The sequence below is a fragment of the Corynebacterium sp. H127 genome, assembly GCF_037482665.1.
Classification (GTDB): domain Bacteria; phylum Actinomycetota; class Actinomycetes; order Mycobacteriales; family Mycobacteriaceae; genus Corynebacterium.
On record NZ_JBBHKY010000006.1, the window covers coordinates 112642 to 167751 of the forward strand.

66 protein-coding genes (2 of these 66 cut by a window edge) are annotated in these 55110 nt (G+C 57.0%); 43 read left to right on the forward strand and 23 right to left on the reverse strand.

Annotated features, from left to right (window positions below; genetic code table 11):
* Together WG936_RS07930 and WG936_RS07935 are read right to left on the reverse strand one after the other, a co-directional pair.
* Nucleotides 1-845 carry the 5' portion of a DUF6882 domain-containing protein gene (locus WG936_RS07930; RefSeq protein ID WP_339572565.1) on the reverse strand. 313 nt of this gene lie to the left of the window's left edge, so the window shows 845 of its 1158 coding nt (coding positions 1-845); its start codon is at nucleotides 843-845; its stop codon lies off the left edge, out of view.
* The gene (locus tag WG936_RS07935) at nucleotides 845-1453 is read right to left on the reverse strand and encodes a TetR/AcrR family transcriptional regulator (RefSeq protein WP_339563848.1); all 609 of its coding nucleotides are present in this window, start codon (nucleotides 1451-1453) and stop codon (nucleotides 845-847) included. The genes WG936_RS07930 and WG936_RS07935 overlap by 1 nt, the downstream gene beginning before the upstream one ends.
* A 131-nt stretch (nucleotides 1454-1584) precedes the next feature.
* On the opposite strand from WG936_RS07935, the gene WG936_RS07940 reads away from it, so the two are divergent.
* Nucleotides 1585-2238 (forward strand): hypothetical protein, encoded by a 654-nt coding sequence (locus WG936_RS07940; RefSeq protein ID WP_339572566.1) that lies wholly within the window; start codon nucleotides 1585-1587, stop codon nucleotides 2236-2238.
* Here WG936_RS07940 and WG936_RS07945 read toward each other — a convergent pair.
* Nucleotides 2176-4491 carry an MMPL family transporter gene (locus WG936_RS07945; protein ID WP_339572567.1) on the reverse strand — a complete coding sequence of 772 codons (2316 nt, stop codon included), beginning with the start codon at nucleotides 4489-4491 and terminating at the stop codon, nucleotides 2176-2178. The two genes, WG936_RS07940 and WG936_RS07945, sit on opposite strands and share 63 nt — an antisense overlap.
* 318 nt (nucleotides 4492-4809) lie before the next feature.
* Between WG936_RS07945 and WG936_RS07950 the strand changes: the two genes are divergently transcribed.
* From WG936_RS07950 to WG936_RS07960, 3 genes are read left to right on the forward strand one after another with little or no spacing between them, the layout of a single operon-like run.
* Entirely contained in the window at nucleotides 4810-5175 is a 366-nt protein-coding gene (locus WG936_RS07950) for a GntR family transcriptional regulator (protein ID WP_339563845.1), read from the forward strand.
* Nucleotides 5172-6269: a DUF1648 domain-containing protein gene (locus WG936_RS07955; RefSeq protein WP_339572568.1), complete on the forward strand. Its 1098-nt coding sequence runs from the start codon at nucleotides 5172-5174 to the stop codon at nucleotides 6267-6269. The genes WG936_RS07950 and WG936_RS07955 overlap by 4 nt, the downstream gene beginning before the upstream one ends.
* A gap of 53 nt (nucleotides 6270-6322) precedes the next feature.
* Nucleotides 6323-6589 (forward strand): hypothetical protein, encoded by a 267-nt coding sequence (locus tag WG936_RS07960; RefSeq protein ID WP_339572569.1) that lies wholly within the window; start codon nucleotides 6323-6325, stop codon nucleotides 6587-6589.
* Nucleotides 6590-6650: 61 nt separating this feature from the next.
* Here WG936_RS07960 and WG936_RS07965 read toward each other — a convergent pair whose 3' ends face one another.
* A complete protein-coding gene (locus WG936_RS07965) occupies nucleotides 6651-8285 on the reverse strand; it encodes a peptide chain release factor 3 (RefSeq protein WP_339572570.1) in 1635 nt (544 codons plus the stop codon).
* A gap of 48 nt (nucleotides 8286-8333) precedes the next feature.
* Here WG936_RS07965 and WG936_RS07970 point away from each other — a divergent pair, with 48 nt between their 5' ends.
* Both WG936_RS07970 and WG936_RS07975 read left to right on the forward strand, forming a co-directional pair.
* Nucleotides 8334-9350, forward strand: coding sequence for a nitronate monooxygenase (locus tag WG936_RS07970; protein ID WP_339563841.1), 1017 nt, complete (start codon nucleotides 8334-8336; stop codon nucleotides 9348-9350).
* A gap of 61 nt (nucleotides 9351-9411) precedes the next feature.
* A complete protein-coding gene (locus WG936_RS07975; RefSeq protein WP_339572571.1) occupies nucleotides 9412-10863 on the forward strand; it encodes a glyceraldehyde-3-phosphate dehydrogenase in 1452 nt (483 codons plus the stop codon).
* Nucleotides 10864-10932: 69 nt separating this feature from the next.
* On the opposite strand, the gene pth is transcribed toward WG936_RS07975, so the two are convergent.
* From pth to WG936_RS08045, 15 genes are all read right to left on the reverse strand, one after another.
* A complete protein-coding gene (pth, locus tag WG936_RS07980; RefSeq protein WP_339572572.1) occupies nucleotides 10933-11517 on the reverse strand; it encodes an aminoacyl-tRNA hydrolase in 585 nt (194 codons plus the stop codon).
* Nucleotides 11518-11591: 74 nt separating this feature from the next.
* On the reverse strand, nucleotides 11592-12236 hold the full coding sequence (locus WG936_RS07985) for a 50S ribosomal protein L25/general stress protein Ctc (protein ID WP_339563838.1): 645 nt from the start codon (nucleotides 12234-12236) through the stop codon (nucleotides 11592-11594).
* A gap of 165 nt (nucleotides 12237-12401) precedes the next feature.
* A complete protein-coding gene (locus tag WG936_RS07990) occupies nucleotides 12402-13373 on the reverse strand; it encodes an LLM class flavin-dependent oxidoreductase (RefSeq protein WP_339572573.1) in 972 nt (323 codons plus the stop codon).
* A gap of 218 nt (nucleotides 13374-13591) precedes the next feature.
* The gene (locus tag WG936_RS07995) at nucleotides 13592-14569 is read right to left on the reverse strand and encodes a ribose-phosphate diphosphokinase (protein WP_339563836.1); all 978 of its coding nucleotides are present in this window, start codon (nucleotides 14567-14569) and stop codon (nucleotides 13592-13594) included.
* Between the two features lie 11 nt (nucleotides 14570-14580).
* Entirely contained in the window at nucleotides 14581-16044 is a 1464-nt protein-coding gene (glmU, locus tag WG936_RS08000) for a bifunctional UDP-N-acetylglucosamine diphosphorylase/glucosamine-1-phosphate N-acetyltransferase GlmU (RefSeq protein ID WP_339572574.1), read from the reverse strand.
* Nucleotides 16045-16179: 135 nt separating this feature from the next.
* Nucleotides 16180-17403: an MFS transporter gene (locus tag WG936_RS08005; RefSeq protein ID WP_339572575.1), complete on the reverse strand. Its 1224-nt coding sequence runs from the start codon at nucleotides 17401-17403 to the stop codon at nucleotides 16180-16182.
* A gap of 78 nt (nucleotides 17404-17481) precedes the next feature.
* Nucleotides 17482-18318 (reverse strand): hypothetical protein, encoded by an 837-nt coding sequence (locus WG936_RS08010; protein ID WP_339572576.1) that lies wholly within the window; start codon nucleotides 18316-18318, stop codon nucleotides 17482-17484.
* Between the two features lie 320 nt (nucleotides 18319-18638).
* Nucleotides 18639-19088 (reverse strand): PIN-like domain-containing protein, encoded by a 450-nt coding sequence (locus tag WG936_RS12270; RefSeq protein ID WP_445227945.1) that lies wholly within the window; start codon nucleotides 19086-19088, stop codon nucleotides 18639-18641.
* On the reverse strand, nucleotides 19088-19720 hold the full coding sequence (locus tag WG936_RS08015; protein WP_339572577.1) for a DUF433 domain-containing protein: 633 nt from the start codon (nucleotides 19718-19720) through the stop codon (nucleotides 19088-19090). The genes WG936_RS12270 and WG936_RS08015 overlap by 1 nt, the downstream gene beginning before the upstream one ends.
* Before the next feature lie 154 nt (nucleotides 19721-19874).
* The gene (locus tag WG936_RS08020; RefSeq protein ID WP_339572578.1) at nucleotides 19875-21038 is read right to left on the reverse strand and encodes a tyrosine-type recombinase/integrase; all 1164 of its coding nucleotides are present in this window, start codon (nucleotides 21036-21038) and stop codon (nucleotides 19875-19877) included.
* A gap of 95 nt (nucleotides 21039-21133) precedes the next feature.
* Nucleotides 21134-22084 carry a DUF3800 domain-containing protein gene (locus WG936_RS08025; RefSeq protein WP_339572579.1) on the reverse strand — a complete coding sequence of 317 codons (951 nt, stop codon included), beginning with the start codon at nucleotides 22082-22084 and terminating at the stop codon, nucleotides 21134-21136.
* A 150-nt stretch (nucleotides 22085-22234) separates the two neighbouring features.
* Entirely contained in the window at nucleotides 22235-23272 is a 1038-nt protein-coding gene (locus WG936_RS08030; RefSeq protein WP_339572580.1) for an XRE family transcriptional regulator, read from the reverse strand.
* The gene (locus WG936_RS08035) at nucleotides 23273-23872 is read right to left on the reverse strand and encodes a hypothetical protein (protein WP_339572581.1); all 600 of its coding nucleotides are present in this window, start codon (nucleotides 23870-23872) and stop codon (nucleotides 23273-23275) included.
* A gap of 109 nt (nucleotides 23873-23981) precedes the next feature.
* Nucleotides 23982-24395, reverse strand: a complete 414-nt coding sequence (locus tag WG936_RS08040) for an ImmA/IrrE family metallo-endopeptidase (RefSeq protein WP_339572582.1) — start codon at nucleotides 24393-24395, stop codon at nucleotides 23982-23984.
* Nucleotides 24396-24406: 11 nt separating this feature from the next.
* On the reverse strand, nucleotides 24407-25129 hold the full coding sequence (locus WG936_RS08045) for a hypothetical protein (RefSeq protein ID WP_339572583.1): 723 nt from the start codon (nucleotides 25127-25129) through the stop codon (nucleotides 24407-24409).
* A gap of 145 nt (nucleotides 25130-25274) precedes the next feature.
* On the opposite strand from WG936_RS08045, the gene WG936_RS08050 reads away from it, so the two are divergent.
* Nucleotides 25275-25523 (forward strand): hypothetical protein, encoded by a 249-nt coding sequence (locus tag WG936_RS08050; RefSeq protein WP_339572584.1) that lies wholly within the window; start codon nucleotides 25275-25277, stop codon nucleotides 25521-25523.
* Nucleotides 25524-25586: 63 nt separating this feature from the next.
* On the opposite strand, the gene WG936_RS08055 is transcribed toward WG936_RS08050, so the two are convergent.
* The 4 genes from WG936_RS08055 to WG936_RS08070 all read right to left on the reverse strand — a co-directional run bounded on the left by WG936_RS08055 (nucleotide 25587) and on the right by WG936_RS08070 (nucleotide 27873).
* Nucleotides 25587-25844, reverse strand: a complete 258-nt coding sequence (locus tag WG936_RS08055; RefSeq protein WP_339572585.1) for a hypothetical protein — start codon at nucleotides 25842-25844, stop codon at nucleotides 25587-25589.
* A gap of 257 nt (nucleotides 25845-26101) precedes the next feature.
* Complete coding sequence (locus WG936_RS08060; RefSeq protein WP_339572586.1) at nucleotides 26102-26392, reverse strand: hypothetical protein; 291 nt, start codon at nucleotides 26390-26392, stop codon at nucleotides 26102-26104.
* A gap of 151 nt (nucleotides 26393-26543) precedes the next feature.
* Nucleotides 26544-27227, reverse strand: a complete 684-nt coding sequence (locus WG936_RS08065; protein ID WP_339572587.1) for a hypothetical protein — start codon at nucleotides 27225-27227, stop codon at nucleotides 26544-26546.
* A gap of 304 nt (nucleotides 27228-27531) precedes the next feature.
* On the reverse strand, nucleotides 27532-27873 hold the full coding sequence (locus WG936_RS08070; RefSeq protein ID WP_339572588.1) for a hypothetical protein: 342 nt from the start codon (nucleotides 27871-27873) through the stop codon (nucleotides 27532-27534).
* A 247-nt stretch (nucleotides 27874-28120) separates the two neighbouring features.
* On the opposite strand from WG936_RS08070, the gene WG936_RS08075 reads away from it, so the two are divergent.
* The 36 genes from WG936_RS08075 to WG936_RS08245 form a co-directional block, all read left to right on the forward strand.
* Nucleotides 28121-28351 (forward strand): hypothetical protein, encoded by a 231-nt coding sequence (locus WG936_RS08075; protein ID WP_339572589.1) that lies wholly within the window; start codon nucleotides 28121-28123, stop codon nucleotides 28349-28351.
* Between the two features lie 82 nt (nucleotides 28352-28433).
* Complete coding sequence (locus WG936_RS08080; RefSeq protein ID WP_339572590.1) at nucleotides 28434-29210, forward strand: BRO family protein; 777 nt, start codon at nucleotides 28434-28436, stop codon at nucleotides 29208-29210.
* A 53-nt stretch (nucleotides 29211-29263) separates the two neighbouring features.
* Nucleotides 29264-29521 (forward strand): hypothetical protein, encoded by a 258-nt coding sequence (locus tag WG936_RS08085; RefSeq protein ID WP_339572591.1) that lies wholly within the window; start codon nucleotides 29264-29266, stop codon nucleotides 29519-29521.
* Nucleotides 29518-29781: a hypothetical protein gene (locus WG936_RS08090; RefSeq protein WP_339572592.1), complete on the forward strand. Its 264-nt coding sequence runs from the start codon at nucleotides 29518-29520 to the stop codon at nucleotides 29779-29781. The genes WG936_RS08085 and WG936_RS08090 overlap by 4 nt, the downstream gene beginning before the upstream one ends.
* Nucleotides 29778-30035, forward strand: a complete 258-nt coding sequence (locus tag WG936_RS08095) for a hypothetical protein (protein ID WP_339572593.1) — start codon at nucleotides 29778-29780, stop codon at nucleotides 30033-30035. The genes WG936_RS08090 and WG936_RS08095 overlap by 4 nt, the downstream gene beginning before the upstream one ends.
* On the forward strand, nucleotides 30035-30268 hold the full coding sequence (locus tag WG936_RS08100; protein WP_339572594.1) for a hypothetical protein: 234 nt from the start codon (nucleotides 30035-30037) through the stop codon (nucleotides 30266-30268). Before WG936_RS08095 ends, WG936_RS08100 begins: the two co-directional genes overlap by 1 nt.
* Complete coding sequence (locus WG936_RS08105) at nucleotides 30265-30507, forward strand: hypothetical protein (protein WP_339572595.1); 243 nt, start codon at nucleotides 30265-30267, stop codon at nucleotides 30505-30507. Before WG936_RS08100 ends, WG936_RS08105 begins: the two co-directional genes overlap by 4 nt.
* On the forward strand, nucleotides 30501-30815 hold the full coding sequence (locus WG936_RS08110; protein ID WP_339572596.1) for a hypothetical protein: 315 nt from the start codon (nucleotides 30501-30503) through the stop codon (nucleotides 30813-30815). The genes WG936_RS08105 and WG936_RS08110 overlap by 7 nt, the downstream gene beginning before the upstream one ends.
* Nucleotides 30808-31140 (forward strand): hypothetical protein, encoded by a 333-nt coding sequence (locus WG936_RS08115; protein ID WP_339572597.1) that lies wholly within the window; start codon nucleotides 30808-30810, stop codon nucleotides 31138-31140. The genes WG936_RS08110 and WG936_RS08115 overlap by 8 nt, the downstream gene beginning before the upstream one ends.
* Nucleotides 31141-31189: 49 nt before the next feature.
* Nucleotides 31190-31435: a hypothetical protein gene (locus WG936_RS08120; protein WP_339572598.1), complete on the forward strand. Its 246-nt coding sequence runs from the start codon at nucleotides 31190-31192 to the stop codon at nucleotides 31433-31435.
* On the forward strand, nucleotides 31432-31605 hold the full coding sequence (locus WG936_RS08125; protein WP_339572599.1) for a hypothetical protein: 174 nt from the start codon (nucleotides 31432-31434) through the stop codon (nucleotides 31603-31605). Before WG936_RS08120 ends, WG936_RS08125 begins: the two co-directional genes overlap by 4 nt.
* Nucleotides 31574-32365 carry a hypothetical protein gene (locus WG936_RS08130; protein ID WP_339572600.1) on the forward strand — a complete coding sequence of 264 codons (792 nt, stop codon included), beginning with the start codon at nucleotides 31574-31576 and terminating at the stop codon, nucleotides 32363-32365. The genes WG936_RS08125 and WG936_RS08130 overlap by 32 nt, the downstream gene beginning before the upstream one ends.
* A gap of 56 nt (nucleotides 32366-32421) precedes the next feature.
* Complete coding sequence (locus tag WG936_RS12275; RefSeq protein ID WP_445227948.1) at nucleotides 32422-32787, forward strand: hypothetical protein; 366 nt, start codon at nucleotides 32422-32424, stop codon at nucleotides 32785-32787.
* Nucleotides 32784-33095 carry a hypothetical protein gene (locus tag WG936_RS08135; protein WP_339572601.1) on the forward strand — a complete coding sequence of 104 codons (312 nt, stop codon included), beginning with the start codon at nucleotides 32784-32786 and terminating at the stop codon, nucleotides 33093-33095. The genes WG936_RS12275 and WG936_RS08135 overlap by 4 nt, the downstream gene beginning before the upstream one ends.
* 95 nt (nucleotides 33096-33190) lie before the next feature.
* Complete coding sequence (locus tag WG936_RS08140) at nucleotides 33191-34285, forward strand: HNH endonuclease (RefSeq protein WP_339572602.1); 1095 nt, start codon at nucleotides 33191-33193, stop codon at nucleotides 34283-34285.
* A 271-nt stretch (nucleotides 34286-34556) separates the two neighbouring features.
* The gene (locus tag WG936_RS08145) at nucleotides 34557-35177 is read left to right on the forward strand and encodes a hypothetical protein (RefSeq protein ID WP_339572603.1); all 621 of its coding nucleotides are present in this window, start codon (nucleotides 34557-34559) and stop codon (nucleotides 35175-35177) included.
* 74 nt (nucleotides 35178-35251) lie between these two features.
* Nucleotides 35252-36034 carry a hypothetical protein gene (locus WG936_RS08150; protein ID WP_339572604.1) on the forward strand — a complete coding sequence of 261 codons (783 nt, stop codon included), beginning with the start codon at nucleotides 35252-35254 and terminating at the stop codon, nucleotides 36032-36034.
* Between the two features lie 131 nt (nucleotides 36035-36165).
* A complete protein-coding gene (locus tag WG936_RS08155) occupies nucleotides 36166-36567 on the forward strand; it encodes a hypothetical protein (RefSeq protein ID WP_339572605.1) in 402 nt (133 codons plus the stop codon).
* Entirely contained in the window at nucleotides 36485-38074 is a 1590-nt protein-coding gene (locus WG936_RS08160) for a hypothetical protein (RefSeq protein WP_339572606.1), read from the forward strand. The genes WG936_RS08155 and WG936_RS08160 overlap by 83 nt, the downstream gene beginning before the upstream one ends.
* Nucleotides 38075-38088: 14 nt before the next feature.
* Nucleotides 38089-39414 (forward strand): phage portal protein family protein, encoded by a 1326-nt coding sequence (locus tag WG936_RS08165; RefSeq protein ID WP_339572607.1) that lies wholly within the window; start codon nucleotides 38089-38091, stop codon nucleotides 39412-39414.
* Nucleotides 39407-40717: a hypothetical protein gene (locus WG936_RS08170; protein ID WP_339572608.1), complete on the forward strand. Its 1311-nt coding sequence runs from the start codon at nucleotides 39407-39409 to the stop codon at nucleotides 40715-40717. The genes WG936_RS08165 and WG936_RS08170 overlap by 8 nt, the downstream gene beginning before the upstream one ends.
* Before the next feature lie 3 nt (nucleotides 40718-40720).
* On the forward strand, nucleotides 40721-41119 hold the full coding sequence (locus WG936_RS08175; protein WP_339572609.1) for a structural cement protein Gp24: 399 nt from the start codon (nucleotides 40721-40723) through the stop codon (nucleotides 41117-41119).
* Nucleotides 41120-41130: 11 nt separating this feature from the next.
* Nucleotides 41131-42054, forward strand: a complete 924-nt coding sequence (locus WG936_RS08180; RefSeq protein ID WP_339572610.1) for a phage major capsid protein — start codon at nucleotides 41131-41133, stop codon at nucleotides 42052-42054.
* On the forward strand, nucleotides 42054-42455 hold the full coding sequence (locus tag WG936_RS08185; protein ID WP_339572611.1) for a hypothetical protein: 402 nt from the start codon (nucleotides 42054-42056) through the stop codon (nucleotides 42453-42455). Before WG936_RS08180 ends, WG936_RS08185 begins: the two co-directional genes overlap by 1 nt.
* A 15-nt stretch (nucleotides 42456-42470) precedes the next feature.
* Entirely contained in the window at nucleotides 42471-42908 is a 438-nt protein-coding gene (locus WG936_RS08190; protein WP_339572612.1) for a Gp19/Gp15/Gp42 family protein, read from the forward strand.
* 15 nt (nucleotides 42909-42923) lie between these two features.
* Complete coding sequence (locus WG936_RS08195) at nucleotides 42924-43250, forward strand: hypothetical protein (protein WP_339572613.1); 327 nt, start codon at nucleotides 42924-42926, stop codon at nucleotides 43248-43250.
* 1 nt (nucleotide 43251) lies between these two features.
* A complete protein-coding gene (locus WG936_RS08200; RefSeq protein WP_339572614.1) occupies nucleotides 43252-43530 on the forward strand; it encodes a hypothetical protein in 279 nt (92 codons plus the stop codon).
* Nucleotides 43531-43916: 386 nt separating this feature from the next.
* The gene (locus tag WG936_RS08205; protein WP_339572615.1) at nucleotides 43917-44807 is read left to right on the forward strand and encodes a hypothetical protein; all 891 of its coding nucleotides are present in this window, start codon (nucleotides 43917-43919) and stop codon (nucleotides 44805-44807) included.
* Between the two features lie 164 nt (nucleotides 44808-44971).
* Nucleotides 44972-45283 carry a hypothetical protein gene (locus WG936_RS08210; RefSeq protein ID WP_339572616.1) on the forward strand — a complete coding sequence of 104 codons (312 nt, stop codon included), beginning with the start codon at nucleotides 44972-44974 and terminating at the stop codon, nucleotides 45281-45283.
* A gap of 35 nt (nucleotides 45284-45318) precedes the next feature.
* Nucleotides 45319-45666: a hypothetical protein gene (locus tag WG936_RS08215; protein WP_339572617.1), complete on the forward strand. Its 348-nt coding sequence runs from the start codon at nucleotides 45319-45321 to the stop codon at nucleotides 45664-45666.
* 12 nt (nucleotides 45667-45678) lie between these two features.
* On the forward strand, nucleotides 45679-50682 hold the full coding sequence (locus WG936_RS08220; RefSeq protein ID WP_339572618.1) for a hypothetical protein: 5004 nt from the start codon (nucleotides 45679-45681) through the stop codon (nucleotides 50680-50682).
* Entirely contained in the window at nucleotides 50683-51492 is an 810-nt protein-coding gene (locus WG936_RS08225) for a hypothetical protein (protein WP_339572619.1), read from the forward strand.
* 4 nt (nucleotides 51493-51496) lie between these two features.
* Entirely contained in the window at nucleotides 51497-53125 is a 1629-nt protein-coding gene (locus WG936_RS08230; RefSeq protein ID WP_339572620.1) for a Gp37-like protein, read from the forward strand.
* A gap of 10 nt (nucleotides 53126-53135) precedes the next feature.
* A complete protein-coding gene (locus WG936_RS08235) occupies nucleotides 53136-53732 on the forward strand; it encodes a hypothetical protein (protein ID WP_339572621.1) in 597 nt (198 codons plus the stop codon).
* Nucleotides 53722-54039 carry a hypothetical protein gene (locus WG936_RS08240; protein WP_339572622.1) on the forward strand — a complete coding sequence of 106 codons (318 nt, stop codon included), beginning with the start codon at nucleotides 53722-53724 and terminating at the stop codon, nucleotides 54037-54039. The genes WG936_RS08235 and WG936_RS08240 overlap by 11 nt, the downstream gene beginning before the upstream one ends.
* 66 nt (nucleotides 54040-54105) lie before the next feature.
* Nucleotides 54106-55110, forward strand: partial view of a hypothetical protein gene (locus WG936_RS08245; RefSeq protein WP_339572623.1) — the 5' portion only. 1257 nt of this gene lie beyond the right edge of the window; only the first 1005 of its 2262 coding nucleotides appear in the window; it begins with the start codon at nucleotides 54106-54108; the stop codon falls past the right edge of the window.

A 55110-nucleotide genomic window follows, 5' to 3' on the forward strand; every position in this document is an offset into this window, starting at 1 on the left:
GCCGGGATCCGGTTAGCGAAGCCAAAGGCGCGCACGTTGTTGGCAGCGCCAAGTGCAGAAAGCGGCAGGCGGGTGTCAGCCCACGCCCACGTCCATGTTTCACCAGTGACGGTAGCTACCACGCTTGCGGTCGCGGTGAGTGGACCGCGTGGCGTGGTGAATTCGGCAGTGTTGTTGGGGAAATGAAGGTTTCCTGGTTGATGCGGGACGAGGGCATCGAAAAGCAGTTGGTTCTCTATTGAGAGGTACGCGGCATCGGCGCGGATGTCGTCGAGAAGCATGCCGCCGGGCAGGTCGTAGGGAATTTCCATGTCGAGCAGGAGGCTGGAAACATCTGCATGAGAGGTGACAGCGTAGGCGGTAATAGCACGCGCAGCAGTGGTAGCGGGCAGCCCCGCAGCGAACAAGAAGGCATCTGCTGGTGGGACGGCCGGGAGTTGTGGTTCCAGCGCCAAAATCACCTCTCGGCCGTCGGGCAGGGGAGCGCGCTGGACCGGGGCGCCGTCATGGAGGGTGCGGGCTGCTCGAACGAAGCTTGGGTGTTCCGCGGGCTGCTGTCCCCACAACTCCGGAATGCCGAAGGCTTCCGCTGCTGCCTGCATGCGTGGCGACGTCCATAGCCATCCATCAGCAGCTAGCTCCGCTACTTTGAGGGCTGGGAAAGTCATGTCGGATCGGCCGGAAGCAGCGTAGCGCACCTCGAAGCCTAGCTCGCTGACCTGTGCGACCTCGGTGGCGGTAACTGGGCCCAGGAGTGCGCTGAACTGGGCGTCGATCAGCGCCTGCTTCACAGCGCCATCAACCGCGATGTCTGCGAGGGAGGTAGGCGACTCCAAGTGGTTCATTACTTGGAGTGTAGTGCTTCCGCGAAACCAACGCGCAAAATGTTCACGCAGTCTTTAATGAGTCGCTCGGCGTTGGCGGTGCTTCGTTCCAGGAGTCCACCATGTAGGAACTGGATGAGCAAGGCAGCTAGCGACTGGGTAGAAATGATGGTGATCAGGTCGACTTGATAAGGGGCCATTTCCGGGTAGCGCTTACGGTAAAGCGACTGGACACAACCGGTGATCTCCGCGATTTCCGGGTCATTCGGGTTGAACTTGAGTAGTTCATACTGCTGACCGAGGGCGAATAGCTTGGCGACGCTTTCCAAGTTTTCGTCGTCTTCACGGATAGAGTTGAGCATGATGTATTCAACCGTGTCGAGGAGATTAAGTTCTTTGGGAGCACGCTCGATGGCTTCGCCATACTGATGGATCGCGCACTGCATGTAGAAACGCAGAGCGTCGTCTCGAGTGTCAAAATAATTGTGGAAGGTTCTGGTGGAAACGTGGGCGTTCTTCGCAATTTCCGCGACTGTTGCGCCATCGATTCCGGACGCAATGGTCAGATTAGCTGCAGCCCGCGCCAAGGCGAATTTGGTTTCCGCCTTTTTGTCTTCTCTCCTGCTCACTTTATTTCCTCAATATTGTGTTCTTTGGGGGCGTTTGGTGAAAACCATATCAGTAGCGGAGTCGCTACATGCGGGGTGGGTAGAATCAGTTTCAATAGTTTAGTTTCTCCTACAATTCGGAGCGTGCCTTAGTGCTTCATGCGTTGAGTTTTGCCTTGATGGATTCCGTCAATGTGCTGCTGATCGGGGTCATTGTCGCCATCGGTGTGGTGCTCGGCCCCAGAGCGAAATACCCGCAAGTGGCGGCGCTACTCGTTGGTGGCGACTGGTTGGGAGTCTTTGTGGCGTCCATCCCGACCCTGCTTCTTTTCAACTTGGTGGAGTCTAAGGTCAAGAACATCCTCGATTCTCCCGTTTTTGGTATTTTGCTGATCGCCACTGGCGTGCTGGGTGCGGTTCTGACAATGCGGGGCGGAGATTCCTCCGGGTTGATTCAAAAGATTCTGGATCCGCTGCGAGCACCCTCCGTGAAAACGGTCCTGACTGGCTTTGTGCTCGGCGTAGTGCAGTCTTTCACCTCGGTGCCGTTTTTCGGCGGGTTAGCGTATCTGAGCGCGAGCGGTTTTTCCTCGCTGATCAAGTACACCACGCTAGTGCTGTATGCAACGCTTGCGCTGAGCCTGCCGGCGTTGACCGCGGTCCTGGTGGGATTTGTGCGTAAGTACCCAGAGAGCCCGGCGGGCCGCGGATTTGAATGGGCCCGAGAACATCAGACGCAGGTGTCAGCTTTTGCTGGGTACTTTGTGGCTGTGGTGCTCATCCTGATGGGCGTTTTCCACCTTTAGCTGCGGGGGACGAGCTTCTTGAGCTGCCAAGGGAAGCCGCCAAGCGCGTTCGCCAAGTAGGAACATCAGTGCTGGGATGATAGTCATCCGGACGATGAAGGCATCAAAGAATACAGCGACGGCTAGGGCGAAGCCCATCGTTTTGATGAAGACAGCATCGTGGAACATGAACGAAGCGAACACCGCGATCATGATGAGGGCGGCCGAAGTAACCACACGGGCGCTGTGCTTGAAACCGTTGGATACGGCATCAGCTGCAGATTTTCCAGCTTCCCAGCCCTCACGCATACGGGACACCAAGAACACCTGGTAATCCATCGCGAGGCCGAAAACCAGACCTATCAGGATGATCGGCAGAAACGAGATGAGTGGCTGGGGGTCGTCGACAAGCCCAAACCAACCCTCTTGGAACAACGCCACTGTGATGCCAAAGGTGGCGGCGATGGAGAGCAAAAAGCCAGCCGTGGCGATGAGCGGCACCCACAGCGAACGAAATACTGCGATGAGGGTGAGGAATGCCAACACCAGCACCAATGAAATGTAGGGCAGAAGCGCATCCGAAAGACGCTGGGAAAGGTCAACGAACACAGGCGTCATACCGGTGATTCCATAGCGCACGCTTGTCGACGCCTCCTGCGCCCGCAATCTGTCCAGCGTCTGCGCCGCGCGGTGATCAGTCGCGGAATACTGGGTGGTGATCAGCAGCTCCACCGCCGCAAGATTCGAGGTGGCGCGGGTCGGCTGGACGTGTGCCACGCCCTCGACCTTCTTGATGGATTGGGCTGTGGAGAGCAGGGCTTGTTTGCGCTCCTTTTCCGGCAGCATTGACGCATCGACAAGGGCGAGCATCGGATAGTCGCGGCCTGGGCCGAAACCAGATTCCACCATGTCCGCAGCGCGTCGGGTCGGCGTGTGTAGCGGGGCGGAAGAATCCGTGGGCATGGCTAGCTGCATGCCCACCGCCGGGATCGCACACACCAGCAGAAGGAGCACGCTGGGCGCTAAGAAACGCAGCGGATAAGCCCTGATCAGACGGATCCATGACAGCCCTAGTGTGGGTTGTTCATCCTCGGGGTCTGGAGCCTTGAAGAAAGGAACCCGGCCAGCGAATGCACGTTTACCCAGTGCTCCGAACAGCGCCGGGAGCAGGGTTAGCGCCACGAGGACAGCGAGCGCGACGGTAGCAGCAGCAGCGTGCGCCAGGGCGGTCAGGAAAGGGATTCCAATGACGGTGAGCGAGGCAAGCGCGATAAATACGGTGAGCCCGGCGAATACAACGGAGCGACCAGCAGTCGAAGTGGCGATCCCCATCGCATGTGCGCGTTGCTCCTTTGAGAGCAGCTTCATGCCGGATCGAAGCTGATCCGGGGTGAGGTTATTGCCAATCTGTCCAACCAGTTCGCTCCGGAACCGTGCTGCGATGAACAGTGCGTAATCGACTCCCACCGCGATGCCGATCATGGTTGCTAGTGAAGGCGTCAAAAAGTTGATGGCGCTGGTGAAATGCGAGGCGATCATGACACCGGATAGGCCAAGAATGACGCCGATGAAAGCGGTGATCAGTGGCATTCCCGCTGCCAGCAGGGAACCAAATGTTGCCATGAGGACCAAGGCCGCCACCGCGAATCCCAGCAGCTCGGAACTCATGGAAAGAGTGTCGTCGCCAGTGAATGCATCGCCGTAATAAGCCACCTGAAACTCGGGAGCATCGTAGGAGTCTAGGATCTTGCGCGCCTGTTTCAGATCGGCGCCAGGAGGATAGTTGAGCTCGAAAATGCCGGTGTCTTTGCGGCCATTTACTGGGCTAGCTGCACGGAAATCGCCCTCGATCATGCTGGCGGGATAGCCGAGTTTCGACTTCTCCTCGTACATGCGTGAGCGCAACTTGTCAGCGGACTGCTGCGGGCTTGCAATCTCGAAGGAATCGTTGAGGGCGGGGTCAGCCTGCAACTCGGCGATCATACGGCGCAAGGTGTCCTGGCTGGCGGCGTCGTTAAGCGTGCTGCCCTCAGGTACCTGCACGACCACCTTGCCAACCAAGACAGGCTCGCCTATCGACGGCGGGAAGTGCACATCAGTCTCTTCGCGTGTAGCCACGCTGGGCATGTCGGGGATATCGAACGCGCGGGAGAGAGGTTGCGCACTCAGACTGGCGATGCTGACCGCGCCAACAGTAACGATGAGCCATACAGTGCACACCAACCACCGGCGCAGGTACGCGAAATGACCCGCCGCATAAAGAAAACCGTGCATGCCCTTGTTTAAGACTCCTTCATTTACTCCAGTAATCGCTTAATAACGATACGTTGCTGAATCGTTACGAACATGCGGACAGGGGTAGCCAACGGGGCATGCCCGTGGGTCGAAGACGGTGAACCTCGTCCCTCAGCGCCACTGCCGTTATGTTGTAGCGTGCAAGATCTTAGCTTCCCGCCTTGGGACAGTATCGCGGACTGCGTCGCCACGCATTTTGACTTCCCTTGCGGGCTTTGCATCCGGCAATGGCGGTGGTGCTAGCGTCCACACCCAGCAAATCTGTACTATAGGGGGTGGTACAGATTGGAGCGAGTGATGATGTACATCAATCCCGAGGAAGCAACGCCGGTTTATCAACAATTGCATGATCAAATCATCGTAGCCATCGCCTGTGGCGAGCTGCGGCCAGGGGACAAACTTGATTCAGTGCGTGGGGTAGCCATGAACTTCGGTATCAACCCAGCGACAGTGAAAAAAGCCTATGACTTGCTCAAGGAAGAAGGAGTAATCTTCACAACAGGTCGATCCGGCTCCGTCGTTGCTCACCCTAGCGGCAATACCACTTTGCTCGAGCGTGACGTGCGGGGACTTGTTGCTAAGGCCAAGACGGCCGGAGTGGCGCCAGAAGAACTGCATCAGCTTATCGATGCTGCGATCGATGAACTGGAGCTGCCTGCGTGACCGCCTTCATTGCCCTGCTGAACCTGTTGTCCGTGGCATCCTTCCTTATCGTTCCTTATGCCACGCCCAAGGAAATCGCATTCGGCGTTCGGGTGCCGGAATCATATCTCGGCGAACCTATTTTGGAAAAGGTCCGCCGCGAATTCGTGGCGTCGGTCGGCGTGCTGGCGGTTGTTGCTGGCGGACTTAGCTTTGCGATCCCGAATGAGGATGCCGCTGCCCTTATTTCGCTGTGTGGTCTCCCGTTCGGGCTAGGGCTATGGTTACGTGCTCGTGCACAGCTGAAGGCGGCGAAGCAGGAAGGGGAGTGGTTCGCCGGTGTTGATACTGCGTTGGCGGGAAGCGTGACTGGGGTTGGCGGCAGCCGGATTCCGCGCTACCCGGTGAGTTGGTTCGGATTCGTCATCGAAACGGTAGTGATCCTCGCGGGAATTGCGGTCATTTCGGCGCATTGGCCAGAGATCCCGGATAGCTTCGCCACGCATTTCGATGGGAATTTTCAACCTGATGCCTGGAGCGAAAAATCCTTAGGAACCGTCTTCGCGATGCCGCTGTTGGCGCTCGCGTTAGAGGTGCTATTTGTTTGCATCGCACTCCCGATGACAGTTTTTCCGGTGTATGCCCGCAGCGGAAACAGTGAACGCAGTAAGCACCGCAACGGTGCTGCCATTGCAGCTTCGGTTACTAGCATGGGATGGTTTTCCGCAGTCCTGAATATTGGGCTCGTTTGGGGCGGGATTGCGATGGTCGTTCCGAGCTACAGTAGCTGGATAAAGCCAAGCATCATTGTGACTCTGCTGGCTACAGTGTTCGGAAGCATCGGAATGCTGGTCTACATTGTTGTTGCGGCTGATCGTGCAGGAGAGAAGTTTCCTAACGACCGCAGAGGGGTACCGCAGGGGACTGATAATGACCACTACTTCAAGATGGGCATGTTTTATGTCAACAAGGATGACCCGGCAAAGCTGATCGATAAACGAGCAGGCTTAGGCGTGGGCTTTAACTATGCGCACTGGCCGGGGCAGCTCAATATGGCAATTCTAGTGCTAATTCTGCTTGCATCCGTTGTGTCCATGATGATCGCCATAAGCTAGCTGACCTTATGCTGAGGCCCGTGCCCGTAAAACTACGACCTTGAGGAGGGGCCGTGTCGCCTCGTTTTCCGATGGCATTCATTGAGAAGATTTCCGGCATGGCCTTTAGCGCAGCGATGCTAGGAGTGCTGAACGGGGCATACAACATGCACCGACACGCAGCTAATGCCCAGCAATTATCCTCGCAGTACATTGGCTCCGCGACGGAGCGCCTGTTGCTGTATGGAGTAATAGCATTCCTAGCAACAGGGGTTATCGTAGTCTCACTTCTTGCGCAGCGGAATGAGCAGCCAAAAGAGCGCACCTCCGGCGTGGTTTGAGGACGTGAGTTCGAAACCTCGCAGGCTTCCACTGCTTGTCGACGCCAACCGGATCGGCGACCTAGTCCGCTACCAACGTCTCCATCGTGAGCTCTGGGTGCTCCTTTTCCACGAAGGCGAGCTTCCACTTGTCACCAAAGAGCGCAATCAGCTCGCCATCGGTGCGGGTGAAAATCTCCACGCCGCGTTGACGGCCAAGTTCTTCAGCTGAGGCCGCATCGGTGCGTCGGGCAACGGAGTACGGGATGGGCTCGGTGACGGTCTCCACGTTGTACTCGTTTTCCATCCGCGCCTGCATGACCTCGAACTGCATAGGACCGACGGCTGCCATGACTGGGGCGGCGTCGCCACGCAAGTCATTGCGCAGGATCTGAACGACACCTTCGGCGGCGAGTTGGTCGAGTGCTTTGCGGAACTGCTTGTACTTGCCCAGGGATTTCGCGCGGAGGGTACGGAAGTGCTCTGGGGCGAACTGAGGCATTGGTGGGAATTGCACCTTGTTGCCCTCGTAAATCGTGTCACCAGGTGCCAGGGAGCCAGCGTTCACTAGACCGACAATGTCACCTGGGAATGCGGATTCGACGGTGGAGCGGGTACGGCCGAAGACAGTCAGGGCGTACTTCGTGGAGAAAGTGCGCCCGGATTGTGCGTGGGTGACCTGCATACCGCGGTCGAACTCTCCGGAGACAACACGCATGAAAGCCAGGTTGTCGCGGTGGTTCTTATCCATGCCTGCCTGCACTTTGAACACGACGCCGGAGAAATCGTTTTCAATATCGCGACGTTCGTCGAAAGTGCCGGTTGCGGCCGCGACTACGGCAGGATCTGACTCCCGTCCGCGTGGCGATGGAGCCAGCGCGCATAGCGTGTCCAGAATCTGGTGCACGCCGAAGTTGAGCATCGCAGAGGCGAAGATGGTGGGCGAGGTGGTGCAGTTTTCGAAGAGCTCCTGGTCGTGGACAGCACCGTCCATTGTCATCAGCTCGATTTCTTCCACGCATGCATCCCACGCGTCGCCCTCCCGAGAGACTGCCTCGTCAGGGGAGTAGTGCTCTTCGGGGGCGATGGTAGAGCCGCCCGCAGTGCGCAGGAAGTGGATGTATTCGTCTGCTTCGCCATCAGGTGAGATACGTGCGAGGCCACGGAAGTCGCCAGCTTCACCGACTGGCCAGAACATTGGCGTGGGTTGCAACTGAATTTCGGAGACGATTTCGTCGACAAGCTCCAGTGGAGTGCGGCCGGGGCGGTCCCACTTGTTGATCACGGTGACGATCGGTAAACCACGCGCCTTACAGACCTTGAACAACTTGAGGGTTTGCGGCTCGAGCCCCTTGGAGGCGTCGACAAGCATGACGGCGGCATCGACGGCGGTGAGTACGCGGTAGGTGTCTTCGGAGAAGTCGGCGTGACCCGGCGTATCCACCAAGTTGATCATGTATGGCTCACCGGTGTGCCCCTCGGGCGCGTACTCGAACTGCAGTGCCGAGGAACCGATAGAGATTCCGCGCTCCTTCTCCATATCCATCCAGTCCGAGACGGTAGCTTTACGTCCGGCCTTGCCATGAACAGCGCCGGCCTCAGAGATTACATGTGCGTGGAGCGCCAGCGCCTCAGTCAGCGTGGATTTACCAGCGTCGGGGTGGGCGATGACGGCGAAGGTGCGACGGCGAGAGGCCTGGGTGGCAATGGAGCTCATGGGGTATAAGGATAGCGGTTTAGCTGGATCATCACTAAAAAGGAACCCATGACCATCCTCGAAGCCCTTGAAGTGCCCATTATTGCAGCGCCAATGGCAGGCGGACCGTCCTCGCCCAAGCTTGTCGACGCCATCGCCGCCGCCGGCGGGTTCGGATTTCTCGCCGCCGGCTACCTGAGCCCCGAAAAGCTAAGAGAACAACTGGCAGCGGTCACGGCTCCGCGATTCGGCGTAAACCTGTTTTACCCGCAGGAGCCGCTGGCAGAATTCCTGGAGGTGGATGCCTACGCTGAACGGCTCGCACCCATCTTTGCGGCACATAACGTGCAATTTCCCGACTATCGCGGCGCAGACGAAACGGATGGGTTCGCCGCGAAGCTCGACGTAGTGTGCGAAGAACAACCTGCCGTTGTCAGCTGCACTTTTGGACTCTTCTCCGAGGAAGAAGTGGCTCGGCTACACGAGGCAGGAATTGAAGTATGGATGACTGTCACCAACCCGGAGGATGCGCGTGAAGCTGCGCGCCGGGGAGCAGATGTCCTGGTTCTCCAGGGGCCAGAAGCCGGCGGGCATCGGGCAACGCTCACTGTGTCGGAAGAGCCCGACGGGAGATCTTTGCTGGAGCTATTGGCAGCAGTGGACGTCGAGAAGCCCCTGGTTGCGGCAGGTGGTCTGACCTCTGCTGCAGCGGTCCGAGCTGTCCTCGATGCGGGAGCGCGGGCCGCAGCGTGCGGAACTGCCTTTTTGCTCGCGGACGAAGCCGGTACCGGGCAGCTGCAACGAGAGATTGTTACCCGAGGTGGGAAGACCGCAACTACTCGGGCATTTTCGGGGCGAATCGCCCGCGGAATCGAAACTGAGTTCATGCGGAACAATATTGACGCCCCCGCGGCCTACCCCCATGTGAACACCTTGATGAAGCCGATTCGGAGCGTTACTTCGGACACAAATTACATCGCTGCTTGGGCAGGTAGGCAGGTTGAACATGCTTTCGCGGGTAGTGCTGCTGAAATTGTGGCTGCCCTGTGTGAGGGGGAGCCAGACACGGCAAGCAAAACCCGGTAAATTCGACTGTGTATGTCATCAGTGCACAGCTGATTTTTAACCTTGAACCGTGGAGGACCCAATGACGGAGCAGACCCCGATTTCTCAGCAAGACTGGAACGAGCGAATTGAAATCGCAGAGAAGATGATCCCGCTGATCGGAAAGCTACGCCGCGAGAGCAACGTGGTCACCTCCATCTTCGGTCGTCTGCTGGTCACCGCCACGGAAATCGACATCATCAAGGCACACCGCTACGCGCGTCGCATCACGGACCATGAGGTTCCGCTCACCCGCACCCTGCCGATTCTGGAAGAGCTAGTAGAGATGGACTTGGGCACCGTGTCCATCGATCTCGGCGCCCTGGCCACCAAGTTCGAAACAGAGGGTGGCGATCTGCGCACCTTCTTGGAGCGCGAGCTTGACGACGTCATCGGCACCGCTGACAAGACCCCGCAGACCGACATCGTGCTGTACGGCTTCGGCCGAATCGGTCGCCTGCTGGCCCGAATCTTGCTGGCGCGCCAAGCAATGTACAACGGCCCACGGCTTCGGGCGATCGTGGTTCGCAAGAACGGTGATCAGGACCTTGAAAAGCGCGCATCTCTGCTGCGCCGTGATTCCGTCCATGGTGCCTTTGAAGGCTCGATCAATATCGATCCGGAAAACAACATCATTTGGGCCAATGGCACCCCGATCCAGGTAATCTATTCCTCCGATCCTGCTGCAATTGACTACACCGAATACGGCATTAACGAGGCGATCGTGGTGGATAACACCGGTCGCTGGCGCGATCGTGAAGGCCTGGAGCAGCACCTGAAGTCCAAGGGTGTCTCCCGGGTACTGCTGACTGCTCCAGGTAAGGGCGACATCAAGAACATCGTCTACGGAGTGAACCAAAAGGACATCACCCCAGCTGACCAAATCCTTTCTGCGGCATCATGCACCACTAACGCCATCACCCCAGTACTCAAGGTGCTGGATGAGAAGTGGGGCGTGAACTACGGACACGTCGAAACCGTGCACTCCTTCACCAACGATCAGAACCTGATCGACAATTTCCATAAGGGAGCGCGCCGTGGCCGCGCCGCAACCTTGAACATGGTGATCACTGAGACGGGTGCCGCGAAGGCTGTCTCCAAGGCACTGCCACAATTTGAAGGCAAGCTGACCGGTAGCTCCATTCGCGTCCCTACCCCAGACGTATCCATGGCAGTGCTGAACTTGAACATGGTCAACGATGTAGCCGTCGATGAGGTGAATGATTACCTGCGCCAGGTTTCGCTGGTTTCAGAGCTGCGTCAACAGATCGACTACATCAAGTCCCCGGAGGTGGTTTCCACAGACTTCGTCGGTTCTACCCACGCGGGTATCGTGGACGGCTTGGCCACTATTGCAAAGGGCAAGCAGCTCGTACTTTACGTGTGGTACGACAACGAGTTCGGTTACTCCAACCAGGTGATCCGTATCGTTGAAGAGATGGCGGGGGCGCGCCCGAAGGTTCGCCCGATGCGACTCGAGTTGTCTGAGGTTTAAGCAGGAAACTGCAGCGCAGTTAGCCCGCCTGTGAGGTCAAGGGGATGAACACCCCGGCCTGACGGCGGGCTATTTTGCGTGAATTGTATTTTGCGCGAATTCGAGGCCACGCTCCACTATTAATGTGGCGCCCTCTGCAGCATCGGCACAGATCGCGCCGAGAGCGGCGGCCTCTTGCAGACTGAAGGGTTTGAGCACATAGGAAGCTGGATCTTGCCGTCCAGGTGGGCGACCTATACCTATCCTGATCCGCAGGTAGTCCTTGGTTCCTAAAGAAGCAGAGGTAGAGCGCAAGCCGTTATGGCCGTTTTCCCCGCCACCTTTTTTTAGCCGTACGGTGCCAAAATCCAGGTCTAATTCGTCATGAATGACGATGACGTTCGTGGGAGGGATTTTGAAGAAATCGCACAGCGCCCGAATGGGGCCACCGGAAAGGTTCATAAAGGTGCGTGGTTTCGCCAGTACCACCTTGGTGTCACCGATGCGGGTTTCAAGAATTTCGGCGTTCGACTTCTTATGGACACTAAAGCTGCCCATGTGGTTTTCAGCGACCTCGTCGATAGCCATGAAGCCAACGTTGTGGCGAGTGGCTTCGTATCGTGCGCCGGGATTGCCAAGGCCGGCGATCAAAAAGGGTTCGGACATGTAACCCATTGTTTCATAACAAAAACCGGCCGGGGAACCCCGACCGGTTAAGGTATTCGAACAGTGTTACTTAGAGAGAAAGATTACTCTTCGTCTTCAGCTGCTGGTGCTTCCTCAGCAGGAGCGGACTCGCCACCAGCTTCAACGTCTGCGGCAGCCTCGTCAGCTTCTGCTTCATTGTCCTCTGGAGCAACGAAGTTGACGATGAGCAGCTCAGGATCGTCGGTCAGGGTTGCGCCGGCTGGCAGGACGATGTCAGCAGCAGAGATCTGGTCGCCGACAACCTTGCCGTTGATGTCCACGGTGATTTCTTCTGGGATGGACATTACGTCAGCTTCGATGCGGATGGTATCTGCATCCTGCATGACCATGGTGCCAGGGCCAGGCTCACCTGCAATGACTACAGGAACCTCAACCTCAACCTTTTCGCCCTTCTTGATGGCGAGCAAGTCAGCGTGGTCGATTTCCCAGGTCATGACGTTCTGATCGACGTGCTTGATCATGGCCAGCTGCTTTTCGCCTTCGATGTCCACGTTGATCACGGTGTTAACGCCGTGGTTACGAACGATCTTGGTGAGCTCGATGCGGTCCACGTTGATGTGGAGTGGCTCGAAGCCGTTTGCGTAGATGACAGCAGGAACCAGGCCGGCCTTGCGTGCACGACGTGCGAAGCCCTTACCGAATTCCTTACGTGGGGTTGCTTCGATAGCAATTGCCTCGTTAGACATGTTGTTGCCTCCAGATAGTTATGGTGAAGGCCGCTAGACAAGCAAAAAGCCTGCGGCCAACTCGCGGTAGTGTGTCATCGTCGAGTTTTCGCAGGCGTAAGTGTGAAAACCATCGCGTCGATAACGGCCCCTATTAGGTGCCCTCGCCGAGACTGCGAAAGCATATCACGCGCGGAGGTTACCGAGCAATTTCAGCGTGCGCAACTGGCCGTCGAGATGCGGCGACGCCAGTGTGGTGATGATTTCATCTGCGCGGACCTGCTCTGCAAAGCTGCGGTGGTAGTCCGCGACTTGCTCCGGAGTGCCAACAGCGGAGTACTGCAGCATCGAACGGACTTGATCCGCCGCAGGGGAGGACAACAGCAGTTGCTTGTCCGTGGCGCTGAAGCGACGATTGCGTCCTACGAGGGCTTCAACGCGTAGTTGGAAGGCTTCCTCGGCTTCCTGGGTGGCTACCGCTGGATCTTCGGCGCAGATCGTGTTCAGTGCTGCAATGAAATAGGGCTCAGGGTGCTGTTCCGAGGGCTGATAAGCCTCGCGGTAAATTCCTGCTGCGTGCCGGAGATGCGTGGGGGCGAAGTGGCTGGCAAATGCATATGGCAACCCCAGTTGGGCGGCGAGGTTCGCGCCAAAGAAGCTGGAGCCGAGGATATAGAGTGGCACGTTAGTGCCGTGGCCGGGATATGCGTTGACTTCGCGAGGCTGGGAGCTGAGGAGTTCTTGTAGTTCAACGACATCGTCGGGGAAGGTTTCCGAGGCATTGGGGGAACGACGCAGCGCCCGGAGTGTGGTTTGGTCAGTGCCTGGGGCGCGACCGAGGCCGAGGTCGATGCGTTCGCCGTGCATTTCTTGTAACGTGCCAAACTGCTCCGCAATCACAAGCGGAGAATGATTCGGCAGCATGACGCCGCCTGCACCCAAGCGGATCGTGCTGGTGTGGTCGGCAACGTGTCCGATGAGTACCGCGGTTGCCGACGACGCAATGGTTGGCATGTTGTGGTGCTCCGCGTACCACACGCGTTTGAATCCCTGTTTCTCCGCCTCCTGAGCGATCTTGACTGAGTTACCGATCGCTTCGCTAATCGACGCGCCTTGGCGCAGATGGACGAGGTCGAGGATTGAGACGGGGACGTTCACCGTTACAGACCTTTCTTTCAGCAACTCGGAGCTTTTCTTTTCAGCCTATGCCTTTCTCAGCATGAGTGGATGTGATATTCACATCGGACCCGCCTTATGGGCTTCTTCCTAGGGGCAGAGTGGAAACAATGATGAACTGGGCTGCGAAGACAGAAAACCCGGCTGCCACGCGTTCTGAATCGAACGGGGACCGCCGGGTTTGATGTTGAGGGCAGCTACTAGGCCTGGCCCTCAAAGAGGGTGGTTACAGAGCCGTTCTCGAAGATCTCCTTGATGGTGCGAGCGAGCAAAGGCGCGATCGACAGCACGGTGAGGTTGTCCCAGCCTTCAGTGGACTGCGGCAGAGTATCGGTAGTGATGACTTCCTTGGCGCCACACTGGGAGAGTCGCTCACGGGCTGGATCGGAGAACACGCCGTGGGTGCAGGCGATGATTACATCGGTTGCCCCGGCTTCGCGGAGGACGCCGACGGCGCCGGCGATGGTGCCGCCGGTGTCGATCATGTCGTCGAGAAGCACACAAGTTCTACCTGCGACATCGCCGACAACACGGTTCGCAACAACCTGGTTGGCAACCTCGGTTGAGCGGGTCTTGTGGACGAAAGCCAGCGGGGCATCGCCCAGGGTGTTTGCCCACTTCTCAGCGACCTTCACGCGGCCAGCATCTGGGGAGACAACGCAGATGTTTTCAAGGGAGTAATTTGCCTTGATGTAATCCGTGAGGATCGGCATTGCGTGCATGTGGTCGACCGGGCCGTCGAAGAAGCCCTGGATTTGGTCAGTGTGCAGGTCAACAGACACGATGCGGTCTGCGCCAGCAGCCTTGAGCAGGTCTGCAACCAGCCGAGCGGAAATTGGTTCGCGGCCGCGGTGCTTCTTGTCCTGGCGTGCGTAAGGGTAGAACGGCAGGATTGCGGTGATGCGTTTGGCGGAACCCCGCTTGAGGGCGTCGATCATGATCAGCTGTTCCATCAGCCATTTATTGAGTGGCTGAGTGTGAGACTGGATCACGAAGGCATCGGAACCACGTACCGATTCCTCGAAGCGGACAAAGATCTCGCCGTTAGCGAAATCGCGGGCGGTCATCGGGGTGAGTTCAACACCCAGTTCATCAGCCACAGCTTCGCCGAGTTCCGGGTGTGCACGCCCGGTAAACAGCATCAGGTTCTTATGGCTTTCAGTCCAATGTGCGGTCATAATGACGCAGCTTAGCCTTCCTGCTCGGATTCTTTGGCATCCCGCAAGGCCGCTTCAGCTGCCTCAGCTGCTGCGGTGCCTGGACGCTTCTTCTGGACCCAGCCCTCAATTGTGCGCTGGCGACCTCCGGAAACGACGAGAGCTCCTGGCGGGACATCGTCCTTAATTACTGTACCCGCACCGGAGTAGGCACCATCACCCACGGTCACTGGAGCGATAAACATGGTGTCAGAGCCGGTTCGGACATTGCTACCAACGGTGGTGTGGTGCTTGTTTACGCCGTCGTAATTGACGAAGACAGAAGAAGCGCCGATGTTGGAGTTTTCGCCGATAGTGGCATCACCGACGTAAGTCAGGTGTGGCACCTTAGAGCCGTTTCCGATCTGAGCATTCTTGGTTTCCACGAAGCCGCCCAGTTTGCCCTTCTCACCGAGCTTGGTGCCAGGCCGCAAGTAGGTGAATGGGCCGACCGTTGCTGCTGCGCCGATCTCGGAATCGAAGGCGTGGGTACGGACGACAGCTGCCCCCTCGCCGACGGTGACGTTGACCAGGGTGGTGTCGGGGCCGATCTCGACGTTGTTGCCGATCACAGTCTTGCCGCGGAGCTGTGTGCCGGGGTGGATGATTACGTCTTGGCCAATCTGGACGTCAACATCAATAAACGTGGTCGCCGGATCAATCAGGGTCGCGCCGCCGCGCATAGCGGCGTCGCGGAGACGGACATTCATTTCTGCGTTCATGGCAGCAAGCTGCACGCGGTCGTTCACGCCGGCGATGAGCATGGCGTCGTCAAGCATGTGGCCGCGCACGATCTTGCCCTGGCGGCGTGCAATGCTCACTACGTCGGTGAGGTAGAACTCGCCCTGGGCGTTGTTGGTATCCAGCTGGGTTACGGCCTCGCGCAGCACAGCAGCGTCGAAAGCGTACACGCCCGAGTTGATCTCAGTGATAGCGCGTTGCTCGTCGGTGGCATCTTTCTCCTCCACGATTGCGGTGACGCCCTTAGCATCGCGAACGATGCGACCATAACCCTTCGGAGCGGCAATGTTGGCGGTCAGTACCGTAACGGCAGCATCGTTTCCGTGCTTATCGACGAGTCCGGCTAGGGTCTCCCCGTTGAGCATCGGTACGTCGGAGGTAGTCACCAGCACGGTGCCCTGGAAATCGGCAGGTAGAGCCTCTAGACCGCAAGCTACGGCGTGGCCCGTACCATTTTGTTCTTCCTGAACCGCGGTCTTGACCTCGGAGACACCCAACGCGGGGGTCTCAGCTTCAATGGCCGGCAGGACCTGGTCACGGCAATGCCCAACCACAGCAATCAAGTGCTCGGGATTGAGCTCGGATGCAGCGTGCAATGCATGCGCTAGCATCGTGCGACCTGCAACTTCATGCAGCATCTTCGGCTTAGCGGACTTCATGCGCGTGCCTGCGCCTGCAGCAAGGATCACTACCGCTACCGGATTAGCGTCGGTCATGGGTCTCCGATCTAGGGAAGGGGATTTTATACCCCAATGAATTTACCTTAGACGCGCGCTGGTAGTGGCCTTAACGCTAGAGACGGTGGTTGAGGAATCCAATTAATTGCTGGTAGGAGAACCTGGCTGCGGCAATTAGTGGCCTTGTAATGCGTCTGGGCGGCTGACGTCGGCAAGCGTGCGGGCCGCGAATGCGCCGATAAGCCCTAGTGCGGCCAAAAACAGCAACGCAGCGTGCGGGCCCCAATGGGAAATACCGCCAGAAACCGCGCCGGTGAGCAGCAATACAACACCCATTGCGGTGTTTGCGACAGCCACATAGCGAGTCCGCTTTTCGCCTTCCGCCATGTCAACAACATATGTTTTGCGGCCCACACGAATTGCAGTGTGGATTAGATGGATGAGAAAGAATCCGGCCGGAATGATCCATGAGTTCCAGCCCCGACTTAGCCACAACGAGCTGGCCACAACCGCTGCTAAGACTAAAGACGCAGCGAACGCCCCATGACGCATGACATCCTTTGCGGATCGGTCTGCCCATTTGCCAGCGATTCGCCCGCCGGCAACGGCAGCCACACCCGAAGCCAGCAGGAATGAACCAAGGCTGCTGGGGGCGAGCAAAACCAGAAATGTTGGTGAGAGTGCGGAAACCAAAAGCAATGAGCGGACGATGACGAAGCGCCGAAACGGTGCGTCGTCTTTGAGTAGCTGCCAGGCGTCAGCTATCCAATTGTTTGGAACGTGTTCTGGCGCAGTTGACGCGGGCTCGAGAATTGAGCTAAACACCACGCCCGCCAGTAGCCAAGCAACCGCGGAAGCAAAAATGAGCCCTACTAGAACTGAAACCGGTGGCTGCTTGCCTAAAGCCAAAAGTGCTGCTCCGATGGTGAGTACGGCGATTCCACCGGCCATAGTGGCAGTGCCCGTAAGCTGCCCGCGGCGCCCCTTGGCGATGGTACGGCCCTGCACATCCTTTGAAGCTATGGAACACAACGCGCGACCATTTGCCAGCAATCCCAGGAGCACAATCACCGCGATGCCTAAGCTGAGTCCGGAAAACGCAAGAACGCTCAGCCCGATACCGACGGCAGCCACCCCTTGAATGATCGAGCCTGCGGTCCACACTGTCGTACGGCTTCGCTGCCTTAATACCCACGGGGTGAGTGCGGCTTGCGGAAGCATGGAACCGGATTCCCGGATGGGTACAAGGAGAGCGGAGAAGAACGCCGGCACCCCGGCGGTATGTAAGAGGAAGGGCAATACCGTTTTGGCTGCCACGACTTCGTCTCCAATGCTCTGCAAGCCGTTGGCGAGCACGAATCGACGAGAGTTATGGCGTTCGTTTTCCACGTGAGACATAGTTGATCCATCATAAAACCTGGCATGCGAAAAGCCCCAGCCGAGAGGCTGAGGCTTAGCGCTTAGCTTTAGGGCTGATTATGCGTTGCGACGGCGGATAACCAGGCCTGCGCCTGCTGCGAGCAGCAGTGCGAAGACTGCTACGACCGGAGCTACTGGAAACTCAACGCCGGTGGAAGCAAGCATGCCACGCTTGGCAGGGGCAGCCTTTTGCGTTGGCTGCTGTGCCTTTGGTGCCTTCGGGTCGATACCCTTCTGCGGAGCGTTTGGATCTACACCCTTTTCCGGAGCAGCTGCAGGGGTTGAGGCTGGAGCCGGAGCTGGGGCCGCTTGGCCAGCTGGTTCGGAGGAGCCGCCCGAGCTGAGTGCAGCGGAGCCCAAAGCGAGTGCACCAAGGCCCAAACCGGCGGCAACTGCGCCATCGGAAGATCCAGAAGAACCTGGTTCAGGGGTGGCGGTCGTCGTTGGAGTCGCCGTTGGGGTGGTGGTTGGGGTTGGCTCAGCCGTCGGAGTTGCCGTTGGGGTGGCAGTTGGCTCAGCCGGGTTTGGAGCTTCCGTGATGATGATGACGCCCGTAGCGGAAACCGTGCCGACGACAGGGGCCTGACCAGTAGCGGTGACAGTGTAGGTGCCAGGGGTGGTTGGGGTGCCGGAGATGGTGTAAGGCTTAGATCCGGAGAAAGTCATGCCCGCTGGCAAGCCAGATACGGTCACATTGTCTACTGTCTGGACCGACTCGGGGAGAACTACGGTCGCAGCGGTGCCAGCAACGAAGGTCTGAGTGCCGAGGCTAAATTGAGCCTGGGCTACGGAGGTGCCGGTCAAGGCAGGGAAAGTGGCCCCTGCGACGGTCGCAGAGAGGGCTAGTGCGGTTGCGGCGAGTGTGCGGCGTGCGAAGAGAGAGCGAGCGGTCATACGAGTAACTCCTAAATGGAAGGATCTATTTCACTGCTTATTGTCAATGATTTTGTCCTCAAAAGAGCCAGTTGTCTCGGTATTGTTGCAAAAACTTTATATGTCACCAAAGGTGATTGGCGGGAGCAATAATGAGCGCGCTAGCTGGAAATGCCTGGTGGCTTCGGCTGTGGAAGGCCGCAAAAAGGCTGACCCCCTATCCATCCGGAAATGGGAGCCAGCCTATTTTAAAAAGCTTCCCCACCAGGACTCGAACCTATCAGGCGGCCGGGTTTTCCCTGGGCTTTTGTGCGATTTTCGCACTTTTGACTATTTTTTGACTATCGAGGTAACTGCACTGCCGTGTATGGGAAGTTGTTCAGATGCCATGCACTCATTATCTGTTGGGGGCTTCGGGGCTGATTCTTGACGACAAATTTCAAAGGCGACCCAGTTTTATCCATCAGAAAAATGATGTGAGGCAGTGCGAGACAATACGATGAGATCAGCTGTGAGATTAGTTGAATGCCCTGTCCCTTTGGTTCTTTGTGACCGATCCAAGTCAGGCCAGATTGTTCTAACGCTTGCCTTTCATCTGGATTGACTAGTTGACGTCGATCCCGAGTTATCAGTGCATCAAATTCATGGTTAACAAGTTCGGAATAGAGTTCGATGTCCGGAAGCGTATTCAAATTCAAGTCTCTGATGTGTACGAACTCGTGCGGCCGAAAGAGAGTTTCCCATGTGCGGCAGACAAGAGGAGATTCGTTAGCGTCGATAGCAAATCGCATTAAGCCCAGCCTCGCTTTGCTTCAACCTGTTCCATGAAGCTCAATGCATCGCGGGCGTCTTCCGCAGTGACGTCCGGGTAAAAGTCTCCGATCGATTCGATTGGTACTGAACCATCTGCAACGAGGTTGGCCACACTATCGAATGCGACTCGAGTTCCTCTGATCGTCGGGAAGCCGCCCAGTCTGTGCTCATTTACCTCTAGCTTTGGGCGAGGGGATAGGAAATTCACAACTTCGCCGACGCGATTAGGGTGCTGGAAGCCCCTAAAAATGTCGTCCAAATTGCTGATGATCTTCTGTCCGTTGTGTTTTAACAGGTCCGTAGCCTCGGCACCTTCATCTTCAACCAGGAATACACTGTCACCGTCGCTAACGAGCGTGTAGGACGCAGGGTGTTCCGTCAGATTCAATTCTCGGAGGTTTGACATTGCCTTTCGGATTGCCTGGAGAGAGTGATCGGTTCGCAGCTTGACGAAGGTTCGTAGAGCGATGAGGTCTCGAAAGGACCAGAGGAACCCCTCTCTGCGGTCATCACAAAGTTCTGGATGCAACAGACCTTTTTTGTTCCATTCGTAAAGCTGGGACTGAGATGCGCCGGTCAGCGCGACAGTTAGATCCAACGGATATGCCATACTTTTCACCTCCTCATTTGGCAGCCTCTGACTCGAAACCAGTTTCCCACGAAAGTCCACGTGGCCGAATCATTGGCAGCCAAACGGTACGAAAATAGTATACGGCAGGACTAGGCAGGATTAGGCAGGATTGGGAGCACCACACCCGGAAATGTCACACCGCCTCTAGCGCCCCGATATCCGGTTCCTCCGTTTCCTCAAGCTCAGCCTCGGTCACTTCCTTCCGTGCCTCCGCCGCCGGCACGCCTTCGTTCATCAGGTCGAGGACATCCGCGACCTCGTCCAGGTCCCCATCGAAAAGCGACGCGTAGGTGTCCAAGGTCATTACCGCAGAGGCATGCCCGAGTTGCTTCTGCACAATCTTGACGTTCGCCCCCGCTGACACCAGCAGCCCGGCCGCTACGTGCCGCAGCCCATGCGGCGTGATGCGCGCCGGGATCTCACCTGACGCCACGCACTTATCGACGGCCCCGGCGAACCATGTCTTATGGCCCGGGGAGATCATCGGACCACCATCACGCGCCGGCCAAATCAGCGCCTCCTGATCCGCGCCCTCCACCAGCGGCGCGAGCATGTTGCACACGAAAGACGGCACCGCCACCGTCCGCTTCTCATGCGTCTTAGGATCACCGATCAGCTTCGTCGACCCATCGCGAACCATCGCCCGGGACACCGAGATTCGACGCCGCTTCACATCCACATCTCTAGGACGCAGTACACACAGCTCACCCCACCGCAGCCCAGTCGTGGCCAGCACCCAAATGATCTCCGGATACTTTGCATCCTTCGCCAACGCCCGCACCTGAGACAGCGTGAGAAAGATCTGCTCCGACTTCTTCTTCCTCGGCAACCGCACCTTGCGCGCCGGGTTGTTGGGGATGAGGCGGTCGTTGACGCCGATGTCGAGGATTTGTGCCAGGACGCTGTGGCAGCGTCGGACGGAGGACGCGCTCATGTCTTTGGCTAGCAGGGAGACCCAGCGTTGGACGTGTGAGTGTTTGATGCTGGCGATCTCGATGTGGCTCCACTCGTCGTCGATGTGGGTGTCCCAGGTGAGCTGCATGAGGTTTTGGGTGGAGATCTTCATGTGGGTGCGGGTGTCGAGCCAGATGGCCGCGAGCTCGCCGACGGTGGTCTCACCTGCGGAGGGTGCGATAAACGTGCCTTGGCTGACTTCGACGGTGACTGTTGCCGCGAATTTCTTTGCAGCGCCTGCGGTTAGGAACCCTCGTTTGCCTGAGGGCTTGCCGTATTGGTCGACGTATTGCACCCGGTAACGGGTGCCTTTTTTCGTTGTGTATGGCTGAACTGATGCCATTGTGGATACACTTCTCTCGTGCTTGAACTCTGAAAGGAGTTCGGGTCCATTGCCCTTCACCTGGTCTTGCTTGGCGGCTGTCAGGTGGAGGGTTTTTAGTTTGTCGTACCGTTTCTAATTTGCTCTAGCTTTGCGTGTAATTCTGGTGTTCCAGCTGAAATGAGGCGTTGGATCATTCCTTCGTTTTTGAGGCGCTTTCGTTCACGTTGTGATTCTCGTCGTTGTTCGATTTCCCAGAATCGGGTTGCGTTGACGAGCTGTTCAGGAAAACACTTTGAGTCTTTGGTTTCAGCGTTCGACCAGATGATGGAGTTGGATGTCGGCTTTGATTTACGGAAAATGTCGCGTCCCAGGTCGACTGCCCATGAGAATTCGGATTGTTCTGCGAAGTGGTAATCAGTGAGCCTGCCTAGAATTGCGCATGTCCAGTCTGCCATTTGGACGGTGCTGTACAGGTGACTTTCAGTTTGGAGCGGAACCTCTATTATGCTTCGGTTTTCTTTGTTGTGGCGGGAATAGATTGTGGCGCCGAGTGTGGCGACGGCACGTGCTCGGTTGTCTGTGTCTGTTGCATCCATGATGACCATGAGGCGTTCGTCTCTGTCCGAGGCCAGTGTTCCAAGTCGGTTTATGGCTTGGATGAGGCAGTGGTTTTCACGGTCCTGTGATGTTTCTTTGGTTTCACTTACGGGGCCGAGGGGCTTTTGCTGACCGTAGAAAAAGATCTGCCCGTCGAAGCTCCCTAGTTTCCGGTAGATACGTTGGAGTGCTGGCAGAATTTCATCGCTGTACTGATCGATATTCGCAGTCGTCAGCAGCGCTGAACCCTTCTTTTCCCATTGGTCGGGCGGGGTATCAGATCGTTCTATTTCCCACGCGAGCAGCTTTTCTTTGACGTATTTGAAGTATCCGCCCATACGCCTGACATTGTCTGCGGGAAGCACATAACCGGCGTATCCAAAGCATGGATGGGTGTTGAACTTTCGGTGGTCATGACGAATGTATGGGCCTTGATGGCCAAACTCATCGAGGTAAGCGATAAGCATGTAGTTTTCCTTTGAAATGCTCAGCGGCCAGATCACCAATAGTGATCCGGCCGCCGGAATTAGCGCGGTACGTGTGTTTCAACGCCGCCACTGTGGTTATGAGTATAGGGCGTGGGGGCGATTCCGGCAACCGCCCCCACGTGGCCGAACTTATCTTCGGCGGTGGAGGGAGGTCACGGAGGCAAAATTCGTAGTGTTTGGCGAGTTGTCGTCGGAAGAAGACTCCGGAGACCAGACATTCAGGAAGTCTGGGGTGGGTATCAATATGGGTTCTATGGGTACTTCGACTGGCTCGTTCTTCTTCCATCCGCGTCCGCTGATTTGCATGTTGAGGCTGCGGTAGCGGTCTTTGCTAATGATGTCTAGATCGAAGGTACGTCGAACGAGCGATTGGATGGATGTGCCCCATTGGGCTTTGATTTGGGCGTATCCGTTGAGCGTAAGATCAGGCGATAGCATCTCGCTGAATACGGATCGAGGCATAAGGAAAGCGGCAGCAAACATATCTGCTTCTGCCTCGCGGTCGGCGAGGCTTCCGTCATGGCCTGCTGAGTGGAGCATGATGTGTCCGAGTTCATGGGCTGCAGAGAAACGGAACCTATCCCCTGGGGCGTCGTAGTTCAGGGTAGTGACGAATGGATGATGCCGACATGTCGGTGTCGAGATTCCATCGACCTTGTCTGCAGGAAGACTTGGGTTTTCCAACGGAGTGACTAGTATGCCTAGGCGTTGCATACAGCGTGTGACGTTGTTAATCACCTTGTCTTGTGGGACTCCGATGAGTGCTCGGGTTTCTGCGGCTAATTGTTCTATTTCAGCTTTGCAGCGACGGGCACGAACGGGGACAGTTGTTAAGGGGACGAGTTGGTTTGGTCCGCTGTCCTTGGTTACTGCTTGCTCGGTAAGGCCGAATGTTGCTGTTGCCATCGCTAGATCGCGAGCGGAGAGGTTGCGACGTCGATAGTTCAGCGAGGTTGCTCCATATGAGATTGGCGTTTCATCGAAGAAGCTTGGGTCTAGTTTGAAGTGAAACTTCAAAGCGAGTTTGTGTTGTTCGGTGAAAGCGCGAAGTCCCTTTTCGATTTGGGAGTATTGCGCTTGTTTGACACCCAGTAGTGGCGCAAACTCCTTTTGGGTCTTGCCCGTGAGTTGTCGGAGTGTCAGAAGACGAAGGTTTTCAGTCCCCATTTAGTTTGAATCACCAGTTTCTTCATCTTCGATGTCCCAGTCGTCTATGTTGATATCGAAGTTCGTTGTATTTGGGATGAGCTCGTCGGAATCAATCAGTGGAAAACCGGATTCCCACTGGCGTTGGTCGAGCGTGGTATTCGGTTTCGCGATGCGGATGACGAAAGGCACTGGGCCAGTGGGGGTATGGTCTTTTGCCAGCGGTGGAAGGTCCCAGATGCAGGCAATTTGTCGATAGTTAATTTCTCGGGTGGCGGGATAAACTCGATCAGGCATGGGGAATAGACCAGGAGTCTCGGATTTCTTCTGCGCAAAGGCACTCAGAGAACCTTTTCGGCGAAAGACTAATTCTGCTTCTAACTTTTCAGATCGGTAGACGACTCGGTTTTTGGGGTAGAGATCAGCAAGAAGTTTGAAGCTTCCGATGGTGTCGGGAAGTGTCCTTTTGATGCCATGAAGAAACGGATCACGCTGCAGTCTTGTGACGTTCCATTGGTCGCCGTCGTAAGGGGCGCGTTGGACACGGGCAAGGCCATCTTGCCCAGCCTCTTGGAATCGCTTTCCATACGGGGCTAACTCTGCCTTGACACGTTCGATCATGGCTACGACCTTTCAAATGTGACAACCAAAGAGAAAAAAATCACTCAAAGTAACAATGCATGTAAAAATATATCACACGGGTGATAAATGAACCGCGAATGTTACATTTCTAAATGGTCCGGCACCAAGAGTAGGTGTCGATTCTGCCTGCTTCATACAATTTGCTCCACACCTCGAACAATGCAGGTGTGACACCAAGCTCGGCGCATATTTCCGGTGGAGACCAGCCGGACTCGTGGGAGATTCGTTCGACGTCGTCGTAGTCGATTAGCAATCTGGCGGCGAACTCATCTGCCTCACGCTCCGCCCTCGGGCTTGAGCAATCATGGCCGACATCAGCATGGCCGAGCTCATGAGCGATAGCGCACCTTCGAGTCACGGGATCAATACCCCACCGAACCACAATCCGGCGCGAATCAGCATGCCAGCACGCATTCAAATCCACCCGAAGATCAGGGCGCTCAATGAGCTTCACGCCCATCCGCTCACACATCGCTTCTAGGCGATTCTCAACTGCAGACATGGACAGGCCAATCAGTAGCTTTCATCAATGGGATCGGTCGACTTTTGGGCAGCCACATTCAACTCTTCAGAGTTGATGCCGGACACAAGAAGGTCATCAGCAAGTTCAACGATTGCAAACGTCTTCACCGGCATGCCCGATTTGGAATGAACCAACTCTTCCACCGCCTTCGTATCCACATCGCGCAACGGCGAATATTGGCCTTCGATTAAGGAAAAGGGAATTGGGCCCGAGCCTCTATTAATCCACAGAGTCTCATCATCTTTAGCTTCGATATCTCGGACCACAACCCACTCTCCGCCAAACAGGGCAAACACCGCATCACCTTTGCCAATAACCACTCGCTCAAGCCCGTGCTTAGAGGCACGCCGGGCATGTATGTCAGTGATGGATTCATCTTCAGGCTCAAGCTCGCCAAATGTGCCGAACCAGGCATCAGGATCGGAGTTGATGCGTAAGGCCGCGATTCGAATCACTTGGCGGTCAGTAAGCAGCTCTGCGAGAGCTTCTTCGCTCACCCCGGCGACTTCCTCCATGGTGAGGTACCCCGTCGCAGCAAGGGCTTCTGCGGGGTTTTGGCCGTAACCACGAGCCAAAGCAATTACGAACTCGGCGCTTAGTTCACCTTTGGAAAGTTGTCGATTGAGCGTCGACGTTGTGATACCTGCTTTTGTCGACGCCTCTAGACCGCTCGCTCCTGACGTGAGAATCCTGAACCATTCTGTATGCTTCATGCTGCCCATTATGCGCAATGTTGCGAGATTGTGCAACTTGCACAATGGTGCTTGACCTGCGAATAAATAACAAGTTTGAAATTACCCTTGCCAAAACTGGGTAGCGCTGACTAAAGTGGGCAGCGTAGAGCAGAATGGGCAGGAGGTGAGGAATCTGAAACTAAAGCTCCGCCCCCAGGTCTTAGACAAGATCCGGGAGGAATACCAACTAACAAGTGACGAACAACTGGCGCACCACATCGGCGTAACCAAAGGATGCATAGACGGGCTCAGAGCAGGACGAACACCAACCCTGCCAACGCTCGTCAAAATCCTCGATGCAGCGCGAATCACCAGAATCGACGCCGCAATCATCAAAGACCGAAACCCAGTCGCGCCGGGCACTGCTGCCTAGGGCGTCGAAAAGCAAACAGGACGGAGAGAACTAGTGAACAACGAACAATGCCGCTACTGCGGACTAACCATTACACCGAGCCTCAAGCTCAACAATCCGAGCCTCAAGCTCAGCAATTGCAGCCGAGGCATGGAGTGCAATGTCACGTGTGTATCCAACAAGCTCAGTGAACATTTGGCTCAAATCATCAGGAGCGTCAGATACCCGGTCGCGAGCCTGCATCGACTCACGAACAAGCTTCTTCGTAGCTGACCCATCATCAGCACCAAACAATTCAAAAATATCGCCGTATGAAGGACGAGCTGGAAGCCGGTTAGCCATGAGCACCTCTCAAATCAACAAACAAGTCAAAGCAAGACTTTACCGAGAAGCGCACCTTACGGCAGTAAAACTGTTCACACTTCAACACGACGGCGCGCCGGGCACTGCTGCCTAGGACGTCGACAAGCAAAGAAAGGAGAGGCCAGCAATGGCACAGAATGCAGAAGAAGGGACGCCGGTAGTTGCAGCCACCGACGCCCACACAACGGTCCAAACACACGCAAGAACTGTACTCATCGAGATCCCCGTGAACGACACTATGACCGTTCACGAAGCTCGTCATTTGCTAAGTGACCTTCAAGGTTCGCTACCCGCTGTTCAAGATGCTCGATCGCCTTACCGGCCCCATCAAGCACATTCACCAGACAACTGATCGCTTCATCGGCAGTAACCGAATCAGAGTTTTCCAATTGAACAAGAACATCGAAAAACCGAACCCAAAACTGAATGGATGAAAGTTGAGCTTCCTGCGCAGGTTCTTTCGTAAAGGATTTCACGCGATCCACAAGACCATTTGCATGGAAATTGAACGTAAGTTCCGAACTCATTTCTATCACCTCACTTTCCGGGGAAGCGTCCCCAGCACAAGTGAAGCACAACATCAACAGGTCTACGCCGGGCACAGCGGCCTATGCGTCGACAAACAAAGAAAACAGCCTATTAAGCATAGAAAAGTAAATAGGAAGGAGAAAGCAATGCCTAAAACAGCTGTGGTGCAGATACGTCTTCGCCATTCGCGAATTCCGCTTCTGGCTTCGGTAGGAGCCACCGGAGCAACCACGTTGACTTTGGCGTTCCATAAGAACTGGATTGAGTTAGTTGCAGTTTTGCTAACTGCTCTGGGGTGGATAGCACTCGTAATCGCTCATAGGTCGCAGGTGAAGGCGGCAGCCGAAACACTCGACGAGCTATTGCCCGACGAAGACGTGCGGAGACGACCTGGCGGTTTCGAACTTCGGCGAGAGGCCCTTGTTCCAGCATGGAAAACCATTCGATGTACATCCACTTCGATACTTCGGAGGAAGGTGTGTAGGCGATGAGGAACCATGCAGTTTCCAAATTGTCCGAGTCGACCGTGAAAGTAACTGACTTGCCAGGCGCTAGTTGTTGCAGTTCACGTCGCCATGTGCCCTTTGAGATCTTTGCTCCAATACCGAAGAGGGTGACGTCGCGGAGATCTGTGGTGCCGAAATTCTTAACTTCAGCCATATATTTACCGCCGCCCCAGTTCTGCTGGGACATCCCGGGCAAAGGATTCTCCTTGTATACCCGGGCCTTCACAGCGTGGATTGGGCGCCTATTCATGATGTCCCAGACCATCACACCACCGGTTGCCGCGCTGAAAGCAGAAAAGCCGAGAACGGCCCAATCATTCCAATTCATAATCAAGAGTCTAATTCGCACAGTGCCTGGTGTTGTGGGCTAGCGCTTCTAGAAACAGGAAAACTAAATGGCAGAACTTATCGGAAACGGTATCCCACCAGGGAACCTACGAAACAACCACAACAAACCAAGCGGAATGGCAGCACTACTCACCGCACTCAACAGCCACCCACCAACCGTGCCACCCCCCCCACACAGGCAAGCGCGCCGGGCACTGCTGCCTAGGGCGTCGACAAACAAAACAGAAAGGAGGGAAAACGTGCGTCAACTGAAGATGCCTCATCGAGGTCAGTTGCTGCTGGCGTCAATCGAGGAGCGCAGGCTCGATGAAAAGTACGTCGCGGTCATCATAAAAATGCATGAACCCGTAACCGTACCTGCCGAGCGAGTCCGCAAGCTCGATATCGAAGTCGAGGAACTTGCGGGGAAGTGCTTGAGGAATCTCCGGATCACCGGGATCAAGGAAGGTAATCCCCACCTCGTGAGATGGCTGGATCCACAAATCAGGATTCCACGGAGAGGTGATCTTAAGGGGCGCACCTTCCTTTTGCACCCAAACCAAGCCACCGCGCAAATAGGGAAGAACCCACAACTCAAACTCGTAACAATATCCGTTGATTTCCAGCGTGAAAGTCTTGTCGGCCATGTCAAAAGGATAGTTCGCTGCCACCGACATCGCCGGAAACTCAAGGAAACCACCGACATCGACTGCACCAGCGCGCCGGGAACGGCCGCCGGAGGCAAAGTAAAGCTAAATCGTGGCGGGCCGATCTAGCAGCTCTTTGCTCACCATTCTTTCCAAGGGGGCACCCCTGGAGGAGATGAAGAACAATGACTGAACCAGCTCTCGTGTGGAGGGGAAGCCACGCGAGCAGGGCAAGAAAGGAAAACCAATGGGCGTGAATCGAAAGCCGTCAACGGCCGCGAGCTTACTCCGGCAAGGAGTGCGCTGGCTCAAGCGCGGAAAAGACCAAGGGGAATGGAGCAAGAACGATCAGCTCCGTTTGGCGTCAGCAATCACCACGATCGAAAAGATCGCATCGGGCAAAGAGCTGGAGGTGAAGGAAAATGCTGAATTGGCTAATCGGCTTGAGCGTCGGCCTGCTAGCCCTGTCGGTGCTTAGCTTCTGCATCGACTGGTGGATGATCGATCGACCGCAGGGACGCTCGTTTACACAGTTTTGGCGATTCTAAGACAGGTGCAACATGTCCGAGCTACAGAAGTTCAGCTTTCAAGGCTTCGAAGTCCGCACAATCTTTGCGGACGGTGAAACCTGGTTTGTTCTCAACGACCTATGCAGGGTTCTTGAAGTAGCGAATCCGCGGAGCGCAGCGTCTCGGGTTAACCCGCAGGACAAGGGTGTCCGTTCTGTGGACACCCTTGGCGGCCAGCAGAACATGACTGTCGTGAATGAGTCGGGCATGTACGACGTGGTCTTAGAATCCCGAAAGCCGCACGCTAGAGCATTTCGCAGGTGGGTGACATCGGAAGTATTGCCGGAAATTCGGCGCACTGGAAGTTACTCGCAGCAGGTTACGCCGATGTCGGGCACCGAGCTCATGGCAGCTGCCGTAGTAGAGGCGCAAAAAGTGCTTGCACAGCGCGAGGAGCGGATCCGAGAGCTTGAACCGAAAGCTGCTGCGTGGGCAAACCTGGCGTCAGTCGGTGGAGACCTTTCGGTAGCTGAGGCAGCGAAGGTCCTGTCGCGAGATCCGGATATCTCTATTGGCCGGCAGCGGCTCTTTGACTACATGGAAGACATTGGCTGGATATTCCGCACTGGCAGAGGACGGCGCGCGCATTGGGAGCCATACCAACGCCACGTGGACAACGGGCGTCTGGTCGCGAAGTTTGGCAAGCCGTTCTTTAACTCGAAAACCGAGGAATGGGAGCAAGCGGCACCAACGCTGCGGATCACCCCTAAAGGCATCGAAGCCCTGCGAGATCGTCTGTCCGTGGGAAGTCAGCTCGCAATTATCTAACGAAAAAGACCCAGGTGGTGAAGCACCTGGGTCGGACAAGAAAGGAAATTTCAATGCCAAAGAAAACCCTAGCACCGAAACCGGGGATTGAGCCAGAGTGGTCCATTCGTGACCTGATTGGTGTCAATCTCGCAGAAGCTCAGGAAGGGATTATGGGCAAGCTCGAGGACGAGTACGACCTGGAATCGCACCAGATCTACCGGATCGACACGTTCCTCGACGAAGCCTTCCATAAGGCAGCTAACGCGCTGGCTGAAGGCATCAACACGGTTGCTTTCGCTCGTGAGAAGGAGGAAGTGCCATGGGCATGAGTCGCAAGTTCATTGCACTCGCAGTGGAAGAACAGATGCAGAACATTAAGGAAGAACGCCCAGGCCGCGCATTACTGACGTGCCAAGACATCGCGGACTTGTCGGGGCACAACTACGAAACGATTCGCAGGCTGTTGGATTCCGGTGCGATCCGGCCACGTCCGCGATCGAAACCGCGAGAGGCATACCGGGTCTCTGTCAAAGAGGTTGCCCGGTATCTCGCCCTTGGTCCCCGTGAAGGAAAGGAATTAGCAGCATGACCTCGCAAGCTTCGCAGGCTGTGATGGGCTTCGAACCATTTGCCCTAGCGATTGTTGCCGTCGCTGGATTAATTGGCGCACTCCTCATCGTTCTCATTCAGCGCATGGATCGGCTTGAAGACGAGGCTCATAAGCTCCGTCTTGAGTTGCTACTGGAAGAGCTGGATGCGATGACTCGATCCCGCCGTGATTATTCAGCACTAGATCGCGAGGCATTTGCGCGTCACCGCGCATTGGCGGAGGGGATCGAGTGATGTTCCAACGTATGTCGGACGACGATCATGTGGTTGCGGCACTCGACCAGTTGAAAGAGGCCATGATCGCGAAGTGGGAGCGTGACGGGCAGTCGTGGGGGTTGCATCTTCATACTGCTGATACGACGATCGCAGCAATTCGTAATCTGATCGATGGTGCGGATGTGAACGCCACCGTCGAGTGGCAGGTCGAGCTCGCCGAACTTCAAAAGTTGGGGGTGAAGCTGCGATGACCTATGTGCCGATTGTTCAAATCGAAGGTCAAGAACCAGACGACGTTTCAGGTTTGGAGATCCTTCTCAAGGACAGCGACTGCACTCACATTGAGGGCATGGACGGGCGTGTCTGGAGGATATTCCCTTGGCTCAACAAGAAGTCCGTTCCGATCAATGATGCAACGAGCAACAATCCGCAGCGTCTGGTGTGGGCGAAGGTGAAGTCGTTTGGTGCCTTTGAGGAGCCACCATGCTGATAAAGACTCATCGCATCATCGAGCCTGCCTCGGGACATCTCGTAGGACTTGCGCGCTACCGCGGGACTGCACACGTCGAGGTGGGGGATCTGGCGTCGATCATTCCCCGATTCTTTGTGCCGCGTGATCAGATCTACCGATTCCTAACCATCGGCGGGCGTCGCTTCGTAAGCATTCGCGTCGCCCGTAGGTGGGTTCAGCCATGGACCGAGGCTCATGAGATGGGCTCTCAGGCAAAGACCTTGACTCGGATCCTGGATTGGGCAGAGCCTGCGTTGAAAGAAGCGGAGGCATCGAGCAATGCCTAACCAACGCTGCAAGGACTGCGGTCAGCCCGTCAAGTGGGTAAAGACCCAAGCGGGGAAGTGGATTCCACTCTTGCCTTCGCCGGATCCGGATGGAACTTTTGTGCTTCGGAAATTCATCGGGGTCGACGGTGAGAAGGAGACGCGCGCGGTCAGCCTCGATCGCCGGTCGCAGCAGCTCGCGAGAGAACAGGGAGACATGCTGTGGGCTGCTCACGCATCTGCGTGCACCGCGGTGCCGAAGGCCGTTCCTAAGGGCATGCCGGAGCATGTTCGGCAGATGCTTGAGCATCGCAAAGCCCAGAAGCGGGGTCGACATGTCGGGTAAAGGACATCAGAACTGCCGCCTTGCCCGGTGCAGGGCCTGCCATGAATGGGTGGTCGAGGCCATGGACATGGACGGCAACATCGTCGCACTCGATCCACTGCCAAACGAGGAGGGGACGATCTACCTCGGCCGGAAATTCGACCCATTGACATCGAGAGCCTGGCGTCTCGCCGTCTCAGTCACTGAACAAGAGCGTGCGTCATTACTTGCCGATGAGGCCAGCATCTGGGCGTTACACCGAACCACGTGCCAGTTCGGCCGCCACCCCGCCTTCCATGGGAGGTCCATGACGTGAACGAGCTCAAAGCCGCGGAGGAGTGGTGGAATGCCCAGCCTGATCGCCGAAAGGTCGGCATTTGGCGGTGGATCACTCAGCCCCGGCTAGCCGACCTTAATCACCCTGATCAACTAGATCTTTTGGAGGAAATGCCCAATGGCGAAGAACGCATCGACCATTCTGCTTAGCGCCCCGGATCTGCTCGACGCCCTCCGCGTCGCTGTTTTGTTCACGGAGAAGAACACTTACCCGGGCATTCGTCTTGACCTTGATGAGGCTGCGGGCGAGATCGAGGTGACTGCGGTCGTGAAGAATCACGTCATGGTGATGCCGGTTGATGCCGATTGGATCAGCCTCATTGACCCTGACCGAGATGCTGGTTTTGAGCTCACCATCAAGCAGATCCGCGATGTGCTGCAGGTGTTCAAAAACTTCAACAAGCGGCCAAAAGGGGAGGATGAGGAACCGCCTCAGGTCGGCATCTCACTCACTGAGGAAGAGATCAGCTTCATCGATGAATCAGGCATTGGCCTGAACATTCCGCTGTACTCGTGTGAGCGAAAGGATTTGGAGATGTCGCGCTCGTTGGCGTCGACTATCGACGAAACCGTCCAAACGCAAGCGCGAGTGCAGCGGGTGGAGCTTGCTCCGGAGCAGCTGGAGCGTATGACCCGTGTGGGCAAAATTCTCGGGCAGGCGCCGGCGTTTGAAGGTGTTGATGTCAGTGAACGAGTGGAGCAGACCGGCGTGCCGATGCACCGAACGTTGATCACGTGCCAGGACATGCTGTCGATCGCGACGTACTACCCTTCAGGGGCACCGCAGGAAGAGCCTTCCGAATCTGAGCAAACTGACTTGAGTTTCGAAGATGATGAAGCAAGCCAGTCGGATATCGAGCCGTCACCAGGGCTGCGCGTAGTGCAATCTCGCCCGCTAATGGGGGTCTAATGAGGGACATTGACCCATTGGAGGGGGCGATATGCCGCCAGGTGAAGTATCGGACGATGTCTCCGACGCTATGGGATCCACGTGCGGAAAAGGAACGCGCCGACGATGTTGCGGCTCGTCATTCACAGGCCCGCATCTTGTGTAATCGGTGCCCTGTTCTCCGAGCGTGTGAAGCCCGAATGATGGCGCACGAATCCGAGGGACTACTCATCGCCGGAGTTGTGGCCGCACGATACTCAGTTCTGCAGGTGTCCCAAGGCAGCATGGTGCCGCGCCAGGAAAAATGCTCCGGCTGTGGTGTTCTGCTTCACGCCCCGAACGCTCGAAGGCGAAAAAAGGGCACTCGCATTCACGCTGGCGAAGGGCTGTGCACGAAGTGCTGGCCGATGCTGAGACGGATCTACAAAGGGACAATTCAATGAAACTTACCCAATACCAATGGCAGTTCATTCAGAGCTGGAACGAAGACCTAGCTAAAGAAATTAGGTGCATGTGGCGCGAGATTATCCCCGTGCTCGAGCGCGTCAGCGAGCAGTTTCAACATGTTGCAGCCGTGCTTGCCGAGCAACGCACCGCTAAGCGCCAAACGAAGCACGCCCCGCGTCAACCGCTGCGACCGCCGCGAGTAGATACCTCCAGCATCGCTTACACCTGGCAGAAAATACCGGTGCGGACGACGCGCCACCAGACGCCACGAGCGCGCCGCACAATCCCGCGGCCACCGCCTTAAGCGCCTAGACCATGTTTGCTACGACCTTGAAGGAATTCCATGAAGCCACCACGTCTGATCCCGTCAGCGAAGCCCCGGTCCGGGAGTGATCGCTGATGAGCTGGATCCGTAAAGGCGACGAATGGAATTCAGCCCCGGAGTGGGGACGCGCACTAGAGATCGCATTGCACCGAAATGACGTGCGCCTCGTGAACGAACTCAAAGGCGCGAGTGACGCCTTATTCACCTTCTCCGCCCAGCAATGGACGGACTACAAGGTCCGCTTCGGCGAAGCCGCCATGGTCATCGGCACCGAGACCGCCAAGCAAGTCATTGCTGACCTCGTCGCAATCGGCGTGCTCTTCCAGACCGACCAAGCCGGCCTAGAATTCCAACTACTCGAGCGCGAAAACTTCGTCCACATCATCCGCTCCGACGACAAGAAGAAAGCCGCAAAACGCAAGCGCGATCAAAACAGAGGCTCACTCCAAGTCCCTGTCCTGCTTCGCGACGGCGACAACTGCCGCTACTGCGGGGACCTCGTCATCTGGAACGACACCCGCTCCGACGCTGGCCGAGAACTCGACCACCGAAACATCCAGGAGGAAACAACCCCGGACAACTACGTTGTCGCCTGCAAAGGCTGCAACCAACTCCGCTACGAACTCGGCGATACCGCCGACGACGAGCTCCCACTCCTTGATCCACCAGAGTTCCCGGTCTACGGCCAGGAGCTGATCAAGAAGTTGTCCAAGTGGCCACGCCTCGTTGCAAGAGAGGCAGCCAAACGAGGAATCCGAAACCCGCTCACCGCGGGCAACGTCGAGGCCTCGCCGGACCCGCAGCCAGCGGGTGAGCGGCCAACCCCACACCCACGTCCATCGTCCACCCCGTCCCAGTCTCCCGACGCACACCAGCGCTCAGGTGAGCTCCCACTCCCCGGTAACTCCCAGCCAGCTCCCGCAAGGTCGAGCGGCCAGGTAGCAGTGAAAGGTCGAGCAGGACTCAAGGACACAACCGCGTCGGCAAGCCAGCCGCACGAACCCAACAACCAAACAACCGACCACTCCCAGGAACCCCGAGACAGCCAGCCTCGGGAGCATCCGCAGACCCCACCAGGCACGCACGTGCGCGCGCCGGGATCCGCCAATGGAGTGACTGAGCCTGCACGGAAGCGTTCTCGCAATCGGCGCTCGCGTCGCCGTGGCTGACTACTGGATCACGATCTGCTCGACAAAACTGAGCCGAATCTAGTCAGTACAGCTACAGCCCGCGCGTCTCGTCGATCTTTTTCATGAAAGCGTCGAGAACGCGGCTTTTCGCATGCCTGCATCCGTTTTGAACCTTAATGAATCCTTAAAAACCTTTCCCGGGAAAGGGGAGGGGCATTTCCCGGGAACCCGGGTCGGGTCGGGTCGGGACGGGCAGGGAATGGACGGTAACCAGCTTGAAAAACTATTTCATTACTAGAAAGGTGGATTGATGGATCTCTTTGAGTCTTTGGGGCGTGCGCTGTATTGGCTCTCGGTTGATGCTGACGCATTGGATGAGTTACTTGTTCCTCGCCAGCCAACGTCTGGTGAGAACGCGGGGAAGCCGCCGAACTTACCGGGGTCGAAGCCTCCATTGTCGATTCCGATGCTTCAGCTGAAAACGGACACGGAGCAGGTTGTGCATCGTTGGTGTTGGCTACTTTCGGATTCCGCTCGGGATGTGGTGGGGCTTCCACTTGATTCGGTGAGTTTGGCTAGACGGGCGCAATGGTTGAGTTTCCATCTGGAGACGTTGGAGTCGATGCCATGGTTTGATCGGGCAGCCGAGGAGTTGATCGCACAGGGCAATGTGGTGGCTGACGTCGTCCGGCCGCCATCAGCGGAAAACGATCCCTTGCCAATTGAAGTTGGGACGGCGCGTGAGATAGCATCGTGGACTCGTCATCTTGGGCGTCGAGTATCACGGACGACGATCCAACGTTGGGCAAGGCAGGGAGTCATACCGTCTGAGGTAGCTCCTGATGGTCGACTTTTGGTCAGGCTTGCCGATGTGCTCGATCAGGTACCGATTCAAACTATTTTGAGTGGGCCACCCCATGCTGTAAGCTGACGCTCGAAAGAGCTATGAGCCTCGGTTACCGATGGGTGCCGGGGCTTTCGTCATGTCAGGGGAGGTACTTCATTGTGCATCCGCAGGCCAAGCTTCACGTGGTAACTGGTCCACCGGCGGCCGGTAAGTCGACGTTCATCCGTGAGTATGCGGGGCCAGACGATGTGGTGATTGACTTCGACTTCATAGCCAATGCTTTATCCGGCAGGCCGGTGGATAATCATGATCATTCTCGGCATGTTGTCACCGTGGCTAAAGCAGCACGGAGGGCTGCCTTGGACAAAGCTCTGCTACAGCCAGTCACGACGTGGATCATTCACTCCTCGCCGGCCGAGAGCACGCTGCAGTCTTATCGCAGAATGGGGGCAGAGGTGCATGTCATCGACCCAGGTAAGCAGGTTGTGATGAGTCGGTGCAAAGCCGAGCGTCCACCGGAGATGCTCAAGGTTGCAGCCGCTTGGTACTCGAGCAGGAAGAAGCCTCCGCTCACCACGACCGAGAAGGGACTGGGCTGGGAGCATCAGAAGGCGCGCGATGCACTGCTGGCCGTGCATCAAGATGGCACGCCCTGCTGGTGGTGTGCGAAACCAATGTTCCGCGATAAGCGGCGCAATCACGACGGCCTCTCCTTAGCGGCAGATCATGAAGAAGCCCGGCACTATGGCGGTACGAAGCCCACTAGGTTGCTGCATGGTTCATGCAACAGCTCGCGCAAGCAGGGCGACAATGACGATCAGCGCCCGGCAGCTGGCGTCACGGAGGCTTTCAGAGCTGCTCTGACGACACTGATCGACAGTCCAGCTGCGGAGGCGCAGGCGCCCCCTGCACCCGTGTTCAACTGGCCTGGCTTCGAGTAGCACACCCCCTACCCAAAATATCTAGAGGATCCCCGCCTGACCCTCCTCGGCGCGCGTCCGTCAGGCGATTTACGTGAGCCTGAAACTCACAGCGCCGTCTACCAGTGGAAATAGGGAAGAAAGGAGCCTGATTGAGCACCGATGGACTTGAGTCGAACCCGCTCGGCTTCGGAGCTGACCTCCGCGCGCCGGGCAAAGCGGTCTACGAAGCCCTCGTCCAGCCGGGCATGGACATGTCCGACGTGTCTCTCTGCGAGGAAGCCGGCCGCATGCGCGACCGACTTGATCGGATGCAGAAGTTGATAGCAGGGGAAGAAGAAGCCTGGGCGAGACTCACCGTCGGATCCGACAAGACAATCACTGTTCGTCTGGACTCTGTCCTACAGGAAGCTCGCCAAGCAACAACCGTCTATCGCCAACTCATTGGCGACATCAAGAGGAGGTGGCCTGATGCTTATGCAGCAGACACTGACGCTGACGGACTCGAGGGACTTGGTGGCATGGCCTACGTTGACGGGGCGACAGGAGCCTGAAAACCTCGTGATGACGGCGGGCGATTACCGCCAAGGCAATGAGGTCATCGTGCTAGCGTCTCGTGCCGGGTCGAAGCTCATGCCTTGGCAGTCCGGACTCGTGCGGTGTACCTCGGCGAAAACTCCAGCGGGAACATGGGTATACGGCACCGTGATTTGGATTGTGCCCCGTCAGAACGGTAAGTCCGAAGCCCTAGCGGATCTGATTCTGTACCGAATCTTCGTCCTGAAAGAGCGTGTGGTTTACACCTCGCATGAATGGAAGTCCGCCCGCGAAATCGCTGAGCGATTGCAATCGATGATCGAGTCCCGGCCGTGGCTCTCCCGACGCGTGAAGAAGATGACCAACTCGCAAGGCGAGGCCATCGTCGAGCTCAAGGATGACAAGAACGGTCGCGCCGGGAAGGTGTACTTCCGTACTCGTTCGGCAAAGGCTGGTCGTGGTCTGGACGAGGTCGACACATTGATTTACGACGAGGCTTATTCGATCAATGAAGCGTCGGTCGCCGCATTGAACCCGACGCAGAATGCTGCGAAGGATCCGCAGGTGATTTACGCATCGTCGGCGGTGAACAAGGATGATGCAGACCATGCACACGGTGTGCAGCTCTCGGCGCTGCGAGAGGCAGCGTTGCTGCGGGATGATCCGCGGATCTTCTTGGCAGAGTTCCGGGCGCCGGAGGGCGCGGACCGTGAGGATCCTGAAACGTGGAGGTTGGCGAACCCGTCGTTCGGTGTGATCCACAACGAGCGCAAGATCGAAACGTTGAAGAAGAACATGCTTACACCTGAGGGACAGAAGCGGTTTGATGTCGAGGCACTCGGAATAGGTGACTACTTCACGCTGGTGAAGGAAGTCGAGGAAGACCCCAGTGTTATCGACCTTGCTCGCTGGCGTGAGCTAAACGATCGCGCCCCGGTGGCTACGGGCAAGTATTGTCTCTGCGTTGATGCTTCTAACGATGTCACGAACCGTACCTGGTCGGTGGCCGTGGCGGCGTCTACCAAAAGTGGAAAGCATGGCCAGCTTGGCTTTCACGGGCACGCTACCGTTGCGCAGATCGTGAAGTTCATCGTTGCCGCTAACGAGTACAACGAATTGTTGGCTGTGGTTGTGGATCCGAAGTCTGCGGCTGCGGTCATCATCCAGAAGCTCATCGATGAGGGCATTGAGCCACAGCTAATGAACTCAACGATGGTGGCATCGTCTACGCAATCGCTGTTGCAGAACATCGATGATGGCATTTTTACGCACGACGATGATCCGCGCATGGAGGAAGCGATCGCAGTCGCTCGTCTGCGAGAAATCGGAGACGGCGGAATCGCATGGACGAAACGCAAATCCGGTGGCAACATCTCCCAGCTCGTCGCGATGACACACGCCGCCTACGGGCTGGAAGCCTTTGATGTCGAACTCAATCCTCCAGCATCGATTTCATTCGCCGATACCCGCCCACTATCGAGGCCGCGTGACGAACTGAACTCCCTACTCGAGCTCAAGTGGTGAAAGGAGCACACAACATGGCAGAAACACCGCCACCTTCCATCGCGGAAAAGGGCTACGTCAACGGAGAGGAATCAGATTTTTACGCAGGGTGGAAGGATATCCGCGAGGTCGTCCCCGACCTGCAGTTCCCGGAAAGCTTTGCAACCTTCGACCGCATGCGCAAGTCAGATGCCCAGGTGGCAACCGTCATCAAAGCGATCACACTTCCGATCCGAGGCACTACGTGGCGCATCGATCCCAACGGAGCCCGTGACGAGGTCGTTGAGTTCGTTGCAGAACAACTCAACTTACCGATCATCGGAAAAGAAGGCACTGCCAAGACGTCACGCAGGCTTCATCGGTTCACATGGTCGGAGCACCTGCGCATGGCGCTACTGTGTATCCCGTTCGGCTGCATGTTCTTCGAACAAATCGTAGAGCAACTACCGGATGGAAAGTGGGGCTATCGCAAGATTGCCGAACGCATGCCTCGCACTCTCAAGGCGATCAACGTCGCCCGCGATGGTGGCCTCGTCTCAATCGAACAGAAGCCACCGACAAACCTTGACTACCGTGCAGCAGACCCCGGCAAGGGTATTGAAATTCCAATCGACCGACTCGTAGCCTACTCATGGGAGCGCGAAGGCGCCGCGTGGGCAGGATCATCTCTTCTCGAGCCGGCATACAAGAACTGGCTCGTCAAAGATCTGCTCCTCAAGTTCGAAGCCGGAGCCATCGAACGCAACTCCATGGGGATCCCCGTTCTTACAAACGCACAGGGCGCAACCCAAGAACAAATCAACACCGGACAAGACCTCGTCGAGAAGTACCGAGCAGGATCACGCGGTGGCGCATCACTGCCCTACGGAGCAATCCTCAAACTCCTCGGCGTCTCCGGGCAGCTCCTCAACCCGCGCCCAGCTATCGAGTATCACGACGCCCAAATCGGACGTGTCGCCCTCGCACACTTCCTTAATCTCGACGGCCAAGGAGGCAGCTACGCACTCGCCTCCACCCAAGCCGACCTATTCACCACCAGCCTCAACACTGCAGCCCAGTTCATCGCCGACACAGCCACACAACATATCGTGGCCGATCTCGTTGACTGGAACTGGGGACCAGCAGAACCCATCCCCCTGATCACCTTCGATGACCTGCGCTCTGGATCACTCGAAATCGCCAACGCCCTGCGAACCCTCGCAGACGCTGGCCTCATTCGACCAGACCGGTCCATCGAAGAATGGCTCCGCAGAGACCTTGGTGCACCAGCCAAAGACACCCCATCACCACAGCAACCATGGGCACCAGACCAAAGCCCGGACGCCGCGCCGGGGATTGAAGGAGGTGACAATAATGCCTGATATCGAAGTACCTGATCGCCCGATTCTGCGCGATGTTCCTGACGTCGAGTTGCTTAAGGTCGGTCAGTGGCCTCTTTCGACGGGGACGGTTGAGTTCACTACAGAGGATTTGGCGGCTGCGGTCCGTGCATCGCAGTCGCCCGCAGTCTCTCGACCGGTGATCAAGCTGGGGCACTGTGACCCACGATTCGACGCAGAGCCGGCCGTTGGTTTTGTCGACAATCTGCGATTGTCATCCGATGGAACGACGCTGGTGGGTGATCTCCGAGGAGTCCCTGCGTGGTTAGCAGACATCATGCCGAGTGCGTATCCGCGCCGATCGATAGAAGGCGCGTTCAGCTACCGCGATCAGTCCGGTGTGATTCATTCATTTGCTCTGACTGGACTGGCTTTGCTGGGTGTCACGCCGCCGGCGGTGGGCACGCTGTCGTCGTTGCGTGATGTTGCTGCGCTCTATGAAGTCAATGCGAAAGCCGGTCGAGACGGTCCGGCGGAAGGAATAAGAATCATGCCTGAAATTGTGCAGGCGGCGGCTTCCGTCGAAGACGTCCGCCGTCATTTTTACGAAGCTGGCCCAGGAGCCAAGTCCTTCATGTGGATTGAAGAGATGTTCCTGGATCCATCCGAAGTCATTGTTATGGATGAGGAGGACGGACAGCTGTACCGGATCCCGTTCACGGTGGCTGAGGACGGTGCCGTGTCGTGGGGCGAGCAGGAAGCGGTTAAGCGTGAATACGTTGCTGCTTCCGCTCGGACTCCTGATGCGGTGTGGGGTTCAGCCGAAGAATCCCGTGACGTAGCTGGCGAGGAGTCGCCACCAACCAAGACGAAGGAGCAACCTCCAATGGAGTTCACCGAAGATCAGGTCAATTCGCTTATCGCGGCGCTTGGCCTCAATGATTCTGCCACCGCCGATGATGTGGTGAAAGCGGTTGAGAAGATCGCAGCAGATGTACAGAAGACTGATACAGAGGCCGCCACTGACATTGCCGCTGCGGTGAAGCAGCGTGGCTTGCGGCTGGTCGAGGCTAGCGCGTGGAAGTCGGCGCAGGATCGCCTGGCAGCACTGGAGCACGAGGGCAATGTTCGCCTTGTCGATGATGCTGTGGCCGCGGGCAAGTTCATGCCAGCGTCTCGTGCTGCCGTTCTCAAGCAGGTCGAGGCCGGTCTGATCGACAAGGACACCATCGATGCGATGGAGCCGATCGTCACGATGGCGGGCGCTGAACGTGGCCATGCGGGCGATTCCAACAACGACAGCACGGACGTTCGGGATTCTGACGTCTACAAGAACTGGGAGTAAAGCATGTCTGCAGTAGCAATTAAGTTCCACACTGGCCCTGTCACTTTTGCCGCGGAAGCGGCCGTGAAGGGCGGTCAGGTTGTTGAGGCGGGTACTGCCTCTCGCAGCGTTAAGCCAGCGGGCGCCGCGTCCGCAAAGATCCTGGGCGTCGCTCTGATTGATGCGGCACCAGCAGATCCGGACACCGGTTATGCGGGTATCCCGGAGCACACGTCCGTAGCTATTGCGCCGGCACAGGTGCCGGTTGTCGGCGACGGCACCGCGGCTGTGGGTGATCTTGTGATCGCAGCTGCCGGGGGCAAGGTGGCTAAGGCTGCCGGTACTGAACCAGCGTCCCAGATCGTGGGTCGCGTTATTGAAGTCCTGGCGGACAACAAGGTCTCTGTTCGCCTCTACGTCTAAGGAGACATTTCATGCCAACCTCTGTTATCTCCATCGATGATGGACGCCGGGACGTCACCGTATCTGACCTCCTTGGCAACCCTGAAACCATCCCGACTCGTGTCCTGGATCGTGTCCGCGACCAGTTCATTGCAGAAACGCTGCTTTACAACGGTGGCACCTCGAACAAGCTGGAGTTCTCCTTTGAGCAGAACTCTCAGTCGTTCGTCGACGGCGACCCAGAAGTGATCGCTGAGTTCGCAGAATTCCCAACCGTGTCTGAAACCACGGGCAAGAAGGTCGTCGGGCGCGCGACCAAGATTGGTTTCCGCCTGGAAATCTCTCGTGAGATGCGCGACTACAACGAGCTTGAGCGCGTGAACAAGCGTGTCGATAAGGCAGTCAATACGCTGATCCGCTTCAACGACAAGCAGCTGTGGGATGCCCTCGCCAAGGCACCAATCCCGGAGATCGCAGCCTCCGTCGCATGGGATCAGTCGGGCGCAGACCAGCGCTATGACATCGCCCGCGCGATGGAAAAGGTCGGCACCGGATCGGCAGAAGCTATTGACGATCTGGTTGATCCATTCTTCGCAGACACCATTGTCATGAACAAGGCAGTTGCGCCGAGCTTCATTGCAAGCGAGAAGTGGAACAACGTCTACACCGGAAACCTTGCGGATAAGTCCATCCGATACACCGGTGTGATCGAGTCCAAGCCAATGGGCCTTGATGCCCTCATGACCCGCACGTTGCCACGCAACAAGGTCCTCGTGCTGCAGCGCGGAGCTCTGGGCTTCTTCAAGGATCCACGTCGCCTGGAAGCAACTCCGATGCGCGGCATCGATGAGCAGGGCGGCGATACCGAGACGTTCCGCTCTCGGATCTCTCAAATCCGATTCGTTGGCATCGAGGAACCGTTCTCCGCATGCTGGATCACTGGGGTGATGTCCTAATGCCACGCATTGAAATCACCGCCGCAGAGTGGACACAGGTCACGGACGAAGGCCGATTTATCCGCCGAACTGGCGACGTCTGCACCGTCTCCGATGCCGAAGCCAAGCGCCTCGTTGGGTGCGGCGCCGCGAAAGAAACCCGCCGCAAGATCACGGTCGAGGATCAAAAGCAGACCAAGCCACCGGCAACTGAGGACACCGAGACCGATCCCATTGGTGAGGAGGTAGCTGACGAGGAAGCAGCTGCAACCGTGGAGACGGAGGACAACGAGGTTCCAAAGCCGGCAGCGACCGCGACCGAAGCTAAGTGGCAGGAATACGCGATCTCGCAGGGCATGTCAGCTGATGAAGCTGAATCCATGTCGCGTGATGAGCTGCGTGCGTTCTTCGCTGACAAGTGATCATAAGGAGGCGGCATGGCTGAGAGGTTAGTGTCTGCCCAGGAAGTCTTGCTCCGACTGCCCGGCTCGGTAAAGCCGCTTTCCGGAGAAGATGCCGCCCGCCTCGAGGCGCTGATCGACGATGCTGAAGAGCTGATCCGTGATGCTTTTGAGGAAGCAGGCCGCGATTTCGACATCGAGGTCCTGCTTCCCCGTCAGCAGCGGACAATCACCAGAGTGATCCGTGAGATGGTCGCAGCCGCGGTCATCATAGGGCCAAACGCTGGGGTGCGCACGCTCAAATCGGCGACTGGCCCGCAGTCCGATGAGATCACCTGGGCAGATCCTCCAAAGATCGGCTTTTCTGGTGTTCTGCTAACTGATGAGCAACGACGTGCGCTCGGCCTGGCTGTGTTCGGTGACGGCGCACCATTGCACAACTTTCCACCGCATGTCCGCGCGTGGGAAATCTAAAGGAGGCGCAACCTCATGGAAACGATTCAGCGTATCGGTGAGCCCGTCGAGGACGCAGACGGCCGCATCATCGATGCTCCAATCCTTGGGGAGTTCGTCGGCATCGTATCCCCGCTCGGTGGTGGCCAATTTTCCACAGACACCATCACCGATGGCTCAACGAAGCAACTCCAAGTTCTCGCACCTGCAGGAACAGCGGTGAAGGAAGGCGACATCCTTCGGATCCGTGGACTTGAATACCGAGTGAAAGAAATCCCTTGGGATTGGTCGATGAACCGTAGGCCGGTCTTGGCTAGGCATGCGCCGAAGGTACAAATCATGTGTGACCGGAAAGAGGCATAAGATGCCGCGCCCAAGACTCATGCTCGACAGCAAGAAACTCGGGAAGCTGCTCGTCAACAACTACGCGGACGATATTGCGGCATTAACTGATCAAGTTGCAAAGCAGCTTCCCGACGACGTCAAAGTCCTCACCATGACCGGCATCAATCGCGCCGGGCGTCCTTACGGGCTGGTGACGATCGCGGAACCAGAAGCACTTGCAATGCAGGCAAAACACGGTGTGTTGTCGAAATCTGCGGCTCGATGTGGTCTCGATATCAAGCGCCGAGAGGTGGAGTGATGTGGCAGCAAAAGGATGCGACCGACATTATCCGGGGAATCCTGAGGCGTCTTGTTGATGACAAGGATCGTGTTCGAGCCACACTCCCTGATGGGTGGACACCTCGCGATCCACCACAAGTTGTCGTCACATCTGATGGCTCACCTTTAGGCGGGCCAGGGTGGACCGGAGAAGTTGTCCGGGTCACGGTACATGCCCGAGACATTACGGTTGCCCGACAGATCATGACCCAGATCGACGGGGTGCTTTGTGACCCATTGAAAGCTGGGTGGATGTACCAAATCAGACCCTCTACCGGCCTTATTGCGATCAAGGATTCCAAGGTCGGTGGGGGGCTTTCCTCTGCCACATACACAGTGGTGACCAACAGATCAAGGAGCTAATTCATGAAGTACACTCGCGACCCTAAGAACGTGCAGCCCGTCGTGGACGGCGAAGTTCTCGTATCGTTTGAAAAAGACCCAAAGATTGGCCTCGATGGCCACTTCGGCGATGAATGGGCCACCCTCGGCATCCTTAACAAGGGATCCAAGGTTGCGCTGAACCGCACCATCGAGAAGAACAAGATCAACGGTTGGGGCTACGGCGTCGTCGCAACCTCCACATCTCCGGGCGACCTCACCGCTGAGGCCGAGGTCCTAGAGAACAACGAGATGACCGAACGGATTGCATGGCCATCGCGCGCAAAGGATGACGGCATCACCATCGACGGCGAAGCTAGCATCCTTTACCACGACGAAGTAGTCGCACAACCACACGTCGCTATGGTCGAAAAACGCCAGGACGGCAAGATGAAGATCCGTGCGACCCGCTATCCAGCGATCGCCACGATGGAGGATCTCGGTTTCCAGGAAGAGCCAGAAGGAAAGACCGTGGCCTTCGATTTCGAATCCGGAGTGAACAAGGACGCATTCGACGAAATCGTTGTCGGATACGACAACTCCAAGAACCTCAGCGACAAAATCGTTCGATTCGCTTCCTCCGCGAACGCGGGCTCTACCGACAGTCCGAACCCAACGCCAACCGCCAAGACCGTCACATTCCCAGACGGAGTCACCGGCGGCAATTGGGATCTGACGATCAACGGCACCGCCGTCAACGATCTTGCCTTCGACGCCACAGCATCGATCGTTCAGGAAGCAATCACCACCGCTGGCATCACCGGCGTCGCTGTCTCCGGCGCGCCGGGAGCTTACTCGATTGCAGGCGCGACGTCTGTGACCGCTGACGGCTCCGGTCTGACCGGCGGAGCAAGTACCACGATCACTGTTGCCTAAGTGATCTGGCTGGTGTGGGGACTTTGGTTGGGTGCCTTTCCTCCTCACGCCGGCCGCCTCGTCGAAGCCTAAAGCTCCAGACGAAGTGAAAATGCGCACCCCATTCTTTGCCACCGCGATTCGTCGGTGGCTTTTTCAATTCCATTTTCGGAAAGGACACCCACATGTCGAAGAAAGATCTTTCTCCTGCGGAAGCGGAGGCATTGGACATCGAAATGACCGAGTTCGAGGTCGCGATTGTTCACCCCAAAACCAAGGTAGAAGCCACAATCAAGATCGAGTGTGCTGCATCGGTCGATGACGCACCAATCGAAGTCATGGAGGCAATGGAAGACGGAAAGTATCTCAAAGCATTCATGGCCATGATCGGCCCTGAAACTGCGTACAAGCTGCGGTCGGCAGGCATGACAGGCCGAGTGTTTGCCGATGACGTCTTGCCGAAGTGGCAGGAGGCTACCGGCCTGGGGGAAGGCTAGCCCTTCTTCCGCTCATTCGCCGCCATGAGGACCTTGTGGAAGCAGATCTTGCCTTCGCGGGGTTTGACTATCGCGACCGCTTTTTGCCGCATGGTGGCCCGTCACGAATGACAACGCGGCGTCTGTGCCTGTTGGTGTGGGCGCTTGACCGCTACGAGTCCAGGTTCTGGGCAGCGGTCGGTGATTTCGCTCCGACTTCTCGCTTGGAAATCATCATGGCTGATACCTATCACGCAGTGTCCGGGCAAGCGCACGTATTGCGCGATGAGAAAACCGCCATGGAAGCGGCACGGGAACGTGAGAAGCGCAAGCAGATGATCAAGGCCAATGCGGCTGCTCGTCGCCGTCGCCGACGTCGAAAACTCAATAAATCCAGCATGTAGGAGGTCTGTCCCATGAGTGCTATTGGTTACGCATCCTTGCCGATCGTGCCGTCGTTGCGTGGTCTGAAAGCCACCTTGGACAAGGAATTCATGGGGCCGGTGACGAAGACCTCAAAGGCCGCGGGTGAGGCTCTCTCAAAGAATCTCTCGGATGGAGTGGAGCGGGCGTCGCGCGACGTTGAAGCAGCTCTAAATCGCGAGAAGAAGGCGACCGATGTCGTTGCTAAGGCGAAGAAGAAGGTAAATGAGCTTAGCGACGAAGCAGAACGCAAAGCCCGCGCGGTGGAGTCGGCAGAGAACAAGCTTTCCGCTGCTCAGATTAAAGCGGCCGAGCAGGTGGCTAAGGCCCGTGCGGATCTGATCAAGCTCCAGGAATCGGGTACTGCTTCCGCACAGGAGTTGGCTGCGGCGCAGTCTCGAGTTGATCAGGTTGAGAAGTCGACGAAGGCTGCTCTGATCGATAAAGAAAATGCGTTGGGCAATGCGCGGGCCTCTGCGGCAAAGGCTGCAGATAGGAAGAGTGACGCGGAGAAAGTGCTAGCTTCAGCGGAAGATCAGGCGGCGGAAGCCTCGGAAAGAGTTCTCGCTGCGACCACACGTCTAGATAAAGCGCAGGATTCAGCATCGAAGACGACGTCGAAACTTGGGCATGCTTACGAACAGTTCAAGGCTAAGACATCCTCTGTTGCGTCAGCTGTGGGGGAAATGGCCCAGAAGTACCAGCTCCATGCCACCGCCGTTCTTGGTGGCATCGGAATGCTGACAAAGGGTGCTATTGAGTATGCGGCTGAGGCAGAGCAATCCTATGGCGCCGTTGAGTCCATCTTTGGATCACATGCTCAAGGTGTGATCGAGGCTTCAAAGTCTGCAGCCGTCGCAGTGGGGCTCTCCGGTCGCGAATACCGTGAGCTGAGTGCTTCCACCGGAGCGATGCTGAAAAACATGGGCGTGCCCATGGGCGAAGTTACGTCTCGGTCGCAGGAGCTGGTGGGGGTTGCGTCTGATCTCGCTGCGACATTTGGTGGCTCCACGAAGGAAGCAGTCGAAGCCGTCGGCGCGCTGATGCGTGGTGAGGCTGACCCAATCGAGCGCTACGGTGTGTCGATTAAGGACGCTGACATCAAGGCCAGGCTTGCAGCTGATGGACTCGACAAACTTGAGGGCTCAGCAGGCAAGCAGGCCCGCACCCAGGTCATGCTGAAAATGCTGATGGAGCAAACGTCCTCTGCCCAGGGGCAGTTTGCGCGCGAGACAGATACCGCAGCGCATAAGCAACAGGTGGCCACGGCCAAGTACAACGATGCCAAGGAAGCTATCGGCACCGGCCTATTGCCGATGTATGCCGAATTAGCTGATAAAGCAGCTGGTATTGCGCAGGTAATCGGCGCGCACCCAAAGGTGTTCCTGGCTCTGGGGGGTGCTCTGGCTGGCCTTGCTGGTGGGGTTGTTGTCGTCGCACAGGTCTCTACCGCAGTTACCGCTCTGAGCGCAGCGCTTGCACCGCTTGGTTTGACCATCGGTGGTGTCGTTTCCCTGGCGGCCCCGTGGGTTGCTGGCATTGCTGCCGCTGGTGTCGCTCTATGGGCATTTTTCACAAAGACCGAATCTGGTCGGAAGATGTGGGCTGACCTGGTCGATGGGCTCAAGGACGGGTGGCAGTGGATCAAGGGAGTGTTTCTCCAGGGGTGGCAGGCCTCGATTGAGGTTTTCGACAAGGTCAGGGCTGCTTTCGGTGAGCTTACTGCCATGTTTACTGGTGGTGACCTGGCTGATGGGTGGCAAAACCTAGCCGACATCTTTGGGGAGAAGCGAGCCCAAGCGATCTTTGATTTCGCCGTCCAGGTTCGAGAAACTTTCCTTCTTATCAAGGCTGGTTGGGAAGAGTTGACTACTGCCTTTGCAGGTGGCGACTTTGGATATGGCGCATTCTCTGCCTTGTTCGGTGATGAATGGGGCGAGCGTCTGGTCGACTTCTTTGCCGTCGCCGGAGAAAAGGTAAGGCAGTTTTGGGATTCTCTGACAAGCGTTGATCTCTCCGGCATCTGGCAAAGTTTCACCGCCGCGATGCAGCCGATCACCGATCTTCTGACGGGAGCTTTTGCCGGCACGTGGCAATCACTCAAGGACTCTCTGTGGGCTATCGGTGATGTAGTTGTCAGCCTGGCGAAGTCTCTCGGTGGTGCATTCTTTGGGATACTGCAAGGAGTCTTAGGGCTACTCAAGGGCCTGTGGGATGTGATTGGCCCGCTGCTCATGCCAGCTCTCAAGGTGCTTGGTGTCATCGTCGGAGCAGTGCTTATTGGCGCTGTCGTCGCTTTAGCGAAGGCACTCGAAGGGTTGGCTTGGGGATTCGCCCGAGTCCTGGAAGGTATTTCCTGGGTCGTCGATAAGCTCGGCGGCCCGTTAATCGGCGCGATCGGCCAGGCCGCACATTGGCTTGGTGATGTCCTCGGCGGTGCGCTGTCGTGGATCAAGGATGCGCTTGTCGCCTCCTTCGGCTGGATTGTCGATACCTGGGACAAACTGTCGACCGGGATTGCCTACGCCTGGGAGAACTGGATCAAGCCAGCCTGGGATGCGATGGTTCTTGGGGCGCAGTATCTCATTGCCATCATCGGAACCGCAGTGCTCGCACCGCTGTTGCTCCAGTGGAACAACTTCTCCACGGCATTCAAATGGGCGTGGGAGACGTTGATTAAGCCAGCCTGGGATGCGATGGCCGCAGCTGGGATATGGCTTTGGCAGAACATCCTTGTTCCAGCTTTTGACGGGATTAAATTCGTCTGGCAAGGCCTCGTCGACGCAGTGAAGTGGGGCTGGGAATCTCTGTTGAAACCAGCCTGGGATGCGCTGTCCACAGCTGCAATCTGGATGTGGACCGCTGTCCTCGTCCCTGCTTTCGATGGCATTAAGCTCGGCTGGTCACTTCTCGTCGACGGCATTCGATTGGCGTGGGAAACAATCTTGAAACCAGCGTGGGATGCAGTTGCAGTGGCCGCCACGTGGCTGTGGCAGAACGTTCTTGTCCCTGCTTTTGATGGAATCAAGTTGGCGTGGAACGCTCTCGGCGACAGTATTCGCTGGGTTGTCGACAACGTGGTGAGTCCTGCATGGGACGCCATGAAGAACGGGCTGTCGAACCTACAGTCCTTCTTTTGGCAAGTGGTTGAGGGTATAAAGACAGTCTGGTCAGGATTGAAATCGGCGCTCGCCGCGCCGATTAACTTCATGATCAACACCGTCTACAACTCCGGTATCAAACGTGCCTGGGACACTATGGCCGGATTCCTCCCAGGAATCAGCCCTGCACCTGCACTCTCCGGGATCCCAGAGTTCAAGGTCGGTGGTGGCGTTTCTGGTCCTGGAACCGGAACGTCAGACAGTATCCTTGCGAAACTGTCCAACGGCGAGCACGTGCTCACCGCACTCGAAGTCGCTCGCGCCGGTGGACAAGACGTGATCTACCGGATCCGAGACTTCCTTCGGAAAGGCATGGCCTTCACCTTCGACGGCGCAGGCGGAATCATCGGACTACCAAACCGAATGGACTCCCGCACTGGCGACCTCGCAGGCGCTGCGCCGGGCTTGTTCCTGCCAAAGTTCAAAGACGGCGGTGCCGTACGTCCAATGTGGGAGCTCCAGCTGGAAAACGGCCACCGCGCCGCGCAAGCTCGTAACGGTAACCCTTACACGTGGGCACATGAGGACTGCTCCGGTTACATGTCGATGATCGCCGACGCCATCTTGAACGGTGGCAATGGTGTTAGGCGCTGGGCGACCGGATCATTCCCTGGCGGCCAGCCATGGGTTCCAGGCCTTGGCCAGGGATTCTCGGTTGGTGTCCACGATAATCCAGGTGGTCCCGGCGGCGGTCATACTTCCGGAACCCTGTCAGCAGTCGGCAACTTTGGAGCGGTCAATGTCGAATCAGGTGGTGCCCACGGTTATGTCGCCTACGGCGGACCAGCAGCAGGCGCCGACTCTGCGCAGTGGGACGGCGTCCAGCCAGGACGTTTTCACCTCGCAATCGGAGCCGACGGCGCTTTCGAGCCCGGAGGCCCCGGTGGGGGACCATCACCGGAGAAGATGCTGTCCTCGATCTACTCCAAGATTGAGGAAATGGCTTCGAAGGCACTGGATCCGATCAAGAGTCAGCTGCCAGCAGTACCGCCACTGTGGCACCGACCGCCAGGGGCAGCATTAGACAAAGGCATCGAGCTAGTCCCGAGTTCTGCGAAAGCCATTGCTGACAACCTTGGTGACAAACTCCGTACCGTCTACTCCGCGCTCAGCAGTGTCAAAGACCTCGTTACCGGTACTGCGGGCGACGCTGCTAGTTTCGTCAACCAGCAGGCGCGCCGGGCACTGGATTCGGTGGGGTTGTACGACAACGGTGGGTGGCTCATGCCGGATCGGCTTGCTATCAACCGTTCTGGCAAACCGGAGCCGATCATGGCTGATTGGCAATGGAAGCTGTTTAAGGTGCTCCCTCCGGCATTGGTGAAGCTCGTTCCACCGCTTCAGAGGTGGGCGAATGAGGGAATCCAAAAGCTGGAGGATTTTGCGAATGTGATGGGGCAGGCCTCGGCGAAAGCGGGTAAAGATTGGGCGCTCGATACGGCTAAATCTGAACTTGACTATTTCGGCCTCGGCGGGCTCGTCGATATTGGCGAAAGCCTGTATGGGCGGTTTGCCCCTGCGATCAAGGAAGAGATGGAGCTTCGGCGCAGTGCCGGTGTCGTTGAAGAGAACGACCCCGTAGCAGGTCTTCCTCCAGCGATCTCTCCGACCCCGCCACCTCCGCCCCCGTCTTATCCATCGCCAAGCGCGGTAGGTAGTCGTGGTGGGACGGTGACTGCGGCACCGATCCAGGTCACGATCAATGCAGTGGACGGTCAATTTGTTCATGTCGATGATCTGCGACAGCTCCAAGACAAAGTCGATGGTTTGGAAATCAAGATCAACTCTGGAACTGGTGTGTCAGCCGCAGGTTTGACACGCGGAAAGGCGCTGTAAATGGATCCCCGCGAACGAGAAGGAAAAGGCTACAAGGTTACCTATACCTCACCTTTTCACGGTGAGGTGTGGACCTTATCGACGCCGATCCAACACGAACGCGAGGGACAGCGATTGTTCCTCGTGGAAGACGGGTTCAAAGGTGGCGTCGGCAGCGTCAACTTCTCCATGAAGAACACCGTGAACCGCCTCGGAGAGCGAGTCGGAGGATGGAACCTCCCATCCTTTGACGGCTCATTCGATGTCTGCATCCTCGACAAACCAGAATCCGTAGCCAATAACCTCCGAAACTGGCGTCGAGGATGGAGCCAATTCCACGACGGAATCATCCAAGTCATCGCTACAGACGGGGCAGGCTACTGGTGCAACGCCAGACTCGACTCCTTCGGTGACATTCCCCGTGATCCACAAGGAACACAGCCGCTCCTCGACAGCATCAATTGGGTCTGCCACGACGGTTGCTGGTTCGGGGAGACTAAGGAATACGCGGGGTCAGCCGTCGTAAAGCCCGCTGGTGACGTGGAAGCATCCGCCCGCATCGCGTGGGACGGCCAGGCAACAACTCTCCGTAACCCATACGGAGAGTCAATCAGCTTGCCCAACGTCGGCAGCCAGCGCTACCTCGACGTCAACCGGGGCATGTACGGCCACATCACTTTCCCCGATGGAACTACCGACCTGTCCACTTGGCGCGCCCTCCGAGCATCACTCGCAGGAATCACCATGGAACCAGGCAAAGAATACGGCTGGAACTTCGGAGCAGGACTCACACTCGAAGTAACTGACCGCTGGCTAAGCCCATGGGGGTGATCGAATGGCAACCTGGGACGACTATAAACGTCATCGCGACAAAGTCGTAGAAACCAACGGCCAATGGGTCGGCCTCCTGGACAAAAACTATCTCCCCATCATGGACATCGAAGACTGGATAAATGCCGAATGGCCCAACATCTTCGGCGATACCGGATCGATGACCATGGCACTCGACGGCGAAATCGCGCCGGGTGTCCCGAATCCTGTAGTGGACGAGCTGGTCTTTGCGCATCTTCGGAAGTTAGATAAGCCGCAAGCGCTTGATGAAATGTTCCATGAGGCAGTTCACGGTGTCCTGGAGCGACCGGGGATTAAGCGGCAGACCTATCGGTTGTTTGAGCTGACACCGGAAGGGGGCCGGGACTATCCGGCGAAGATGGGGCTTTCGGGCGTCGACACGATCGAGCATCTCAAGCACTTGCCATGCTGGGCGAATCCGAGCAACAGGAGCAAGGTGGTTCAACTCCAGTTCTCGGACATCCAGCAGGGGAGCGCTGAGCTGGTCTCGCGAAAGATCATCGGGCGAAACTTGATCGGTTATCAACAGCCGTCGTTGCTGCGATCCTCGCGAGATATGACTGATGATTACTCGACATCGTCGGCGTGGTCATCGTTCATTCCGGATCTTCATCGCGTGATTTGCTCGCCGATTCCATCGGGGAATCCGTCGGAATGGTGCGTGATTGAAGCTCGGTGGGATAATGCCTGGGATCTCATGGAAGGAACATGGAAGGCGGCAGGATTGCAGCCGATCACGTGGCTGTGGCTTCCAGGAGATGAACAGCCCTTCCCATCTCACACGGTATTGTCTCTACCGACGGTGATCGTGGACTTCGCTCCGCGGTCGGCAGTTAGTGGAGCCGCCGGATTGTTTTCGCAAGGGTGGGTCAATCTGACGAGGAAGATCAGCTCTGACGACAACCTTACGTCTGTGATCTCTCTTGATGACTATCCGCTGACTAACTCCGACGGGCAAAAGCCATGGGTTGTTTTTGATCTTCCGGAGGCGCCGAAAACGGTTATTCGAAAGTCAACAGATTCGAAGTTTCTCGTCGGTGGACAGTCGCCGAAGGCGGTCAATGATCTGATTCAGGCTGGGATCAAAGGTGCCTTCGCTGGATTACTGTCGCTGATTCCTGGGATTGGGCCGCTTGGTTCGGCTCTGGTCACTGGTGTTGGTGAGTTGGTCTCCAAGCTTGCGGCAGACAGATTCCTGAACCTCGAGGAGGGCGAAGACCTCAATCGGGCAGCACACTACGGCCGATCTGGGTATATCTCTCTTTCCAAGCCTGGACAAGCTAACACCAATGACTCAAAGCAAAAGATGTGGGCAGCAAAAACCCAATCTGAGGGTGGACTCACGGTCCAGTTCGTAGTCGACGACATGTACCCCTATGTCGCTGGTCGCGATGTTCGCATCGGCGATGTCGTCGGAGTTCGCATGTGGGGCGTCGTTTGGGCAGCGTATGTCTCCGAGTTGACGCCCTTCTCGGATCCATCATCGCCTTGCGGGTGGAAAGTAGCCCTCGGAAACCTCGACGCTCTCGCAGACCTCTCCAGGCTCTACGAACTCAACACTGGAACGGTGCGCGCCATCATTGGACGCCTCGCTACCTACGTCAGCAGTTAGGAGAATCACTATGGTCAAAATCTATCCAGCTGATCTACCGCCCGGTATTCACCCGATGGTGCAGCTCATGGCAGGTATGGATCTCACCATCGATGTAGCCGACAAACTCGCCCGCCACCTCTTTGACGTGGTGGGTTGTCGATTCCACCAGGTTGAACGACAGGACCACATTGTCTCCTTCGCTGTCTCTTGGCCCCGTGACGCGGGTGACCGCCATGTCGCAAAAGTTGGAGAAGCCCTTAACCTAGCTATCCCCGGCGGGGATCAGACAGCGGTAGCAATCACGGCAGGGTACCTACCGCCAGGAATCAAGCTAGAAAAGCACACTGGAACCCTGGTCGGTATTTTCACTCGGCCAGGATTATACGAAGCCACCATCACGGTTGGAACCCGAGTTAAGTGGGATCCAATCGGCACCGACACCGACTTCCACTCGGCGGGCTCGTGGATTCCTATTGAAATGCCGCGCGACGAACGCCCTGTTGACTTGTCGGGTTTTCCGATCACCGTAGATGACCTTGACGATTATTCGAAGTCATTGCTGCTGTCGAAGCTGTTGGAGTGGGAGCGAGCAAAGGCTATCGAGGCAGCTGATCATGGGAATTAGTCCAGTTCATGGTGGCCGTGTGATCTTGGTTGAAGATGATACTTCCGCTTCACGCTGGGGCTCTATGGTTGATGATTCTAAGGCGACGGGCGAAATCGTCGGTGACGAGGTCGGCGGCATTGCTGCTGAGGCGGGGTCAGCGAATGATGCTGCGCAACAGCTGGCATCGGATCTTACCGAGCTGGAAAAGCGCGTGGAGGTTTTGGAGCAGTCAGCTCCAGACTTGTCCAGGTATGTGCCTATTGCTGATTTCGAAGCGTTGCTAGCGCGAGTGGAGGCGCTGGAGAGTCGGCAGCCATCAGAGTGACGGTATTATCGGGTACTTTTGCCCCTGCTGGCGCAGGGGTTTTCGCATTTCTAAGGAGAAAATACAATGGCGACTACTATCACGCTTGAGGGTCGGCTGGCGGACATTACGAGTGCCCCTATCCATAGCCTCACCTCCTGTACTGTCAAGGCTCCCGCGTATGCGCCGGGGCCGGGTGTGGAGATCACGACCAGCGCCCCGCAGCCGGTGAATGTGGCCGAGGACGGTGCTGTGACTGTGAATGTGGTGGAGGGGGTAGGCTGGCTCTACCTCGCCGGTCCGGGCTGGACAGAATCAATCCGCTTTGTGGCTGCTGCTGGCATGTCTACCCTGTGGGAGGCGGTGGTCAATGCTCTCCCCATTAACGTCGAGGCTAAGCGCTTGCTCACGAATTTGGGAAATTCGTATGCGGGTTTCCGCGCTAGCCTTTTGCTCATGTCGCAGCAGTACGAGAACATGCTGAATGCATCGACGCAGGCAGGGATGGATAAATTCAAGCGCATTGTGTCCGAGGCGATTTTTGATTTCCAGTCCGATGTGGCACACGTCGATGAAGTGGCAGCGTCAATAGACGCTGCTTTTGCTGATTCAATCCCCCCGTATTTGCAGCCAGATTCACCAACAGGGCTGAATGCGACATATGTCCGGGTCGATGAACGCCCGGTCAATTTGGCTAATCGCATTCCCCGCGATTACACGCCCGACCAGGACGCGACGCTGTGGATTGCGGACGCTCTCAAAGAGTCCGGGAATGTGGAGTGGCCGGAGGGGCTGCAGGCGACGCTGGATGACCCGACGGGGATTGTGGTCAAGCAAGGCCAATCCTTGCGTGGCAGTGCGGGCGCGAAAGCGATAATTAGTCATGGTGCAGCGGGCTTTAAGAATTTTGGCACGATTGACGGTATCACTGTGGACCGTCCGGCGCAGGGGCAGACGATGCACGCTGCGGGTATTTGGATTATGCCGGGGTCGAATGGTGCGCAGGCGGTGGGGTGCCGATTCACGGGTGGACACACTGCTGCTGTGGTGACAGGCGGGTCGTCTGACACGCAGGAGGGCGTGGCTGTCGAT

Excerpts from the sequence above, each read along its gene's own strand:
- WG936_RS07945 (WP_339572567.1), bottom strand. The coding sequence starts at position 4,491 with ATGCACGGTTTTCTTTATGCGGCGGGTCATTTCGCGTACCTGCGCCGG.
- WG936_RS07950 (WP_339563845.1), top strand. The coding sequence starts at position 4,810 with ATGATGTACATCAATCCCGAGGAAGCAACGCCGGTTTATCAACAATTG.
- WG936_RS07965 (WP_339572570.1), bottom strand. The coding sequence starts at position 8,285 with ATGAGCTCCATTGCCACCCAGGCCTCTCGCCGTCGCACCTTCGCCGTC.
- WG936_RS07970 (WP_339563841.1), top strand. The coding sequence starts at position 8,334 with ATGACCATCCTCGAAGCCCTTGAAGTGCCCATTATTGCAGCGCCAATG.
- WG936_RS07975 (WP_339572571.1), top strand. The coding sequence starts at position 9,412 with ATGACGGAGCAGACCCCGATTTCTCAGCAAGACTGGAACGAGCGAATT.
- pth (WP_339572572.1), bottom strand. The coding sequence starts at position 11,517 with ATGGGTTACATGTCCGAACCCTTTTTGATCGCCGGCCTTGGCAATCCC.
- WG936_RS07985 (WP_339563838.1), bottom strand. The coding sequence starts at position 12,236 with ATGTCTAACGAGGCAATTGCTATCGAAGCAACCCCACGTAAGGAATTC.
- WG936_RS07995 (WP_339563836.1), bottom strand. The coding sequence starts at position 14,569 with ATGACCGCACATTGGACTGAAAGCCATAAGAACCTGATGCTGTTTACC.
- glmU (WP_339572574.1), bottom strand. The coding sequence starts at position 16,044 with ATGACCGACGCTAATCCGGTAGCGGTAGTGATCCTTGCTGCAGGCGCA.
- WG936_RS08005 (WP_339572575.1), bottom strand. The coding sequence starts at position 17,403 with ATGTCTCACGTGGAAAACGAACGCCATAACTCTCGTCGATTCGTGCTC.
- WG936_RS08010 (WP_339572576.1), bottom strand. The coding sequence starts at position 18,318 with ATGACCGCTCGCTCTCTCTTCGCACGCCGCACACTCGCCGCAACCGCA.
- WG936_RS12270 (WP_445227945.1), bottom strand. The coding sequence starts at position 19,088 with ATGCGATTTGCTATCGACGCTAACGAATCTCCTCTTGTCTGCCGCACA.
- WG936_RS08015 (WP_339572577.1), bottom strand. The coding sequence starts at position 19,720 with ATGGCATATCCGTTGGATCTAACTGTCGCGCTGACCGGCGCATCTCAG.
- WG936_RS08020 (WP_339572578.1), bottom strand. The coding sequence starts at position 21,038 with ATGGCATCAGTTCAGCCATACACAACGAAAAAAGGCACCCGTTACCGG.
- WG936_RS08025 (WP_339572579.1), bottom strand. The coding sequence starts at position 22,084 with ATGCTTATCGCTTACCTCGATGAGTTTGGCCATCAAGGCCCATACATT.
- WG936_RS08030 (WP_339572580.1), bottom strand. The coding sequence starts at position 23,272 with ATGGGGACTGAAAACCTTCGTCTTCTGACACTCCGACAACTCACGGGC.
- WG936_RS08035 (WP_339572581.1), bottom strand. The coding sequence starts at position 23,872 with ATGATCGAACGTGTCAAGGCAGAGTTAGCCCCGTATGGAAAGCGATTC.
- WG936_RS08040 (WP_339572582.1), bottom strand. The coding sequence starts at position 24,395 with ATGTCTGCAGTTGAGAATCGCCTAGAAGCGATGTGTGAGCGGATGGGC.
- WG936_RS08045 (WP_339572583.1), bottom strand. The coding sequence starts at position 25,129 with ATGAAGCATACAGAATGGTTCAGGATTCTCACGTCAGGAGCGAGCGGT.
- WG936_RS08055 (WP_339572585.1), bottom strand. The coding sequence starts at position 25,844 with ATGGCTAACCGGCTTCCAGCTCGTCCTTCATACGGCGATATTTTTGAA.
- WG936_RS08060 (WP_339572586.1), bottom strand. The coding sequence starts at position 26,392 with ATGAGTTCGGAACTTACGTTCAATTTCCATGCAAATGGTCTTGTGGAT.
- WG936_RS08065 (WP_339572587.1), bottom strand. The coding sequence starts at position 27,227 with ATGAATTGGAATGATTGGGCCGTTCTCGGCTTTTCTGCTTTCAGCGCG.
- WG936_RS08070 (WP_339572588.1), bottom strand. The coding sequence starts at position 27,873 with ATGGCCGACAAGACTTTCACGCTGGAAATCAACGGATATTGTTACGAG.
- WG936_RS08075 (WP_339572589.1), top strand. The coding sequence starts at position 28,121 with ATGGGCGTGAATCGAAAGCCGTCAACGGCCGCGAGCTTACTCCGGCAA.
- WG936_RS08080 (WP_339572590.1), top strand. The coding sequence starts at position 28,434 with ATGTCCGAGCTACAGAAGTTCAGCTTTCAAGGCTTCGAAGTCCGCACA.
- WG936_RS08085 (WP_339572591.1), top strand. The coding sequence starts at position 29,264 with ATGCCAAAGAAAACCCTAGCACCGAAACCGGGGATTGAGCCAGAGTGG.
- WG936_RS08090 (WP_339572592.1), top strand. The coding sequence starts at position 29,518 with ATGAGTCGCAAGTTCATTGCACTCGCAGTGGAAGAACAGATGCAGAAC.
- WG936_RS08095 (WP_339572593.1), top strand. The coding sequence starts at position 29,778 with ATGACCTCGCAAGCTTCGCAGGCTGTGATGGGCTTCGAACCATTTGCC.
- WG936_RS08100 (WP_339572594.1), top strand. The coding sequence starts at position 30,035 with ATGTTCCAACGTATGTCGGACGACGATCATGTGGTTGCGGCACTCGAC.
- WG936_RS08105 (WP_339572595.1), top strand. The coding sequence starts at position 30,265 with ATGACCTATGTGCCGATTGTTCAAATCGAAGGTCAAGAACCAGACGAC.
- WG936_RS08110 (WP_339572596.1), top strand. The coding sequence starts at position 30,501 with ATGCTGATAAAGACTCATCGCATCATCGAGCCTGCCTCGGGACATCTC.
- WG936_RS08115 (WP_339572597.1), top strand. The coding sequence starts at position 30,808 with ATGCCTAACCAACGCTGCAAGGACTGCGGTCAGCCCGTCAAGTGGGTA.
- WG936_RS08130 (WP_339572600.1), top strand. The coding sequence starts at position 31,574 with ATGGCGAAGAACGCATCGACCATTCTGCTTAGCGCCCCGGATCTGCTC.
- WG936_RS12275 (WP_445227948.1), top strand. The coding sequence starts at position 32,422 with ATGTCTCCGACGCTATGGGATCCACGTGCGGAAAAGGAACGCGCCGAC.
- WG936_RS08135 (WP_339572601.1), top strand. The coding sequence starts at position 32,784 with ATGAAACTTACCCAATACCAATGGCAGTTCATTCAGAGCTGGAACGAA.
- WG936_RS08140 (WP_339572602.1), top strand. The coding sequence starts at position 33,191 with ATGAGCTGGATCCGTAAAGGCGACGAATGGAATTCAGCCCCGGAGTGG.
- WG936_RS08145 (WP_339572603.1), top strand. The coding sequence starts at position 34,557 with ATGGATCTCTTTGAGTCTTTGGGGCGTGCGCTGTATTGGCTCTCGGTT.
- WG936_RS08160 (WP_339572606.1), top strand. The coding sequence starts at position 36,485 with ATGCTTATGCAGCAGACACTGACGCTGACGGACTCGAGGGACTTGGTG.
- WG936_RS08165 (WP_339572607.1), top strand. The coding sequence starts at position 38,089 with ATGGCAGAAACACCGCCACCTTCCATCGCGGAAAAGGGCTACGTCAAC.
- WG936_RS08170 (WP_339572608.1), top strand. The coding sequence starts at position 39,407 with ATGCCTGATATCGAAGTACCTGATCGCCCGATTCTGCGCGATGTTCCT.
- WG936_RS08175 (WP_339572609.1), top strand. The coding sequence starts at position 40,721 with ATGTCTGCAGTAGCAATTAAGTTCCACACTGGCCCTGTCACTTTTGCC.
- WG936_RS08180 (WP_339572610.1), top strand. The coding sequence starts at position 41,131 with ATGCCAACCTCTGTTATCTCCATCGATGATGGACGCCGGGACGTCACC.
- WG936_RS08185 (WP_339572611.1), top strand. The coding sequence starts at position 42,054 with ATGCCACGCATTGAAATCACCGCCGCAGAGTGGACACAGGTCACGGAC.
- WG936_RS08190 (WP_339572612.1), top strand. The coding sequence starts at position 42,471 with ATGGCTGAGAGGTTAGTGTCTGCCCAGGAAGTCTTGCTCCGACTGCCC.
- WG936_RS08195 (WP_339572613.1), top strand. The coding sequence starts at position 42,924 with ATGGAAACGATTCAGCGTATCGGTGAGCCCGTCGAGGACGCAGACGGC.
- WG936_RS08200 (WP_339572614.1), top strand. The coding sequence starts at position 43,252 with ATGCCGCGCCCAAGACTCATGCTCGACAGCAAGAAACTCGGGAAGCTG.
- WG936_RS08205 (WP_339572615.1), top strand. The coding sequence starts at position 43,917 with ATGAAGTACACTCGCGACCCTAAGAACGTGCAGCCCGTCGTGGACGGC.
- WG936_RS08210 (WP_339572616.1), top strand. The coding sequence starts at position 44,972 with ATGTCGAAGAAAGATCTTTCTCCTGCGGAAGCGGAGGCATTGGACATC.
- WG936_RS08220 (WP_339572618.1), top strand. The coding sequence starts at position 45,679 with ATGAGTGCTATTGGTTACGCATCCTTGCCGATCGTGCCGTCGTTGCGT.
- WG936_RS08225 (WP_339572619.1), top strand. The coding sequence starts at position 50,683 with ATGGATCCCCGCGAACGAGAAGGAAAAGGCTACAAGGTTACCTATACC.
- WG936_RS08230 (WP_339572620.1), top strand. The coding sequence starts at position 51,497 with ATGGCAACCTGGGACGACTATAAACGTCATCGCGACAAAGTCGTAGAA.
- WG936_RS08235 (WP_339572621.1), top strand. The coding sequence starts at position 53,136 with ATGGTCAAAATCTATCCAGCTGATCTACCGCCCGGTATTCACCCGATG.
- WG936_RS08240 (WP_339572622.1), top strand. The coding sequence starts at position 53,722 with ATGGGAATTAGTCCAGTTCATGGTGGCCGTGTGATCTTGGTTGAAGAT.